At 39.8% G+C, this 57,671-nt stretch carries 56 protein-coding genes (1 of these 56 running past the window's edge); 27 read left to right on the forward strand and 29 right to left on the reverse strand.

Annotated features, from left to right (window positions below; genetic code table 11):
• Positions 1–894 precede the first annotated feature (894 nt).
• Positions 895–1,767: a succinate--CoA ligase subunit alpha gene (gene sucD / locus B4B65_RS06180; RefSeq protein ID WP_002992612.1), complete on the reverse strand. Its 873-nt coding sequence runs from the start codon at positions 1,765–1,767 to the stop codon at positions 895–897.
• Positions 1,768–1,849: 82 nt separating this feature from the next.
• Positions 1,850–2,383, reverse strand: coding sequence for an RNA methyltransferase (locus B4B65_RS06185; RefSeq protein WP_201680542.1), 534 nt, complete (start codon positions 2,381–2,383; stop codon positions 1,850–1,852).
• Between the two features lie 108 nt (positions 2,384–2,491).
• Here B4B65_RS06185 and rpsT point away from each other — a divergent pair, with 108 nt between their 5' ends.
• Positions 2,492–2,746, forward strand: coding sequence for a 30S ribosomal protein S20 (gene rpsT / locus B4B65_RS06190; protein WP_002992614.1), 255 nt, complete (start codon positions 2,492–2,494; stop codon positions 2,744–2,746).
• A 113-nt stretch (positions 2,747–2,859) separates the two neighbouring features.
• Here rpsT and B4B65_RS06195 read toward each other — a convergent pair whose 3' ends face one another.
• Together B4B65_RS06195 and B4B65_RS06200 are read right to left on the reverse strand one after the other, a co-directional pair.
• A complete protein-coding gene (locus B4B65_RS06195) occupies positions 2,860–3,711 on the reverse strand; it encodes a 3-keto-disaccharide hydrolase (RefSeq protein WP_293914361.1) in 852 nt (283 codons plus the stop codon).
• A 60-nt stretch (positions 3,712–3,771) separates the two neighbouring features.
• The gene (locus tag B4B65_RS06200; RefSeq protein ID WP_003011532.1) at positions 3,772–4,584 is read right to left on the reverse strand and encodes a helix-turn-helix transcriptional regulator; all 813 of its coding nucleotides are present in this window, start codon (positions 4,582–4,584) and stop codon (positions 3,772–3,774) included.
• Positions 4,585–4,940: 356 nt separating this feature from the next.
• On the opposite strand from B4B65_RS06200, the gene B4B65_RS06205 reads away from it, so the two are divergent.
• Complete coding sequence (locus B4B65_RS06205; RefSeq protein ID WP_293914364.1) at positions 4,941–6,431, forward strand: succinate CoA transferase; 1,491 nt, start codon at positions 4,941–4,943, stop codon at positions 6,429–6,431.
• 26 nt (positions 6,432–6,457) lie between these two features.
• On the opposite strand, the gene gldG is transcribed toward B4B65_RS06205, so the two are convergent.
• From gldG to B4B65_RS06245, 8 genes are all read right to left on the reverse strand, one after another.
• Positions 6,458–8,878 carry a gliding motility-associated ABC transporter substrate-binding protein GldG gene (gene gldG / locus B4B65_RS06210; RefSeq protein ID WP_293914366.1) on the reverse strand — a complete coding sequence of 807 codons (2,421 nt, stop codon included), beginning with the start codon at positions 8,876–8,878 and terminating at the stop codon, positions 6,458–6,460.
• Positions 8,879–8,977: 99 nt separating this feature from the next.
• Positions 8,978–9,556 (reverse strand): hypothetical protein, encoded by a 579-nt coding sequence (locus tag B4B65_RS06215; RefSeq protein ID WP_201680538.1) that lies wholly within the window; start codon positions 9,554–9,556, stop codon positions 8,978–8,980.
• Between the two features lie 67 nt (positions 9,557–9,623).
• Positions 9,624–10,331 carry an ATP-binding cassette domain-containing protein gene (locus B4B65_RS06220; protein ID WP_293914369.1) on the reverse strand — a complete coding sequence of 236 codons (708 nt, stop codon included), beginning with the start codon at positions 10,329–10,331 and terminating at the stop codon, positions 9,624–9,626.
• A gap of 9 nt (positions 10,332–10,340) precedes the next feature.
• Positions 10,341–11,285 (reverse strand): glycerophosphodiester phosphodiesterase family protein, encoded by a 945-nt coding sequence (locus B4B65_RS06225; protein ID WP_293914371.1) that lies wholly within the window; start codon positions 11,283–11,285, stop codon positions 10,341–10,343.
• Positions 11,282–11,815 carry a shikimate kinase gene (locus tag B4B65_RS06230; RefSeq protein WP_293914373.1) on the reverse strand — a complete coding sequence of 178 codons (534 nt, stop codon included), beginning with the start codon at positions 11,813–11,815 and terminating at the stop codon, positions 11,282–11,284. The genes B4B65_RS06225 and B4B65_RS06230 overlap by 4 nt, the downstream gene beginning before the upstream one ends.
• Entirely contained in the window at positions 11,815–13,014 is a 1,200-nt protein-coding gene (locus B4B65_RS06235) for a BT_3928 family protein (RefSeq protein WP_201680534.1), read from the reverse strand. Before B4B65_RS06235 ends, B4B65_RS06230 begins: the two co-directional genes overlap by 1 nt.
• 7 nt (positions 13,015–13,021) lie before the next feature.
• Complete coding sequence (locus B4B65_RS06240) at positions 13,022–13,567, reverse strand: DUF1599 domain-containing protein (RefSeq protein ID WP_201680533.1); 546 nt, start codon at positions 13,565–13,567, stop codon at positions 13,022–13,024.
• A 153-nt stretch (positions 13,568–13,720) separates the two neighbouring features.
• Positions 13,721–14,737 (reverse strand): hypothetical protein, encoded by a 1,017-nt coding sequence (locus B4B65_RS06245; protein ID WP_293914375.1) that lies wholly within the window; start codon positions 14,735–14,737, stop codon positions 13,721–13,723.
• Positions 14,738–14,926: 189 nt separating this feature from the next.
• Between B4B65_RS06245 and B4B65_RS06250 the strand changes: the two genes are divergently transcribed.
• The 4 genes from B4B65_RS06250 to cysM all read left to right on the forward strand — a co-directional run bounded on the left by B4B65_RS06250 (position 14,927) and on the right by cysM (position 17,851).
• Positions 14,927–15,724, forward strand: a complete 798-nt coding sequence (locus B4B65_RS06250; RefSeq protein WP_293914377.1) for a HipA family kinase — start codon at positions 14,927–14,929, stop codon at positions 15,722–15,724.
• Entirely contained in the window at positions 15,708–16,085 is a 378-nt protein-coding gene (locus tag B4B65_RS06255; protein WP_201680530.1) for a DUF3037 domain-containing protein, read from the forward strand. The genes B4B65_RS06250 and B4B65_RS06255 overlap by 17 nt, the downstream gene beginning before the upstream one ends.
• A gap of 63 nt (positions 16,086–16,148) precedes the next feature.
• A complete protein-coding gene (locus B4B65_RS06260) occupies positions 16,149–16,976 on the forward strand; it encodes a serine O-acetyltransferase (protein WP_201680529.1) in 828 nt (275 codons plus the stop codon).
• A 2-nt stretch (positions 16,977–16,978) separates the two neighbouring features.
• Positions 16,979–17,851 carry a cysteine synthase CysM gene (cysM, locus tag B4B65_RS06265; RefSeq protein WP_293914380.1) on the forward strand — a complete coding sequence of 291 codons (873 nt, stop codon included), beginning with the start codon at positions 16,979–16,981 and terminating at the stop codon, positions 17,849–17,851.
• Positions 17,852–17,907: 56 nt separating this feature from the next.
• Here the strand turns inward: cysM and B4B65_RS06270 are convergent, their stop codons facing one another.
• The 4 genes from B4B65_RS06270 to B4B65_RS06285 all read right to left on the reverse strand — a co-directional run bounded on the left by B4B65_RS06270 (position 17,908) and on the right by B4B65_RS06285 (position 21,503).
• A complete protein-coding gene (locus B4B65_RS06270) occupies positions 17,908–18,597 on the reverse strand; it encodes a hypothetical protein (RefSeq protein ID WP_293914382.1) in 690 nt (229 codons plus the stop codon).
• An 89-nt stretch (positions 18,598–18,686) separates the two neighbouring features.
• The gene (locus tag B4B65_RS06275) at positions 18,687–18,977 is read right to left on the reverse strand and encodes a hypothetical protein (RefSeq protein WP_293914384.1); all 291 of its coding nucleotides are present in this window, start codon (positions 18,975–18,977) and stop codon (positions 18,687–18,689) included.
• An 82-nt stretch (positions 18,978–19,059) separates the two neighbouring features.
• Positions 19,060–19,239 carry a hypothetical protein gene (locus B4B65_RS06280; RefSeq protein WP_002992655.1) on the reverse strand — a complete coding sequence of 60 codons (180 nt, stop codon included), beginning with the start codon at positions 19,237–19,239 and terminating at the stop codon, positions 19,060–19,062.
• A gap of 125 nt (positions 19,240–19,364) precedes the next feature.
• Positions 19,365–21,503: a S46 family peptidase gene (locus B4B65_RS06285; RefSeq protein ID WP_201680525.1), complete on the reverse strand. Its 2,139-nt coding sequence runs from the start codon at positions 21,501–21,503 to the stop codon at positions 19,365–19,367.
• 217 nt (positions 21,504–21,720) lie between these two features.
• On the opposite strand from B4B65_RS06285, the gene B4B65_RS06290 reads away from it, so the two are divergent.
• Genes B4B65_RS06290 through B4B65_RS06305 form a run of 4 tightly spaced genes read left to right on the forward strand, consistent with a single transcriptional unit; the run spans position 21,721 to position 24,091 of the window.
• The gene (locus tag B4B65_RS06290) at positions 21,721–23,073 is read left to right on the forward strand and encodes a DEAD/DEAH box helicase (protein ID WP_201680524.1); all 1,353 of its coding nucleotides are present in this window, start codon (positions 21,721–21,723) and stop codon (positions 23,071–23,073) included.
• On the forward strand, positions 23,073–23,315 hold the full coding sequence (locus B4B65_RS06295; protein WP_002992664.1) for a hypothetical protein: 243 nt from the start codon (positions 23,073–23,075) through the stop codon (positions 23,313–23,315). The genes B4B65_RS06290 and B4B65_RS06295 overlap by 1 nt, the downstream gene beginning before the upstream one ends.
• A 5-nt stretch (positions 23,316–23,320) precedes the next feature.
• Positions 23,321–23,671: a gliding motility protein GldC gene (gene gldC, locus B4B65_RS06300; protein ID WP_002992666.1), complete on the forward strand. Its 351-nt coding sequence runs from the start codon at positions 23,321–23,323 to the stop codon at positions 23,669–23,671.
• Between the two features lie 15 nt (positions 23,672–23,686).
• Positions 23,687–24,091 (forward strand): EVE domain-containing protein, encoded by a 405-nt coding sequence (locus B4B65_RS06305; protein ID WP_201680523.1) that lies wholly within the window; start codon positions 23,687–23,689, stop codon positions 24,089–24,091.
• A 134-nt stretch (positions 24,092–24,225) separates the two neighbouring features.
• On the opposite strand, the gene B4B65_RS06310 is transcribed toward B4B65_RS06305, so the two are convergent.
• The 7 genes from B4B65_RS06310 to B4B65_RS06340 form a co-directional block, all read right to left on the reverse strand.
• Positions 24,226–24,753 carry an acyl-CoA thioesterase gene (locus B4B65_RS06310; RefSeq protein WP_115170423.1) on the reverse strand — a complete coding sequence of 176 codons (528 nt, stop codon included), beginning with the start codon at positions 24,751–24,753 and terminating at the stop codon, positions 24,226–24,228.
• Positions 24,754–24,763: 10 nt separating this feature from the next.
• Complete coding sequence (locus B4B65_RS06315; protein WP_293914391.1) at positions 24,764–25,690, reverse strand: SDR family oxidoreductase; 927 nt, start codon at positions 25,688–25,690, stop codon at positions 24,764–24,766.
• 8 nt (positions 25,691–25,698) lie between these two features.
• Complete coding sequence (locus B4B65_RS06320; RefSeq protein WP_201680521.1) at positions 25,699–26,658, reverse strand: M20/M25/M40 family metallo-hydrolase; 960 nt, start codon at positions 26,656–26,658, stop codon at positions 25,699–25,701.
• A 154-nt stretch (positions 26,659–26,812) separates the two neighbouring features.
• Positions 26,813–27,463, reverse strand: a complete 651-nt coding sequence (locus B4B65_RS06325; RefSeq protein ID WP_201681646.1) for a lipoprotein signal peptidase — start codon at positions 27,461–27,463, stop codon at positions 26,813–26,815.
• 55 nt (positions 27,464–27,518) lie between these two features.
• Entirely contained in the window at positions 27,519–27,905 is a 387-nt protein-coding gene (locus B4B65_RS06330; protein WP_002992681.1) for a TraR/DksA family transcriptional regulator, read from the reverse strand.
• Positions 27,906–27,908: 3 nt separating this feature from the next.
• Positions 27,909–31,364, reverse strand: coding sequence for an isoleucine--tRNA ligase (ileS, locus tag B4B65_RS06335; protein ID WP_293914394.1), 3,456 nt, complete (start codon positions 31,362–31,364; stop codon positions 27,909–27,911).
• A gap of 210 nt (positions 31,365–31,574) precedes the next feature.
• Positions 31,575–31,928 (reverse strand): HesB/IscA family protein, encoded by a 354-nt coding sequence (locus B4B65_RS06340; protein ID WP_201680520.1) that lies wholly within the window; start codon positions 31,926–31,928, stop codon positions 31,575–31,577.
• A 98-nt stretch (positions 31,929–32,026) separates the two neighbouring features.
• On the opposite strand from B4B65_RS06340, the gene B4B65_RS06345 reads away from it, so the two are divergent.
• The 9 genes from B4B65_RS06345 (at position 32,027) to purE (ending at position 40,252) form a co-directional block, all read left to right on the forward strand.
• Positions 32,027–32,563 (forward strand): hypothetical protein, encoded by a 537-nt coding sequence (locus B4B65_RS06345; protein ID WP_293914397.1) that lies wholly within the window; start codon positions 32,027–32,029, stop codon positions 32,561–32,563.
• A 178-nt stretch (positions 32,564–32,741) separates the two neighbouring features.
• Positions 32,742–34,013 (forward strand): serine hydroxymethyltransferase, encoded by a 1,272-nt coding sequence (glyA, locus tag B4B65_RS06350; protein WP_201680518.1) that lies wholly within the window; start codon positions 32,742–32,744, stop codon positions 34,011–34,013.
• A gap of 253 nt (positions 34,014–34,266) precedes the next feature.
• Positions 34,267–34,860, forward strand: coding sequence for an RNA polymerase sigma factor (locus B4B65_RS06355; RefSeq protein ID WP_201680517.1), 594 nt, complete (start codon positions 34,267–34,269; stop codon positions 34,858–34,860).
• A gap of 282 nt (positions 34,861–35,142) precedes the next feature.
• Positions 35,143–35,835: a zinc metallopeptidase gene (locus B4B65_RS06360; protein WP_002992692.1), complete on the forward strand. Its 693-nt coding sequence runs from the start codon at positions 35,143–35,145 to the stop codon at positions 35,833–35,835.
• A 186-nt stretch (positions 35,836–36,021) separates the two neighbouring features.
• Positions 36,022–37,359 carry a signal recognition particle protein gene (ffh, locus tag B4B65_RS06365; RefSeq protein WP_201680516.1) on the forward strand — a complete coding sequence of 446 codons (1,338 nt, stop codon included), beginning with the start codon at positions 36,022–36,024 and terminating at the stop codon, positions 37,357–37,359.
• 123 nt (positions 37,360–37,482) lie between these two features.
• Complete coding sequence (locus tag B4B65_RS06370; RefSeq protein ID WP_293914403.1) at positions 37,483–38,079, forward strand: NADH-quinone oxidoreductase subunit A; 597 nt, start codon at positions 37,483–37,485, stop codon at positions 38,077–38,079.
• Complete coding sequence (locus B4B65_RS06375) at positions 38,076–38,579, forward strand: NADH-quinone oxidoreductase subunit B (RefSeq protein WP_002992697.1); 504 nt, start codon at positions 38,076–38,078, stop codon at positions 38,577–38,579. Before B4B65_RS06370 ends, B4B65_RS06375 begins: the two co-directional genes overlap by 4 nt.
• Positions 38,580–38,594: 15 nt before the next feature.
• Positions 38,595–39,737: a 5-(carboxyamino)imidazole ribonucleotide synthase gene (locus B4B65_RS06380; protein WP_201680514.1), complete on the forward strand. Its 1,143-nt coding sequence runs from the start codon at positions 38,595–38,597 to the stop codon at positions 39,735–39,737.
• A gap of 5 nt (positions 39,738–39,742) precedes the next feature.
• On the forward strand, positions 39,743–40,252 hold the full coding sequence (gene purE, locus B4B65_RS06385) for a 5-(carboxyamino)imidazole ribonucleotide mutase (RefSeq protein ID WP_201680513.1): 510 nt from the start codon (positions 39,743–39,745) through the stop codon (positions 40,250–40,252).
• Positions 40,253–40,294: 42 nt separating this feature from the next.
• Here purE and B4B65_RS06390 read toward each other — a convergent pair whose 3' ends face one another.
• From B4B65_RS06390 to bshA, 4 genes are all read right to left on the reverse strand, one after another.
• Complete coding sequence (locus tag B4B65_RS06390) at positions 40,295–41,275, reverse strand: sugar phosphate isomerase/epimerase family protein (protein WP_293914407.1); 981 nt, start codon at positions 41,273–41,275, stop codon at positions 40,295–40,297.
• A gap of 100 nt (positions 41,276–41,375) precedes the next feature.
• Entirely contained in the window at positions 41,376–41,939 is a 564-nt protein-coding gene (frr, locus tag B4B65_RS06395) for a ribosome recycling factor (RefSeq protein ID WP_002992704.1), read from the reverse strand.
• Between the two features lie 30 nt (positions 41,940–41,969).
• Entirely contained in the window at positions 41,970–42,674 is a 705-nt protein-coding gene (pyrH, locus tag B4B65_RS06400) for a UMP kinase (protein ID WP_201680510.1), read from the reverse strand.
• A gap of 77 nt (positions 42,675–42,751) precedes the next feature.
• Positions 42,752–43,888, reverse strand: coding sequence for an N-acetyl-alpha-D-glucosaminyl L-malate synthase BshA (gene bshA, locus B4B65_RS06405; protein WP_293914412.1), 1,137 nt, complete (start codon positions 43,886–43,888; stop codon positions 42,752–42,754).
• A 280-nt stretch (positions 43,889–44,168) separates the two neighbouring features.
• Here bshA and B4B65_RS06410 point away from each other — a divergent pair, with 280 nt between their 5' ends.
• From B4B65_RS06410 to B4B65_RS06425, 4 genes are all read left to right on the forward strand, one after another.
• On the forward strand, positions 44,169–44,882 hold the full coding sequence (locus tag B4B65_RS06410; RefSeq protein WP_201680508.1) for a DUF1003 domain-containing protein: 714 nt from the start codon (positions 44,169–44,171) through the stop codon (positions 44,880–44,882).
• Between the two features lie 32 nt (positions 44,883–44,914).
• On the forward strand, positions 44,915–45,325 hold the full coding sequence (arfB, locus tag B4B65_RS06415; protein ID WP_293914414.1) for an alternative ribosome rescue aminoacyl-tRNA hydrolase ArfB: 411 nt from the start codon (positions 44,915–44,917) through the stop codon (positions 45,323–45,325).
• A gap of 155 nt (positions 45,326–45,480) precedes the next feature.
• Positions 45,481–45,852, forward strand: coding sequence for a BlaI/MecI/CopY family transcriptional regulator (locus B4B65_RS06420; RefSeq protein ID WP_293914416.1), 372 nt, complete (start codon positions 45,481–45,483; stop codon positions 45,850–45,852).
• 35 nt (positions 45,853–45,887) lie between these two features.
• Positions 45,888–47,528 carry a M56 family metallopeptidase gene (locus B4B65_RS06425; RefSeq protein WP_293914418.1) on the forward strand — a complete coding sequence of 547 codons (1,641 nt, stop codon included), beginning with the start codon at positions 45,888–45,890 and terminating at the stop codon, positions 47,526–47,528.
• A gap of 72 nt (positions 47,529–47,600) precedes the next feature.
• Here the strand turns inward: B4B65_RS06425 and B4B65_RS06430 are convergent, their stop codons facing one another.
• Complete coding sequence (locus tag B4B65_RS06430; protein ID WP_201680504.1) at positions 47,601–48,611, reverse strand: LacI family DNA-binding transcriptional regulator; 1,011 nt, start codon at positions 48,609–48,611, stop codon at positions 47,601–47,603.
• 239 nt (positions 48,612–48,850) lie between these two features.
• Between B4B65_RS06430 and B4B65_RS06435 the strand changes: the two genes are divergently transcribed.
• The 4 genes from B4B65_RS06435 to B4B65_RS06450 all read left to right on the forward strand — a co-directional run bounded on the left by B4B65_RS06435 (position 48,851) and on the right by B4B65_RS06450 (position 56,308).
• Positions 48,851–52,036, forward strand: a complete 3,186-nt coding sequence (locus B4B65_RS06435; RefSeq protein ID WP_293914420.1) for a SusC/RagA family TonB-linked outer membrane protein — start codon at positions 48,851–48,853, stop codon at positions 52,034–52,036.
• Between the two features lie 36 nt (positions 52,037–52,072).
• Complete coding sequence (locus tag B4B65_RS06440; protein WP_293914422.1) at positions 52,073–53,845, forward strand: RagB/SusD family nutrient uptake outer membrane protein; 1,773 nt, start codon at positions 52,073–52,075, stop codon at positions 53,843–53,845.
• 21 nt (positions 53,846–53,866) lie between these two features.
• Complete coding sequence (locus B4B65_RS06445; protein WP_293914424.1) at positions 53,867–55,432, forward strand: DUF5123 domain-containing protein; 1,566 nt, start codon at positions 53,867–53,869, stop codon at positions 55,430–55,432.
• Positions 55,433–55,525: 93 nt separating this feature from the next.
• Positions 55,526–56,308: a rhamnogalacturonan acetylesterase gene (locus B4B65_RS06450; protein ID WP_293914426.1), complete on the forward strand. Its 783-nt coding sequence runs from the start codon at positions 55,526–55,528 to the stop codon at positions 56,306–56,308.
• 80 nt (positions 56,309–56,388) lie between these two features.
• Here the strand turns inward: B4B65_RS06450 and B4B65_RS06455 are convergent, their stop codons facing one another.
• Positions 56,389–57,671: the 3' portion of an NADP-dependent glyceraldehyde-3-phosphate dehydrogenase gene (locus B4B65_RS06455; RefSeq protein ID WP_293914428.1), read on the reverse strand. The gene runs 337 nt beyond the window's last position; the window shows 1,283 of its 1,620 coding nt (coding positions 338–1,620); its start codon lies beyond the right edge, outside the window; the stop codon is at positions 56,389–56,391.

Raw genomic sequence — 57,671 nt, forward strand, 5'->3', positions numbered from 1 at the left:
GGCCGATGGTATTGCCGTAACAGGTGGGAGAGTAGGTCGGTGCCTTTTTATAAACGAAGGACCTTTCTGGAAACAGATAAGGGCTTTTTTGTTTTCAAACGGTAGGTAAGGGTAATAGCTGCTGACAAAGCAGAGCAGCAAAATATTCCAAATCAAATACCTTACACATTAAATACAAAAGCTGGTGGGAGCGTGCCGCTCGTACCCATGTAATACAGGCACAAGCAGCGCTACGCTTATGCTTGCGCCAGAGTTAGTGATAACGGTTTTACTGAACTATCCTTCTCTATTCCAGCAGCATAACTACTTATTAACTGTTGAACGACTATACTGTTAGGAAAACTCTAACAGACGCATAAGAAAGCAAAAAGCTGTTGCGAGCGTACCGCTCGTACCAAGGTATTACTGGCATAAGCAGCGCTACGCTTATGCTTGCGCCAGAACTAGTGACAACGGTTTGCCCGAACTATCCTTCTCTATTCCAACAGCATACTTCTACTACTTATTAACTGCTGAACGACTATACTGTTGGGAAAGCCCTAACAGATACATAGAAGCAAAAGGCTGGTGTGAGCGTGCCGCTCGTACCAAGATAATACAGGCACAAGCAGTGCTACGCTTATGCTTGCGCCAGAGTTAGTGATAAAGGCTTGTCCGAACTATACTTCTCTATTTCAACAGTATACTAATACTATTTATTAAATACCTATACTGTTGGTGGGAATCCCAACAGAGGCAGCTAATGTGTTTCCTGATGTTCCTAACGGTAAGCTATACAGAGATGCAAGGAATTGCTTATACTTGGCAAATAATGGTTAAATAGAGGGGGTAAGGCTATAATAAAAAAAGCCGGAGTAAATTCTACTCCGGCTTTTAATATTTCAGTAAGAACGCTTATTTAGCTAATTCTTCAGCGATTGCTTTTCCGATTTCAGCAGGGGATTCTACAACGCGAATTCCGCATTCTGCCATGATTTTCATTTTAGCAGCAGCAGTATCATCTGCACCACCTACGATTGCACCAGCGTGTCCCATACGACGTCCCGGAGGCGCTGTCTGACCTGCTATAAAACCAACAACAGGTTTTGTACCGTGTTCTTTAATCCAACGAGCAGCTTCAGCTTCCATACCACCACCGATCTCACCAATCATGATGATACCTTTAGTCTCAGGATCGTTCATTAATAATTCTACAGCCTCTTTAGTCGTTGTACCGATAATAGGGTCACCACCGATACCGATAGCTGTAGTAATTCCTAATCCTGCTTTCACAGTTTGATCTACTGCTTCGTATGTTAATGTTCCTGATTTTGAAACGATACCTACATTACCTTTTTTGAAAATAAAGCCTGGCATGATACCAATTTTAGCTTCATCTGCAGTAATAATACCCGGACAGTTCGGACCGATCAAACGAGAGTTTTTGTCACTCAAGTAAGATTTTACCTGAATCATGTCTTTTGTAGGAATACCTTCAGTAATACAAACGATTACTTCGATACCTGCAGCAGCGGCTTCCATAATCGCATCAGCAGCAAATGCCGGCGGTACGAAGATGATAGATACGTTAGCACCGGTTTTGTCTACAGCATCCTGAACAGTATTGAATACCGGACGGTCCAAATGTTGCTGACCACCTTTGCCCGGAGTTACACCACCTACGACATTTGTGCCATACTCAATCATTTGAGTAGCGTGATAAGTACCTTCTGTTCCTGTAAAGCCTTGTACGATAACTTTTGAATCTTTATTAACTAGTACACTCATTTTTGTCTTGTTTTTTGCATCACAAATCTACTGTTTTGCGATGATATCTAAAAGTTTAAATAACGAACTTCTGAACTATTTTTCAATTAAATCTGTTTTTTACAACAAAATCCCATAAGACGATCCCGATTGTGACAGAAATATTAAAAGAATGCTTGGTGCCGAATTGGGGAATCTCCAGACATCCGTCCGAAATCTTCATAATCTCTTCATCTACACCGTGTACTTCATTGCCGAATACAAAGGCATATTTCTGATCTGATAAAGGTTCAAACTGATGTAACATCACACTGCCTTCTGCCTGTTCTATCGCTAATATCTGATATCCTTCAGCTTTTAATGCCTGCAGTCTGCTGACCACATCAGGGGCATGTTCCCAATCTACAGATGAGGTGGCGCCCAGTGCTGTTTTTTCTATTTCACGATGAGGAGGAGTACCGGTAATACCTCCCAAAATAATTTTTTCGACTGCGAAAGCATCTGAAGTACGGAAGGCCGAGCCTACGTTGTGCATACTTCTTACATTATCCAATACCAGTATAACCGGTATTTTAGATTGCTTTTTAAACGTTTCGACATCAGGACGCTGCAATTGGTCCATGGATAATTTTTGCATATACAAAGATAAGCAAGCAAAACTTTAATTTAGATTTTGATATATGAAAAATATGGGTTATTTTTGCAGTCCGAAATTTAAGTAAAGAAATAAAATTAGCTAATAAAAATGGCAAATCATAAATCAGCGATCAAAAGAATTAGAGCAAATGCAACTAAGCGTTTGAGAAACCGTTACCAAGCAAAAACAACTCGTAACGCAATCAAAAAATTACGTAACACTACTTCAGCAGAAGAAGCTAAAACTTTATTACCTCGTGTAATTTCTATGTTGGATCGTTTGGCTAAGAAAAACGTAATTCACAAGAAAAAAGCTGCTAACAACAAATCGAAATTGACTAAATTGGTTAACAAATTAGGTTAATTCCTCGTTAGACCTGTTTAAAAGCGATATAGTAGGGATACATGAATAATGTATCCCTTTTCTCGTTGCAATATAGCAGAAGGCCTGATTATATGTAATCAGGCCTTCTGTTTTTATTTCTGTGTAATGATTTGTTGTATGATCTTGTCCAGTTTTTCAGGATCTTTAATGTAAGTCTCCAGATTATATAATTCGACCTTTTTGAAATCTATTGGGTGACTCTCACTCTGAAGAGAAATATATCCCTGCTTTAACAGTTGCCCGTCTTTTTTCTGAGCCGGATCGTAGTCGGATACACTTCCTCCTCCGATCTGAGGTTTATTATACTCCAATACCACCTGACCTTCGAGAATATGTTGAATAACAGAATCTCCTAATACCACAAAGTCAGCTGTTACCCATTGATCTCCGTGGTAAGTTTTGGATTTGGAGCTGATACAATGCGGGGTGAATAATTTGTCATTCATTACGACATTAGTACCGGGAGTGCAGAGGTTGCTTGTCGTACGTTCATTTTTCCCGTCTCCACCTAACAGTTGTCCTTCAATAGATATCGGGAAATCCTGATTTTTTAACATAGTACGCGGATCCTGGCCATGCAGCATTGCTCCGCTGTTGCGCCATGCCCAACCTTCACCTTCCGGTGCCTGTTCTCCTACAAAACGGTACTGTACGCGTAAGACATATGCACTGAATGGTTTGTCATAGGCAATATGACCATATTGTTTGTCAAAGGATTTATAACCATCATATCTTACTTTGAGCAGGCCATCTTCAACTCTGAATGTATTTGCATAATTATCACCAACTTCGTGTTGGCGGATCTTAATGATCCAGTTTTTCATGTCTTTTCCGTTGAATAACTGGATTGGTTTGGGTTTCTTTACAGTTTGTGCAACTAATGGAGCTGAGGAGAATAATAAAGCTCCTATGCTTAGAGCTGCAAATGCATTCTTTAGTTTCATAGTATGGTTTGTGTCTTTCGCTAAAGATAGTGAAAAAATAACAGGAAGGAGAGGTTCTGCTTACAGCAAATGGTTTTTGTGCTTGACATATTCACTTGGCCGGACGCCCACTATTTTATTAAATGTATTACTGAAAGTAGGAAGGCTGCTATATCCGACTTTTAGTGCCACTTCATTGACTGTTAACTTTTCATCCAGCAAGAGTTTCAATGCCTTTAACATCCTTAGAATGGTATAGTATTGTATGAAGGACATGTTAAGTTCTTTTTGGAAGAGACGGGCCAGCGTACGTTCGCTGATGTCAAACTGTTTGGCTACATCTTTAAAACTTACATTTTCTTCAATCCTGCTATCCAGATAAGTAATAATATCCTTTAATTTGGTATGACTTGGATAAGGCAAAGCCAAAGGAAGTTCTGTCTGAGATAGTTCCGGCAGAATCAGTTTAAATGCTTTGGCAATGGAGTATTTAGGCTCTTCAACGGGGAAGATATTACCATTCCATCTGTTTGTAAACATGATCAGTTCTATCAGCAGATCATTTACAGGATAGATATTAATCTTATCAAAGAAATCTGTATCTGTTTCAAATTTGGGGAAATACAGATTTCGCATAATTACTTCAGGACTGCTTGGATGAATACTGTGTTTCATTCCGGATGGGATCCAAATATAATGACGTGCCGGTAAGAAAAATGATTTATCCGGTGTCTTTAGAAATACTACTCCGCCTTCAGTATATAGAAATTGCCCTTTTTGATGCATATGTTCCGCAATAAAGCTTTCGCCCATCACTTTATGATGACAGTAGATGCTATCTTCAAACGCATCTACTTCTGTCATGTAATACCGATCTACATATTTGGCTTCCATCTTCGAGAAATTTTAATAATTAAATCCTTGATTAACAATTATAATCCATAAAAGTAAGTTTATACTTACCTGTAAACTGCTCAAAAGTTAGTTGATACTCATTTTTGATGGTTGTATTCTTGATTATAACGGTCATACTATCAATATCTTACATAGATAAGAATGTCTTATTCAGGTAAAAAAGTAGTTAATAAAATGATATTAATCACTGATTCATAAATATTTACAAATATATCGTCTTTATTGGATAATTTTGTGGCAAAACGCAATAAAATGCCAAATAAATAAATGGTTAATATTGTCTGTGCTCGTTATGAGTGTGTTGTAAATGAGGTTTCATAAGTTTTTTTATAAATATGACAGAGGAAAGAATTCGGTTAGAAAGTCTTAAAGATAAAGTAGTCAGTGCTGCTGAAGCGGCTCTTCTCTTCGAAGATAATATGGTTGTGGGCTCCAGTGGTTTTACAAAAGCCGGAGATAGTAAGGTGGTTTTACCTGCCTTGGCAGAACGGGCACGGAAGGAGAAAATAAAGATTACATTAATGACCGGAGCTTCACTTGGTCATGATACTGACGGAAAGCTGGCTGAAGTCGGTGCATTGAAGAAAAGAATGCCTTTTCAGGTGGACCGTGTATTACGTAAAAAAATAAATGATGGGGAAGTGCTGTTTATTGATCAGCATTTGAGCGAAAGTGCTGAGCTTTTACATAATAAAAATCTTCCTCCTGTTGATATTGCTGTTCTTGAAGTTGCTTATATAGATCGTGACGGAAGTCTTGTTCCTACTACATCGGTAGGTAATTCTGCTACATTTGCCGCTCTGGCGAATAAAGTTATTCTGGAAATCAATACTGCGGTTCCATTGGATGTATTGGGTATTCATGACATCTATCAGGCAGAGGATTATCCATATCGTAATGTGATTCCGATTGTAGCTCCCTGGAATAAAATAGGAAGAAAGACAATTCCGATTAATCCTGATAAAATCGCTGCGATTGTATTTACAGATATTGTAGACAGTCCGGCAGATATTGCCGAACCTGATGCGAAGACTACAGCTATTGCCAATCATATTATGGCATTCTTTGAAAATGAAGTAAAGTTAGGTCATTTGACTGATCGTTTACTTCCTTTACAGGCAGGTATAGGCAAAGTGGCAAATGCTGTATTAACTGGATTTAAGGATAGTAATTTTTACGACCTGACGATGTTTTCTGAGGTATTGCAGGATAGTGCTTTTGATCTTATTGATTCCGGTAAATTATCATTTGCTTCAGCTTCTTCTATTACTGTTTCCAAGGAATGTTATAGCAGGGTATTTGATAACCTGCAGAAATACAGAGACCGGATTGTACTGAGACCACAGAATATTTCCAATACACCGGGGTTGATTCGTCGTCTTGGAGTAATAGCAATCAATACCGCAATAGAGTTTGATATCTATGGTAATGTCAACTCTACACATATCAGCGGCACAAAGATAATGAATGGTATTGGCGGTTCCGGAGACTTTGCACGTAATGCTTTCCTTAGTATTTTTGTGACACAGGCAGCTTCAAAAGAGAATGCAATTTCTCATGTATTGCCAATGGTATCGCATGTAGATCATACAGAACATGATGTCGATATTCTGGTTACCGATATAGGTCTTGCAGATTTAAGAGGATTAGCCCCGCGTGAACGGGCACAGGTTATTATAGACAATTGTGTACATCCGGATTTCAGAGCGGAATTGCAGTCTTACTTTGACCGTGCAAAGGAACGGGGAGGGCACACACCTCACTTGCTGGAAGAAGCCTTCAGCTGGCATATTCGTCTTAGCGAAAAGGGTACTATGAAAAAATAATAATGAACTAAAATATAGAGCCGTCACTACACCCTAGGGACGGCTTTTTTTGTGTACTTTCTTTTCCGTAACAGTTGTTGAAGGAATCCAGCCAAAAACAGAATGACCACAGGTAACACAACGTTTATAAACTGCCACTGCAACTTATCTTTTCGCACAAGTGCCTGATCCAGCATGCGCAATTTGACCTCCCTGTTTCTTAGTGATATCAAAGATGTATCATTCAATAAATAGTCCACTGCATTTTCCAGGAAAGTTTTATTGGCGAACTGTTGATTGGTATAGCGATCCCATCCCAATGGAAAAGGAGATTGATCCGATGCGTTGACCTGATTGATGAGCCAGTCTCCGTCTGCTATAGCCAGCATTTTTGCAGTCTTAGATACAGAAGATAAATCTTCAGGATTTTGAATTCCTGCGGGAGCCGGACGATTTTCAAAAATATAAGGAAATTTTCCCTGCAGTAATATGGCTACCGTAGCTGGTTTGCTTTTGAAGCGCGCAGGGTCTGGTTGTTCTTCTACCATTTGCAATGATATCGTTGCCGGGGTGCTGAGTATACGAGTAAAAGGAGAGGATTGAAGTATAATTTCTTTTTTAATGCCTTTTGCTTCAATAGTATCTATAGTTCCTGTGAATTCGGTACGTATTCCGTCCAGGTTTTTAACAATAGGATTTGTGGATACCGGCATAAGAATAGGATAAAAGAGCCAGGGAGCGAGCTCTATTTGAGATTGTCCGCCAACATTGCCTACACTGATCGGAATCTGTCCGCAGTTCATATCTGCTACCAGGTTATAATTAAAACGTAAGCCATAGAGGAAGAGCTGATCGTCCAGATTGAGCTGTCGTCCTATGATGGGCTGTTCTCCTGTTGCTCTAAGTTGATCCAGACTAGCATCTATCTGATCGATTGCCCATATGACATTTCCACCGTTTCTTATAAAATAATCGATCTTGTATTTGTCACTTTCCGAAAATGCTTTAACCGGTTTGGCAATAATCATGATATCCAGCTTTTTCAGGCCTTCATAATCGAGGGAGTCCAGGAGGATACGTCCAACCTCATTCCCGTTCATAAGTGAGTGCATGGCATCATACAATTGCAGGTCCGTCGCTTCCCCATGTCCTTCTGTAAATCCTATATATGGAAAGTCTTTCTTTGTAACTTTAGTAATAGCGGATATAAAGGCATATTCCAGATTTTGAATAGAATTATTTAGAATTTGTTCCGGACTTGCGCTGCTTCTGTTCTGCAGGAGATTGAGCGCGATTTCCCGGTCCTCTGTAGAAATAATAGCACCAGGGAAAATCATTTTTTGATTGAATCCTGATTCTGATTTTACACTGAGATTGGTGGGATATAATCCTCTTCCGACTAACGCCTGCGTAAATTCCTGCTGTTCCGCAGGCGTACCGGTCAATGGATTTAATATATTGAATTTAATCCTGCCATTAGAGTATGAGCGTAAATCTGATGCCATATCTATCGCTGCTTTTTTTAACCGGTCAAATCCACTGGGCAATTCTCCATCAAGAAAAATGGTAATGTATATGTCTTTGTCTAGTTTTTGGACAATGTTTTTAGATGTATCATTCAGGGTAAACCGCTTGTCTTCTGTAAAATCAATACGTTCAGACCATGAATTCATAAGTCCTGAATTGAGAAGAATAACAATAGCTATGGTCGCTCCGTAGTAGGTAAAAGTCTTCTTTCTGGGGTTGAACTGACGACGGAGATGCCCTACGGTCAGTACTAAAAAGAACAGAGGTACAGAAATGAAATATAGTAAATCAGATACCGTAAGTACGCCGCGGCTGATCGCCAGGTAATGTTCCTGAAACCCGATGTTTTTGACAAATGTCTCATAAGAAGTAAGGATACTTAACTGACTAATGGCATCGAAACCATAAAACATTATGAAACTACAGAAGACGGCCAGTAAAAAGGAAACAATTGCATTTTTTGAAAGGGAGGAACAAAAGAGTCCTATAGCAACAAATCCAATTCCTAATAGTAATAATCCGATATAGGAGCCAATAGTCGCACCGATATCTATATTGCCGGCTGGGTTTGCTAAGAAGTAAATGGAAATTGAATAGATAATGGTAGGTACAATTGCTAATGTGGTAATAGTAGTACCACCTAAAAATTTACCAAAAACAATTTGCCTTACTGTAACCGGACGACTCAACAGGAGATCATATGTTCCATCCGCTTTTTCTCCGGCAATAGCCCGCATGGTAATGGCCGGTATGAGAAAGATAAAGAGGTAAGGTGTAAGGGAGAAAAAACCGTCAAGGGAAGCATATCCATTGTCTAAAATACTGGTTTCCGGGAATACCCAAAACAATAAACCGGTAATTAAGAGAAATAAGCCTATGGCAAGATATCCGATAAGTGCATTGAAATACGAGGATACCTCTTTTTTATAAATACTAAGCAAAATGTCTTGTTTTTTGCTTCGAAAATAGCAAATAGAAGGCGGTAAAACAAGAAAGTACCGGCTGATCAGCCGGTACTTTCTTAATGGATTAAGTTAAAACTATCTTTTTCCCGGAAGATAGATCTGGAAACCTACACCAAAACCAAGACCAGTAGATTTATCTGCACCGCTCACATTTGCTTTGGAGTAATTGTATCCAAATGTTGCTTCCAAAGCTACAGTTTGTGTAATAAAGTGTGCATACCCTACGTTCGCTCCTGCTGTAAATGTTGCACCATCTCCTAATGAACTTCCAGCAATACCAACAGAACCTTGACCAAAGAAGCGGCCTGTAGAACTAGCTCCCTCTGGGAAGTAGTATCTTACGAATGGAGCAATACCATATCTCCAATCGTTTTCTCCATCTTTTATTGTAGTCAGTCCCAACATCCCCTCAGCACCAATAGCAATACCGTCCGATACAAAGTATCCTGCACGGGGATTAAGTGCTGCATTGAAAGATTTGCCTTCAAAACTATATCCTAAACTTCCGATAGAACCACCAACCATCCAGTTACCTGTCTGAATCGGTCTCATACCTACATCTGCTGATGTCTGAGGTTTAGTTTCGATTTTTTGAGCTTGAGTAACACCAACTGTTCCCAATAAAAGAATAAAAGGTAAAAATAATTTTTTCATGTTTTCCTGTATTTATTGATATTCAATATAGTAATAACAGTCAAACAGAAAGAAAGTTTTAGGAATTTTATTTAGTTATTTGAACAAAAATATCTTCCATTGTTAAGCCGGGGTATTTTGTGTCTGATTCTTTTAATGCAAAATTTTCCATTACTTTTCCTTTTTTTAGGATAATGACAGCATCACAAATCGCTTCCACTTCCTGCATGATATGGGTGGAGAACAGGACGGTTTTTTCTTTTCCCAGTGTTTTAATCAGACTTCTGATTTCGAGAATCTGATTAGGGTCTAATCCGGTCGTAGGCTCGTCCAGAATGAGCACCCGGGGATCATGGATAATAGCCATTGCCAACCCTACACGTTGTCTGTATCCTTTGGAGAGTTGTTGTACTTTTTTGTGTTGTTCGCTTTCCAGACCGGTAAGGTAGATAACCTCTTCTATTCGCTGAGACTTATTCGTGATATGATGTACTCCTGCTTCGAAAGCAAGGATCTCCCGGACATACATTTCTCCATATAAAGGATTGTTCTCAGGGAGGTAACCAATTAATTTTTTGATCTCCCGGTGAGCATTTTCTAAATTAAGTCCATTGATGATTACAGAGCCGGAATCAGCCGGAATCAGTCCTGTCATAATTTTCATCGTGGTTGATTTTCCTGCTCCGTTAGGTCCCAGAAAACCAACTATAGTATTGGCCGATACATCAAACGAAATTTCGTCTAAAGCCTTTTGCTGGTGGTACGTTTTGGTAATTTGCCTGAGTACAATAGACATGTGTGGTTCTTAATTGATAAACGGAGATTTTATTCCTCTTTTCAAGATGTAATATTTCAGGGATTTTCCTGCCTCTAATGGTCTGTCTGTGCTTAATATATCAGCACCTCTATCTACGTATTCAGCATATACCTGATTGCCATTTGCTTTAGCCTGTTTGTCCAGATTACCCATAGTGCCGAGGATAATGGGTATCCCATGGCCATGGAGAAGATCAACCAGACCTTTGTCAGCTTCTCTCGTTCCTACAAAAGCCACTAATCTGTTGTCCGGTATATCCCTGTCATTAAGACGCAAGAGGTCTCCGGAGTTGCGGATAGAGGCTGAAATCATAAGATCCGGAGCCAGACTGAATATACGGTCGGCCTGATTCGGGTTGTAGGTAATAATAATGACATGCGCTTCTGCTCTGGTCTTACGGATAGCATTAATAACCAGACTGTAAGGAGTTTCCTGTTTTACATCAAGGGTGTAGATTACTTTGCCTATTCCCCATGCCAGTGCTTCTTCTAAAGTTGGAATGCGATATAAGGTCAACTTTCCATTGTTGTCCTTGAGCTTAAGTTTTTTTAGTTCAGCAAGGGTATGATCGCTTACTTTGCCAGTACCATTAGTTGTACGGTCCAGTTTGTCGTCATGCATCAGTACCAAAGCAGAATCTTTAGTCAGTCTTACATCACATTCAACAATGGAAGGCTGTTTACTGGCGATATAATCGAATGTTTCTATAGCATTTTCAGGATATCCCGGATATGGCCCGCCTCGATGAGCACTGACAAGCGGATATCTTTTTTCATCATAAGTCAGAAACTGATATAAATCATCTACAGATTTGAATTTAAAAACGGTGCCCTGAGTAAGGGATGGCTTATTAGAGGAAGCCATTTCTATACAACTGCTGATCGTTGTCAGCAGGATAAACCCAAGTAGAAGTATCCGTATTCTTTTATTCATATAGTAGGACTATTTTCTTTATTGTGCGTATGTATCAGGCGAATGATTTCATCCAGATCACGATCCAGTTTTTCGAAGATAATATGAGCCTGATTATAAAACGGCTCCCGTTCTTCCAGTTTAGATTCAATAAACTGATAGAGCTCTTCTCCCTTTAACCCGAGCAGAATCGGTCTTTTCTTAACATCTGATTTGGATAGCCTGTCCCAGAGCGCTTTCGGTGTCATTTTCAGGTACAGAGAAATTCCTCTTTCATTGATCCAACTCATATTGTCATGGAAACAAGGTGTTCCTCCTCCTGTAGAAATGATACCGGATACTCCTTCCTGCTTTTGCAGGAATTCGCGTTCCAGATTTCGGAAAGCTTCTTCACTGTTTGTTTCAAAATACTGAGCAATCGGCATACCAATATATTTCACTATCTCTTCGTCAAGGTCGATAAACGGTACATTCATTTTATTGGCAAGCTTTTTACCGATAGTTGTTTTACCGCTTCCCATATAACCGATTAAAAAAACGGGCGTATTCATTATTTATCTTCCTTGAAATATTTTTTTTCTAACTTTTCGACAGATGGGAAGTTATTGTGAGACCATTTGTTGATCACGGTTCCATTTTGTAAAAGGAGCACTCCCGGATTAGATCTTACCATGCTTTTAAGCGGTACCTGATCTGCGTAAAAAATCTCAAAGATCAGATCCATATGTTCACTCAGATAATCAGCATCTGTTGATGAACTCGCTGTCAGTAAAACTGCTCTAAGATTATAGTCCTCTGCAATTTGTTTGACGGTCTGATTGATCTGACCCAAAGCTTCCAGTTCGCCTTTTCCCATTTTAGTCAGGTCTTTACTGACCACCACAAAGTTGTAGTAGGGATTGCTGATAATTTCCTGTGTTTTGTCATTTCCGTCTACATCAGTTATCATCAGATCCGGAATCGGGATAGCGTATCCTTTTTTGATAAGTTTACTTTTAGGATCTCCTACAATTTCCCAATCGCTGTCCTCCCATATTTTTTCAGACATATACACTTTGTCTGTAACATCCTTTGTTTCTCCCGTTTTTACATTTTTCATGGCATATATTGTCTCATATACGTCTCCTTCTTTACCTTCCGGTAAGACCATAAGAGAGGGGATATTATTGCCTTTTTTGTAAGGAAGAAAATCAATAAAAGGGAGGTAATGTGTTGTGTATATTCCTATGCCCATGGAGATGACGACCACAGCTGTAGTCAGCAGGTTACTGGTGAAAGGGTCTGCAATTATAGGTTTTATTTGTTTGCGATAGATAAAGATAATCAGAATGAGTGCCAGTAGAACAAGGTCTTTAGAAAAAGACTGCCATGGAGTCAAAGGAATAGCATCCCCAAAACATCCGCAGGATGTTACTACCTCAAAAAAAGCAGAATAGAAGGTAAGAAAAGTAAAGAAAATAATAAGAATCAGTAATCCCCAGGCTACTTTACGGCCATGGAAACCTAACAGTAGCAGAGCCCCGAAAATAATTTCCAATCCACAGATCAGAATAGCCAGGTAAGTGCTGTAATCATTCAGAAAATTCATGTTGAATACATGAAAATATTCTTCCAGTTTATATCCGAATCCGGTCGGGTCATTGGCTTTTATCAAACCCGAAAAGATAAAAAGCAGTCCAGTGAGGATTCTTGAAAATCCTAGCAGATAGTTTGTCTTTTGTTTAGCAGGTTGAATGTAGGTACTTTGCATATCTGGTTTATTTTTGTGCTGCCAAACCCATTTTTATCAAGGCGAATACGGCATAATTTAACATATCTTGATAGTTTGCATTGATTCCTTCGGAAACGATAGTTTGCCCACCGTTGTCTTCGATCTGTTTGACGCGGTGTATTTTCATCAGAATAAGATCTGTAAGTGATGAAATCCGCATATCACGCCAGGCTTCCCCATAGTCGTGATTTTTGGCTAGCATCAAATCTCTGGTCTGTTCTACTTTTTCATTATATTTTTGGTTCACAAATGCCGGATCCAGATTTTCCTCTCCATCTTCACCCAGTTCGATCTGCAGCATAGCAATTACACAGTAATTAATAATACCTACATACTCTTCGGCAATGCCCTCTCCAACTTTGGAGACTTGCTTTACTTCTAATGTACGGATTCTTTGAGCTTTAATATAAATTTGGTCGGTGATAGAGGATAGTCGCATAATGCGCCATGCTGTACCATAATCTTTTGTTTTCCTGATAAAAAGGTTTTGACAATGCTCGATAACACTGTTATATTCTTGAATCGTATCCATGAACGGTGATTGTATGCTCTTAATTATTTGTTGATTAGCAAATATAAGTAGAATAAGTAAAATTTGGGGATAAAGCAGGGACCGGCTTTGTAATTATAGCATCATATTCCCCGAAAATATGATGCTATATAATCAGTACAGTAATATTTTTGACTACCAGCGGACCAATTCTCCGATACGATAAGTCAATACACCTGTTTCGGGATCATACTTGTCTGTGGAGAGTACAGGCATAGGCATTTTGATTTGATCCTGATCCGGATGGTGCGTGCGGTTGTGATATGTTTTGATTTCTTTAGGAATAAATACTTTCCCGTTGACGGTCAGATTGCTGAGGGTCATGTCGATGACCGGAATGTCTTTGTAGTAGATAAAGTTGTCTCTTAAATGTCTGTCAGGAGTTCCAAAATCAAAGTATTTATGATATTGTTCTGTAAAATAAACGATCGTTTTGTCCATTCGGATTTTTTTACCCGGAAAGGCCAATGCGCCTATAGTATCTATACGTTGCGTCTGCAGATTTTCGACTGTATAAGTTACCCAGGAATGCTCTACATCTCCCCAGGAGAAATATAAATCCTTGGGTGTGAAATCAGAAGCTACACTTTTTCCTTTCTCGTATTTTGTTTTTGTAAGCTTTAATCTATATTTCCCTTTATTCCAGTTTAGTTTATTGCGCACACTTATAAAATCACCCTCACCATCACTGCTGTTGTAATATCCGGGAGAATTTGTCGCCTCTTTGCTGCGTTCGTACCAGCGAGAGAAGATTCCTCCACGTCCGATTTGTTGATACTTATTATCTTTGACACTATAACCATCCGAATGGGTCTGGATACCTCCATACACAGGCATACCATTTAGCTGAATATTGAATGGAGATATATAGAATGCATATTCGTCCGGAATATCATTGAGAACCTCAACATCTATACTGAAAGATTGAAAATCCGTTATAGTGCTGTCCAATTGTACAAAAGAATTGGTAAAATGAAGAGGAGGGAGAATGACACTATCCGGGTAATTGTGTGTATTCCTCATTTTTTTCTCTGTTTCTTTATGGAGGTCACTGTTTTCATATTTTTTCTTAAGCTCTTCTTTAGATTGAGCATTGACCATACTAACTGAAAGACTGAATAATAATAGGAAGGTATAATTTATGGATTTCATACAGATCTGTTTATTACCTCTAAAGTACGGATTTTTACAATCGATGAAGAGGGGCAAGGGACAAATCTGCAGAATTCTTACTACGCTTATGTTTTATTTTTATGATATTTACAAAATAAGCCTTTTGCACTTGCTTCCTGCTGGAAATGCGTGTAAATAGGAGGCGGTTTATTACATAAGTGATTGCAGATGAATATTAAAGAATTGGATATCCGTGAAGTAAACATTATCCGATATGTACAACCTTTCCGGGAAGGAGGATCTTTACCGGCTCTTGTAGATGCAGATGACGGATTTAGTTATGTTATCAAGTTTCGCGGGGCGGGGCAGGGGCGTAAAGCTTTGATTGCTGAATTGATAGGGGGCGAACTTGCACGGGTACTGGGACTTCGTGTTCCTGAGATTGTGTTTGCTGAGCTGGATGATTCTTTCGGTCGTACAGAACCTGATGAAGAGATACAGGATCTCCTCAAATTCAGTGTTGGTAAGAATCTGGGTTTACATTTTCTGAACGGAGCTATTACCTTTGATGCTAATGTAGATCATATAGGTGCTGAAGAAGCATCAAAAATCGTTTGGCTGGATGCGTTGCTGATGAATGTAGATCGTACGGTAAAGAATACGAATATGCTGATCTGGCACAAAGAACTATGGCTGATTGATCATGGTGCTTCGCTGTATTTTCATCATAGCTGGGACAATTGGGAGGAACAATCCGTGAAACCTTTTGTTCAGATTAAGGATCATGTATTGTTGAAATATGCTTCGGAGGTAAAGAAGACTGACGAGAAATACAAACCCTTATTTACGGAGGAAATCATCCGCAAAGTGTTATCTGTTGTGCCGGATGAATGGCTGCAGGATGAAGTAAGAGAGTTGAGTGCAGAAGATGCCCGTTTAGTCTATATTCAGTTTTTATGTAACAGGCTTACACATTCAGAATTGTTTGTTAATCAAATTATAGAAGCACGTGAAGAACGTATTTGAATATGCTGTAGTGAGACTCGTGCCTAGAGTGGAGAGAGAAGAGTTTATCAATGTCGGTGTGATATTGTATTGTAAGAGAATGCGCTATTCCGGATTTTTATGGCAATTGAATGACGATAAATGCAGTGTATTGTGCAGAGATTTGGATGTTGACATGATTCGCCAGCACTTACATTCATTCGAACAGATCTGTAATGGTTCAAATGATGGGGGGAAGCTGGCTGAATTAGATCAGGCGGAGCGGTTTCGTTGGCTGACCGCCCGGCGCAGTACACTTATACAGTGCTCGCCTGTACATCCGGGCTTAACGGAGAATCCTGCAGATACACTTCAGGACCTTTTTGAAAAACTAGTAATCTGAGACAAGATGGAAGATATTCGCATTGATAATGGGAAATAGCTGACTTGCTCAAAAAAATAAAATATGTCTGCTGATAAAAATATGGAAAGCTTCTATGATCATTTGTATGCAAAGCAACTGGAAGTACAGGATATGCCTTCTAATAAACGAATAGCCCAATGGGCTATGAATCTTTTACATTTGCTTTTTCCGGAGCGGAACTCCAATAGCTACCAGTCTGTAGAAGAGATCAGAGTTGCTTTTCAGCAATCTGAAAATGAACTTTTTGATCTTCTGATCCGTACAAAGGCTTGTTCACAATGTGATAATCAGGAGATTTCACGTGTGTTTTTTACCTGTTTGCCCGGGCTCTATGAAATTATGCTGACGGATGCGCGATCTATATTAGCCGGAGACCCTGCTGCGAAAAGTATTCGTGAGGTGATACGTACATACCCCGGATTTATGGCGATCAGTGTATTCCGGTTGGCAAACCAGCTGCATAAGCAGGGAGTGCCTTTGATACCACGGATTCTTACGGAGTATGCACATTCCAAGACTGGCATAGATATTCATCCGGGTGCGACGATCGGGCAATATCTGTATATCGATCATGGTACGGGATTAGTAATCGGGGAGACCAGTGTGATAGGAGATCATGTTAAATTGTATCAAGGCGTTACTCTGGGCGCTTTAAGTGTAGAAAAAAACATGGCTAATCTGAAGCGTCATCCGACAATAGAGGATCATGTGATCATTTATTCCGGAGCAACAATTCTGGGTGGTGAGACCGTTATCGGACATCATTCTATTATTGGAGGTAACGTCTGGCTGACTTCCAGTACAGATCCCTACACGACAGTCTACCATCAGGCTAATTCTAAATTTATTGACGCTAAACCACTTACATAATTATGGGAAATATAATAGATACCATAGGAAATACACCTTTGGTCGAGATTACTAAGTTTCATAACAATCCAAAGGTGAAAATCTACGCCAAAATGGAGGGAAATAATCCGGCCGGATCCGTTAAAGACAGGGCTGCATTGAATATGATTCGCTCGGCTCTGGAACGGGGTGAGATTACGAAGGAATCCAAACTTATAGAGGCGACCAGTGGTAATACTGGTATTGCATTGGCGATGATTGCAGGTATGTATGGCTTAAGCCTGGAATTGGTAATGCCCAGCACGTCTACACGTGAACGAACACTCACGATGGAAGCCTTTGGAGCTAAAGTGACACTTCTGGAATCTATGGAGATTTGCAGGGATTATGCGGAAGATAAAGCTGCTTCGGGTGAGTATTTTATTCTAAATCAATTTGCAAATCCTGATAATTATAAAGCACATATCAAGACAACCGGACCAGAGATATGGCGAGATACAGAAGGAAAGATTACCCATTTTGTGAGTGCGATGGGAACGACGGGCACCATTATGGGGAATTCAATGTTTCTGAAAGAGAAAAATGCTGATATCCAGATTGTAGGTTGTCAGCCTACGGAGGAATCTTCTATTCCCGGTATTCGCAGGTGGCCTCAGGAATATCTGCCTAAAATATTTGATGCGACCCGTGTAGACCGGGTTATTGATATTTCACAGGCTGAATCTACACAGATGTCCCGTGAGCTTGTAAAAAGAGAAGGAATATTTGCTGGAATGAGTACAGGCGGTGCTTTTGCTGCTGCACTCAAAGTCGCAAATGAACTTGAGGAAGGTGTAATCGTATTTATTGCCTGTGATCGTGGAGACCGGTATCTGAGCTCTGACCTGTTTGGATAAAATAAAATGACATTGTATCTAAAAGCGCTGTCCGTTTACCGGACAGCGCTTTTGGTTTATTGCGTTTCTCTGCTCCAGATCTCAAAGATCGGATCACCCTTTGAGCTTTTGCCGCTGTGATGCCAGTCATTACCTTTTAGCTCTCCCTGGAAGCTGAGGGTGGCGCCTACACGGCTATTATCCCTGGAAAAAAATAGCAGTTTTTCTGTGTATTGGTTATCCTGAAAAGAGTAGTTACCTCCTCCGGTACCGTAGAATCCTTTTTGAGCAGGATTGATAGCGATCCACTGAAAATAACCATCTACCAATATTTTAATGGTTTTGCGGTCACCTCTTTTAATGCTGTTGATATTTTCTCCTTCTTTTCTACCCGTGATTCGCCATAAACCGTCCAGACTCTGTGCTTTTCCGGCTGCTTTTGTATAGGTATGTTCATTCAGCGTTAATGTATTTCCGGCCATTTTTGATTTGAATAACTGCTTACTACCCACTTTATCAGGATCCTGAGAATTAAATTCAACTGATACCTGTATTCCCTGAGTATCAGCCTGAATAGGTCCTCCCCAGGTGTAAACAAAATTATTTTCACTGAATTGAGTATAGGTACAATATTGATCCTTAAATAACCAGAGTTCTGTAGTTCCATCCTTTGATGAAAGATAAGCTCCTTCTAAAGACGGTTGCTGAGCAGATACAGGTGACAGGCTACATAGCGCAATGATAAGAGTAAAAAGCAAGGTTTTCATGACGTATAGTTATTGGTTATCCATTATTATACGAATGAAGATATACTTTTGTTTGCAGGAAAGATAAGGTTACAATAGAACGGAGTCCGTTATCTGCCGTTGTACAGATCGAACAAATGTTCCCATTCTGCTGACAGAGATGAGGAAAAAGCAGGTTGTTTTGCTTTGTTATACCAATAGCCGGCATTCCATTTGTCTCCTTCTTTGCGGTGAAGATAAGCATGTATATGTGCGGATACCGGGTCGTGTAACTGATCTATAAGATCATGTGCGGTCTGCCAGTCTCCTTTAGCATCATACCACAGCGACTGAAGGTGAACCGAAAAATCTGCGGGTGGTTTAGGATGCAAAAGCGATGCATCAAATGTAGCACGTTCCATAGAATTAAATTAGACAAACTCATTTAAAATAAAAAATCCTTACCCGTAAAGGATAAGGATTTTCTATCTCCGAAAATTGAAATTATTTTCCGTCGTTTTTCTTAGCAGTAACTTCGTTACGGATGTCTTGCGCTAAAGTTTTGATTTCTTGTAAACCTTTACGTACACGCGTACCTGCAGCAGCGTTTCCGTTGTTGAAAAATTTGTCCGCATCTGCTTCGATTGAAGCTACTAGCTCTTTTAATTTAGTGTAGTTTTCCATTTTTAATTAATATAATTATAGTTTTCTTTAATTAATCCTCAAACGATGTTATAAATATACAAAAAGCAATGAAAGCATAAATATTTTTTCATCTTTTTTTGCTGAAAAAAGTTATTTAATAGCAGTTATTCTACAATTTTCAGTTCTTCAATAATATTTGTAGCTCCAGCAAACTTATCAATGATAAATAATACATAACGGATATCTACAGATATTGTACGTTGTAGTTTTGGATCGAAGATCACATCTCCGGCCATTGCCTCAATGTTACCATCAAAAGCCAGGCCAATTAATTCTCCATTGCCGTTAATTACAGGAGATCCTGAATTTCCTCCGGTAATATCGTTGTTGCTCAGGAAATTAACAGGCATATATCCTTTTTTGTCTGCATAGCGACCAAAGTCTTTTGCATTGTAAAGATCAATGAGACGTTGCGGAAGGTCAAATTCTTCGTCTCCTTTTTTGTACTTTGCAATAGTTCCTTTTAGGGTCGTGTAGTAATTTTCCGCTGCATCATTTTTTGCATTTGGAGGAAGGGCCATTATCGAACCATATGTCAAACGTAAAGTACTGTTCGCATCAGGATAATATTTTCCTTTTGGATTTGATTCCAGTACACCGGCGATGTATTTGCGGTGTGCGGCCTGGAATTTTCCTTCGGCTTCTTCCTGACCAGGCAATACTTCACGGTATTTGGTCATTAAAGCTGAAGAAATAAGGAACAACGGATCTTGTGCTACAGCTGCAGCATCAGGGTTGGCAAGAAAAGCATTTACTTTTTCAGATGAAGCGAAGATACTTGTTGCAAATGCCTGCTCTACATCCTTATGGAAATCTCCGCCATTTTTGCTTGCTAACGTTGCAATGTAAGGAGCAATAGCACCACCTTTCTTAGCATACAGATTAAGCTCTTGTGTCAATACTTCTATTTCCAAAGGCTGATATAGTTTTTCATACGAATCCTGAATGAAAGCATTTAGCTTAGGAAGCATCTCTGATCTTTTTGCTTCATTTTCTTTTGCATATTGAGCAAGACCTCCACCCAGATTCGCTGGAAGTGCAGCGAAAGTTGAAGAGCGGATCATACCGGTAAGGTAATTGTCATGTCTTGCTTTTTCATTAGTAGCTGCGTAATAATCGTTGATGGTTTTGATAACATCACCATACTTTGCTTTGTTGGCAGCTTTGTTAGCCCATTTGTTAAATTTAGCTTCTTCTACTGCTTTTGTGGCAGCTGTCTTATGGAAGGTTAATGCATCGATCATACCCTGGCGGTTTTTCCAGTAGTTGGCAACACCTGAGTACTTGGAAGCATAGTTAATTTTTACTTCCTGATCCCGATCCATATATTTTTTCATAGCATCCAGACCTGTTTTTGAAGATTCAACCCACGCCGGATAAGCAAATTTTACATTCTGCTCAATACCTGCTGAAGGCATCCATCTGTTTGTACGGCCGGGATATCCCAGAATCATAGCAAAATCGTTATCCTTAAAGCCTTTCAGACTGACAGGAAGAAAGTGTTTTGGCTTCAATGGAACATTCTCTTTGGAATACTGTGCCGGGTTGCCGTCTTTGTCTCCGTATACACGGAAGATAGAAAAATCTCCGGTATGGCGTGGCCATTCCCAGTTGTCTGTATCACCTCCGAATTTACCGATGCTGTTTGGAGGCGTACCTACAAGGCGAACATCTGTATAATCCTGATAAACGAAGTAGTAATACTCATTTCCATTGTAGAAAGATCTTACAGATACTACATACTTACCGCCTTCGCTGTTTTCTGTCTGGATTTTAGCAATCTCCTGATTAATGATTTTCTCACGTTCCTTTTCGGTCATTTTATCATTTACAAGACCAAGAATACGCTTTGATACATCGTCCATACGTACGAAAAAACGTACAAATAAGGATTTTGGTTTTAATTCTTCCGCTTTTGTTTTAGCCCAGAATCCGTTTGTTAAGTGGTCATTCTCCGGTGTAGACAATTCGGCGATAGCACCATATCCACAGTGGTGATTGGTAAACACCAGACCTTGATTGGACACGATCTCTGCTGTACATCCTCCGTTGAATTGTACAATCGCATCTTTAAGACTGGAATTGTTAATGCTGTAAATTTCTTCAGCTGTTAATTTTAAGCCTTTTTTCTGCATATCTGCCATATTCAGACGCTTGATGTGCATTAAAAACCACATCCCCTCGTCGGCAAATGAGCTTAGACTTACTGCAAATAGCAGTACGAAAATCCATAATTTTTTCATATCAACCTTTTAAGTTCTTTTATATCTAGGACAAAGTTGCTTTAAAATAGGTTTAAATCAAAATCTGAGGGTTGCATAATCAGAAAAAGATGAGTTTTATGTCATCCCTCAAATCGTTCGCTGTAGCCTCTGTCAGGCTTGTATGGCATAGTGTCTCCGGTCAAATCTGATGGTAATGTGACCTTTTCATATAAATGCTTTTCGCTATCTTTGCCAAATGCAAAACTCTTTTGAAGATTTCAAGTTCAATAAACAGATCCTCAATGCTATCTCAGAAGCTGGCTATTCCGTTCCGACGGAGATACAGCAGAAGGCTATTACCCCTGTTCTGGCAGGGCAGGATATTATGGGGATAGCGCAGACGGGAACGGGTAAAACAGCCGCGTTCGTGTTGCCTATGTTGATGAAGCTGAAATATGCGCAAGGTAAGGATATGCGTGCGCTTATCTTATCTCCTACGCGGGAGTTGGCCATGCAGATCGAAGAACATATACAATTGTTTTCAAAGTATCTTGATCTGCGTACTGTAGTACTGTATGGTGGCCTGGGACCTAAAACGCAAATTGAAAACCTGGAAAAAGGGGTAGATATTATTGTAGCTACTCCGGGTAGATTTTTAGATCTTTATCTGGAAGGACATATCAATGTGAAGTCTCTGAAATTTCTGGTTATGGATGAGGCCGATAAAATGATGGATATGGGTTTTATTTCTAAAATCCACCGTATACTGGAAGTCGTTCCCCGGAAAAGACAAAATCTGTTGTTTTCTGCAACAATGAGTGAACTTGTCCGCAAAATTGCAGGAGATTTTCTGGCCTTTCCTACAGTAATCGAAGTTACGGAACAGGCTACTCCGGCTAAGACAGTACAGCAGGCTGTCTATAAGGTACCTAATCAAAAAACAAAACTCAATCTCTTACAGCATCTTCTGAAGGATGATGAATCTTTTCACCGTCTTATTGTATTCTGTAAAACAAAGACTGTAGCAGATAATGTATTTCATTTTCTGGAACGTAAATATGGTACAGAGCAGGTGAGAGTTATTCATGCCAATAAGGGTCAGAATACACGTATCAACTCGATCAATGCATTTAAAGAAGGTAATATCAGGATTCTGGTTGCTACGGATGTAGCTGCACGTGGTCTGGATGTTTCTAATGTGAGTCATGTGATCAATTTTGAAGTACCAATAGTTATTGAAGATTATGTGCATCGTATCGGACGTACCGGGCGTGCATTCAATGAAGGAGATGCAATCACGTTCAGTAATCCTGCCGAAGAATATTATGTAAGGAAGATCGAAAAACTTATCCGTCAATCGATTCCGGTTCTTGAAATCCCGGAAGAAGTTTTTGTTGAAAAAACAGGTTTTGAGGAACGTCAGGCTATAGCTCGTGAAATTGATAATCAGAAGAAAAAAGATGATCCTGATTTCAAAGGAGCTTTTCATGAGAAAAAATATATGCTTAATGGAGGTGGAAAACCTAAGCCTGTAAAGAAAGCAGGAACAAAGAAGACAACGGGAACAGGAAAAAAGAAGAAGGGAAAAGCTTTCAAGCCTAGTAAATAATGGGACTGAAACTAACACCGTTAAATATCACGCTGGCCTGTATTCTGGTTTGGTTTTTTAGTGAACTGGGACACCCGGAGACAGCGATGATCTCTATTCCCTGGTTAGGGGTGCTGGTTGTTGTATTGGCTGTTGTGGATCTTTTATTCAGAGTGTGGATAAAGGATCTGAAACGTGTGTGGATGTTTGAAATAGGATTTATTTTGGTGGTAGGTATTGTCACCGTATTGATAAGAATATAAAGAGTATGAAAAAGGCAGAAATTAAATTACAGATAGAATTAGACGAGCAGAATGTCCCTGAGACTATTCACTGGACATCCAGTGATGGCGAGTCTTCAGACGAACTTCCAGCAAAGGCCATGTTTTTGGCATTGTGGGATGCGCAATATAAAAACTCCATGCGTATTGATCTTTGGACCAAGGATATGCCATATGACGAAATGAAGCGTTTCTTTTATGAGACATTGCAGACTTTAGGCGATACGTTTATCCGTTCGGCTGGTGGTGATCCTATGGCTGATAAAGTGATTGGTGATCTTCGTGATTATTGCGCACATTTTGCAGAGAAAATGGAAGTTCTGGAACAACAACAATAGTTAGATATTTAGTATATGAATTACTTTTTAGTAAAGTCTGAGCCTTTCAAATACAGCTGGGAGCAGTTTAATAAAGATGGACAGACCTTTTGGGACGGAGTGCGTAATTATCAGGCCCGAAATAATATAAAAGCAATGAAGGAAGGTGATCTGGTACTTTTCTATCATAGCAATGAAGGAAAAGAAGTAGTCGGTATCGCTAAAGTAGTAAAAGAATTTTATCAGGATCCAACGACAGAAGATGAACGTTGGGTAGTGGTGGATCTTGCTCCGGTGGAGACGTTCAAAAATCCTGTGACACTGGAACAGATTAAAAGTGATACACTGTTGCAGGATGTCGCATTAGTACGTCAGGGAAGACTTTCGGTTATGCCGTTGAAGCCGGAAGAATTTGACAGAATAGTAGAGCTCGGTAATTAGAATATTAGTATAGTGATCAGATGACTCTTCATTCATATCACTTCGTATAGCTTCCTATCCAGAGATTCTCCAACTTTTATAAGCTATAGAGATGAGTATTTTATAATGATATATACTCATCTCTATAGTCTGATTTAATCCTTTTGTTCCAACATTTTCAGCAGCTTTTTGATCCCCGTAGCATGCTGAGGTTTGATTTTTCCCGCAAGTATAAGTCTGAGTTCCCGACGCTGTAAAGCTTCATCATATAGTTTGTGTTCTTTTTCTGTTTCCGGAATCAGCTCAGGTATAGGCTGTGGTTGTGTATTCTCATCGACAGCTACAAATGTATAATAAGCTTCATTAGATTTTACTTTTGTACCTAGCGGCAGATTCTGAGCGAAAACTTCCATCCGTACTTCCAGAGATGTATTAAAAGCGCGGGTCACCTGAGCTTCTATTGTCAACACTTCTCCCAGTTTGATGGATCTTTTGAAAGACACATTGTCTACAGACACAGTGACCACAGGGCTATTTGCATGTTTCTGAGCTGCCATTGCAGAACAGATATCCATCCAGTAGAGCAGGCGCCCTCCCATCAGATTATTAAATGTATTGGTATCATTGGGGAGAACAAGCTCGTTCATCACCATGTAAGATTCCTTTGCAGTTTTTGATTTCATATATTTTTACTTAACCATTCAATGGTCTGAATGTTTTGAATTGCTGGTCAATCAGATGCAGACTTTCTCTAAAAGGAGTAGGCCGGTAGTCTAACAGATGTTTTGCTTTTGACAGATCAAATCCGGTTTTGCGTGGTCTGTTCGCTGTTTGTCCTATTGTAGCGGCTGATATCTCACTGATATACGTACGGTCAAAATTCCAGAAATCAGCTATCGTATATACCGCATCTGCGATCGTCATCATTTCTTCTCCGGAGATATGAAAGATACCTGTTTCTTGCTTTTCGATAGCAGATTTGCAGGCTCTTGCCAGATCATCCACAAATGTAGGCATCCGCCACTGGTCATTGACTACCTTTATAGCTTTTTGTTTACTGAGTTTATCCTTGGCCCATAATACCAGATTAGATCTTTTCTCATCGGCAATAATCCCGTATACCAGAATGGTGCGGAGTATAGCATATTTGCATTGAGTCAGCGTAAGCGCCTTTTCTGAATCGACTTTACTTTTACCATACGCACTTAACGGATTCGTCGGATCGTCCTCTTTATAAGGTCCGTTTTTTCCGTCAAATACAAAGTCCGTAGATAGATGTACCAGATAACTGTTGTTCAGCGCTGCATATCTTCCCAGTTGTGCTACAACATCAATATTCAGACGCTGGCATAGTTCGGGTTGTTCCTCACAGGCTTCTACGCTTGTCAACGCTGCGGTATGGATGATGGATACAGGCTTATATTTCTGCAGTATATTATCTAATGATGCTGTGTCCAGAATGTCCAGCTGTCTAAAAGTATAGTCTGCCTGATTGGGATTTCGGTTCTCTCCTTTAGAAATGGCAATGACTTCATATCGGGAATCTGCTGACAAGAGGTCTGTCAGTTTTTGCCCTAAAAAACCGTTCGATCCGGTGATCAGTACTGTGCTCTTGCTCATCTGACGGATTAGTTGGTAAACTGAAAATCTAATTTTTGCTGCTGCTTCATGATATTATCTATGACCATAAGTTCCAGTTCGATAATACCTTTTAAAGATAGATAATCGATTTTGTCTGCATCATCTGTCGGCATATGATAGTCCGGATGTCCTCCGGTATGAAAGAACAGTACCGGAATATCTTTTTTGTAGAAAGAGGTCTGATCTGAGCCGCCATTGCCGTCGTGACCTGTGTAGTATTTGATGGCGGGTTTGATCCCTTCAAATATTTCCGGCCATTTTTTGCTGGTACCATATCCGATGACAGCTACTCCCTGCTGTGGATTGTAGCGACCTATCATATCCATATTCAGCATAGCGGTGATCTGATCTAATGGCAGGGTAGGATGTTCGGTAAAATATCTGGACCCAACTAATCCTAACTCTTCTGCACCAAATGCTATAAACAGGAGATTGTAATTTTCTTTTATATTGTTTGTGCTGTAATGACGAGCCATTTCCAGCAGAGCTGCTGTACCTGACGCATTGTCGTCTGCGCCGTTGTGGATTTTGCCTACTCCCAAAGAATCTTTTGAGCTTCCTTGATGTCCTGTGCCCAGATGATCATAATGGGCACCGACTACTACCGTGTACGCAGCTCCGTTATCTATAAATCCAATGATATTGTCTGCCTGGCGGATGCTGTCAGGCACCACTACACGGCGTACTTTCGCTGTAAAAGTCTGGCGGTAGCCTTTTTCTCCTTTCGGAGTCAGTCCGTACTTCCTGAATTGTTTTTCAATATAATCAGCCGCCTTTTTCACTTCTTTACTGCCTGTACCTCTTCCTTTCATTTTGTCTGAAGCCAGAAAATAAATGTGTTTCTTCAATATACGCTGATCGATTTCTTGTGCATAGCCAGTTTTTATTCCAAGTAGGAACAGGGAAAAAATAAAAACAGCCGTTAGGGTTAGATGACGTTTTAACATAGCGCAAAGATAGGAATGTTAGCGGATTGAGAGAGAAGAAAGGATTGCTTTAACAGAACTGTTGCAATTCTTTTACCTGATAAGGATAAATATTCAGGACAATTACGGGGTGTCAAATTATCCTGAATATTCATGAGTTATGTTTCGGAGGAATTTAGTCTTCCAGCATTTCGCTGTGGACACTTGATTTTTCCTCGTGTTCTACTTTAAAGTATCTCTTCTGGAATAGGAGTATCAGTACCACACCTACAGATATAGCTGAGTCGGCTATATTAAAGATAGGACGGAAGAATAAGAATTCTTCTCCTCCCCATATCGGAAACCAGGTAGGGAAGTGCCCGCTGATCAACGGAAAATAAAGCATGTCTACAACTTTTCCATGAAAGATGGTTTCGTAACCTCCTCCTGCAGGGAATAATGTTGCCGTATTGTACCAGGTACTTTCGCTAAAGATCATTCCATAGAAAGTGGAATCGATGATATTACCCGTTGCTCCAGCCAATATCAGGGCGACATTCATAATAAACCCTCTGTTGTATTTGTGTTTGATCATGTAGTGAAGCCCATATCCGATACCGGCTACAGCTATGATTCTGAATAGTGTCAGAAATAATTTACCTGCTTCGCCACCGAATTCCATACCATAGGCCATTCCATTGTTTTCAATAAAATGTATTTGAAAGTATTCTCCCAGGATTTTGTAACTCTGACCAATGGTCATATTGAGTTTGACCCAGAACTTGGAGATCTGATCTATCAGCAGAATAATAACAATAAGAAGAATGGGTTTGGTATAGCCTTTCATATATGTCAAAAAGTGGATCAGGCTTTTCGCCGGATCCACTTAGGGTTTGTTTTAATTAATATTGTTTGTTTTTCGCTTCAATACTTAGTGTAGTATGCGGAACAGCTTTCAGTCTTTCTTTCTGAATCAGTTTTCCTGTTTCACGGCATATACCATAAGTCTTGTTTTCAATACGTACCAGTGCTGCTTCCAGATTGTCAATAAATTTCTTCTGTCTGGCCGCTAACTGATTGGTCTGTTCTTTTTCTAAAGTGGCAGAACCATCTTCTAATGTTTTATACGTACCAGCCGTATCATCAGTGCCATTTGCGTTGCTGTTGTTTAATGATTTTGTTAACGAAGAAAGTTCTTCCTTAGCAACACGCAATTTTTCTAAAATAATGCTTTTGAACTCTTGCAGTTCTACATCGCTGTAGCGAGTTTTTTCTGTGTTATCTGCCATAATTTAAACTTTTACGATTAATACTGTTAGTTCTTTTTCGTCAATTTCTATTTTGTCTCCTGATGTAAGAGTTTCCTCAAAATCCAGTGTATCTGCCAGAATTTCAGCGCAAATATACGATAAATTTTCTGTGGCTGCTGCAGTTATTTCCGCATCTGAAGTTAAGGTTACTTTAATTCTGTCCGTTACTTCCAGTCCTTTTTCTTTTCTCAGATTCTGAAGTCTGTTGATCAGTTCACGGGACAATCCTTCTTTTTTCAATGCTTCCGTGATATGTACATCTAACGCAACAGTTAATTTACCCAGATTAGCCACTTGCCATCCTTCCACATCTTCGGCAATGATTTCCACATCTTCCGTCGTAATGGTATAAGGAGTATCTGCTAATGCAATTGATCCTTCTTTTTCCAGTGAACTTATAAGGTCGGGAGTCAGATTATTAATTGCCGTTGTTACTAACTTCATATCCTTACCAACTTTCGAGCCAAGAGCTTTGAAATTGGGTTTTATTTTTTTCTTAATAATCCCCGTCGTGTCTGTGATAAACTCGATATCTTTTATATTTGTCTCAGAAAGAATGAGATCCTTTACTTTTTCAACTTTTTCCTGAAACGCATTATCCAGTACCGGAACAAGTATTTTATTCAGTGGCTGGCGTACATTAATACCTGTTTTCTTTCTTAACGATAACGTTAATGATGAGATATCCTGTGCAAGAGCCATTCTCTCTTCCAGATCACGGTCTACCAAATGCTCGTGGTATTCCGGGAAATTAGCCAGATGTACAGACTCCACGGTTTCTTTTTTCGTTACTTCATTCAGATCCAGAAATAAACGATCTGAGAAGAACGGAGAGATTGGAGACATCAGTTTGGCTATGGTATTCAGACAGGTATACAGTGTCTGATAGGCCGATATTTTGTCTTCGGAATATTCACCTTTCCAGAAGCGTCTGCGACACAGGCGTACATACCAGTTGCTTAAGTGCTCATCCACAAAATTCTGAATTGCACGGGCTGCTTTTGTAGGCTCGTAGTCTGCCAGATATTCGTCTACTTCTTTAGTCAGGCTATTTAACAGAGAAATAATCCAACGGTCTATTTCAGGACGGTTTTCAATTGCAATATCCGGTTCTGTATAGGCAAATTTGTCAATATTTGCATACAAAGCGAAGAACGCATAGGTATTATATAATGTTCCGAAGAATTTACGGCGTACTTCATCCAGTCCTTCTGTATTGAATTTAAGGTTGTCCCATGGTGCGGCATTACTGATCATGTACCAACGTGTAGCATCTGCACTGTAATGGTCGATTGTCGCAAACGGATCTACACCATTTCCAAGACGCTTGGACATTTTGTTGCCGTTTTTGTCCAGTACCAGTCCATTTGAAACTACATTCTTGAAGGCTACGGATTTGCGTAGCATAGTAGAAATCGCATGAAGGGTAAAGAACCATCCGCGGGTCTGATCTACACCCTCTGCGATGAAATCTGCAGGGAATGCGGATTCGAAGCCGTCTTTGAACGGGTATTCTTCACCACGAGCCAGCTTGTCGTGATCCAGTCCCCATTGTGCATAAGGCATTGCTCCGGAATCAAACCAGACATCGATCAGATCAGGTTCACGGAACAACTTCTGACCGCCATCAGATACCAATACGATATCATCTACATAAGGACGGTGTAAGTCCAGCGTTTCTGTACCAAACTTATCCAGATAAGCTTTGTTTTTTGCTTTTTCATCTTCCGATAATACTGCTGAATCCAACGATGCTTCCAGTAGTGATTTTAACTCCGGAAGAGAACCTATGCAGATTTCTTCGTTCTCATCTTCTGATCTCCAGATCGGAAGAGGTGTGCCCCAGTAACGGGAACGGGAAAGATTCCAGTCAACCAGATTTTCCAGCCAGTTACCAAATCGTCCTGATCCGGTTGCTTCAGGTTTCCAGTTTATCGTTTTGTTCAACGATACCAGATCTTCTTTTACAGCCGTAGTACGGATAAACCAGCTATCCAGCGGATAGTACAAGACAGGTTTGTCTGTACGCCAGCAATGCGGATAAGTGTGTTCGTATTTTTTTACATCAAATGCTTTGTTTTCCTCTTTCAGTTTGATTGCGATCAATACATCTGTAGGTCTGAAGTCTTTGTCTGCACGTGCTGCATCCGAATAATATTCTTCTTTTACAAAGCGTCCTGCAAAATCAGTAATCTCTTTTACAAAGCGTCCTGTTCTGTCTACTGTAGGGACTTCTTTGCCATTTTCATCCTTTACAAGAATGCCAGGTACATCATTCTCTTTGGCAACTCTAAAGTCATCTGCACCATAGGTAGGAGCGGCGTGTACGATACCTGTACCGTCTTCTGTTGTCACAAAATCACCAGGAATCACACGGAAAGCTTTTTCCTGTAATTCTTCATTTGTGATATAAGGCAGCAATTGTTCATAGCGTAAGCCTACCAGTTCTTCACCTGTAAACTCTGCTGCTACTTCCCATGGAATGATTTTATCGCCTAGATTGTAATCCTGAAAGGACGCATTTTTACCATCAGCTTTAAAGTGTTTAGCAATGAGATCTTTGGCCAGAATTACCGATACAGGGCTTCCGGTATATTGATTGAACGTTTTAATTTTGACATATGTGATCTTCTTACCAACAACAAGAGCTGTATTCGACGGCAAAGTCCATGGTGTCGTAGTCCAGGCAATAAATGCCACATCTTCTACAATATCTTCCACCAGTTTTTCCATTGCCGGATGGATCTGATCTTTTATCAGTCTGAATTCCGCAACAATTGTGGTGTCTTTTACATCTTTGTATGTTCCAGGTTGATTCAGTTCGTGAGAACTTAGTCCAGTTCCTGCAGCAGGTGAATAGGGCTGTATCGTATATCCTTTATATAAAAGTCCTTTTTTGTACAGCTCTTTCAACAGATACCAAAGCGTCTCTATGTATTCATTTTCATAAGTGATATATGGGTTTTCAAGGTCTACCCAATATCCCATTTTAATCGTAAGGTCATTCCACACATCGGTGTATTTCATGACTTCTTTACGACAAGCTGCATTGTATTCTTCTACAGATATTTTTTTGCCTATATCTTCTTTTGTGATACCTAATGTTTTTTCGACAGCAAGTTCTATAGGAAGTCCATGGGTATCCCATCCTCCCTTACGTTTGACCTGATAACCTTTCAGGGTTTTATAGCGGCAGAAAATATCTTTGATTGAGCGAGCCATGGCATGGTGAATTCCGGGCATACCATTTGCAGACGGAGGTCCTTCATAGAAAGTATACGGTTTACTCGCGGGACGGTTACTAATACTTTTTTCAAAGATATGTTCACGTTCCCATCGTTCTAATATTTCTTTGCCGATCTCAGGCAAATTGAGCTGCTTATATTCCTTGTACATCAGTAATTTGTCTTCTGTTTTTAAGGTTGCAAATTTACGCATTTTTAATGAAAGGTGCTAAGTTTAGATGAATATCCCTGAAAAAACAATAACACGGTGTTTTGTCGCATTTATTGAGCGGGATAATTGATGAAACCGCCAGATAAATAAGCTTTTACAGGGTTTGTTTATCCGGCGGTTTTAGTGGTGTAAAATAAACGGCGCCCTGAATTTCGATTTCAGGGCGCCGTTTATTTTATGTAAAGGTAGTTTTTATGCAGAAAATGAACTTCCGCATCCGCAGGTACTGGTTGCATTCGGATTATTAAATGTAAATCCTCTTGCATCGAGACCATTTCTAAAATCTACTTCCATACCGGCCAGATATAAGCCGTGTGCTTTATTCATAAAAATACGGATCCCCTGGATTTCGTATTCTGTATCTCCCTCTTTCTTTTGGTCAAAACCTAATATATAGCTCATACCTGAGCAACCACCGCCTTCGACACCAACACGTAAACCGAAGTCTTCCGAAATCTCTTGTTGGTCTCTTAACTTTTTTAATTCCTTAACAGCACCTTCTGTCAGGGTAAGTGGAGCTTTATCAACAATATTCTCTGTACTCATCGTTATTTATTTTAAAGTCAACTAAACAAAAATACATATTTTTAGCCAGTTTTGTGATTGAACACAATTTTTGACACTTTGTAAACATTATAAGGGATATGGATTATATTGAATTTTTTAAGAATTTGTTTTTAATTGCTTTTGGCGTTTGTGCCGGATTAATCCTTGCATTCAGGCTTGTGTGGCCTAAGATAGAGGCTCTGATTATCAAAACAAAAATGCTGGATAAGAAAATGTCGGATCAAAAGGGAAGTGCGATCGGTGAAAGAGAGCATTTAAAAGCAGGTGCATATGAGCGGTTATTGTTGTTTACGGGTAGAATAGAACCCCGTAACTTAATAGCCCGCCATCTGGAGGAGAATCAAAACGTGCGAACTTTACATTTACGGCTGATTCAGGAAGTAGAAAATGAATTTCAGTATAATTTTACACAACAGCTGTATGTTTCTGCTGACGCCTGGGAAGCCGTCAGACTGCTGAAAGAAAACACAGTGATTCTGCTGAACAAGGCATTGAACGATGCTACAGATACACAGGAAGCATATGCGGAAGAGGTGTTGAAATTTCTGAGTACTTTACGTCCCGATCCTTATCAGACTGCACAATTGATTCTCAAGCAGGAAGCTAACCGGTAAAAGGCGACATTACCACTATTGGCAATAATCCGTTAAATAATAGTTCTATGCCAAAATCAAAATTATTTTGACTATTGATTGAAATAAATAAAATCTTGACACTGAATATTTTTAAGTATTGTAGTATATTTGCATTTTCAATCTAAAAGTATAATAATTCACTATTTAAAAGAATAAAATGGAAAGAGATCAGGCCATATTTAATCTTATCAACGACGAGTTGAAGCGTCAGGAAGAGGGCATTGAATTAATTGCATCGGAAAACTTTGTTTCGAAACAAGTTATGGAAGCGGCAGGTTCAGTATTGACCAACAAGTATGCAGAAGGCCTTCCGGGCAAAAGATACTATGGCGGATGCGAAGTCGTTGACGAAATTGAGACGATTGCCATCGATCGCGCAAAGCAATTGTTTGGTGCTGAATGGGTGAATGTTCAACCACATTCAGGTGCACAGGCTAATGCTGCGGTTTTCCTTGCTATTTTAAAACCGGGAGATAAGATTCTAGGTTTTGATCTATCTCATGGCGGACACCTTACTCATGGTTCTCCGGCAAACTTTTCAGGTAAATTGTATGAGCCTGTATTCTACGGTGTAGAAAAGGAAACAGGACTTATCGACTATAAACAATTAGAAGAAACTGCACGTCGCGAAAAACCAAAAGTAATTATCTGCGGTGCCTCCGCTTACTCACGTGACTGGGATTATGCACGTATTCGTAGTGTAGCAGATGAGATCGGAGCATTGGTTGTTGCTGATATCTCTCACCCTTCAGGATTGATCGCACGCGGTTTGTTAAATGATCCGCTTCCTCATTGTCATATCGTAACTACTACTACCCATAAAACACTTCGCGGACCACGTGGAGGGATGATCATGGTGGGGAAAGATTTCGAAAATCCATGGGGAATCAAGACTCCAAAAGGAGAAATCCGTACAATGACTCAATTATTAGATCTTGCTGTATTCCCGGGTACGCAGGGAGGACCATTGGAGCATACTATCGCTGCAAAAGCTATTGCTTACGGTGAAGCACTATCTGATGATTACATGAACTACATTGTTCAGGTGAAGAAAAATGCTGCAGCTCTTGCTCAGTTTTTTGTCGAAAGAGATTATAACATTATTTCAGGAGGTACTGATAACCATTTAATGTTGGTAGACCTTCGTAATAAAGATATTTCAGGTAAAGAGGCTGAAGCTGTATTAGGTAAAGCTGGAATCACCACAAATAAAAATATGGTTCCTTTTGATACACGTTCTCCATTCGTCACTTCAGGTGTACGTTTTGGTACCGCTGCTATCACTACCCGCGGAATCAAGGAAGCAGAAATTCTTCAGATCGGTGAATTGATCGACAGTGCGATCAATAATCACGCAAACGATGCTGAACTGGATAAAATCCACAGCAAAGTGAGAGAAATGATGGCTGAATTTCCGCTTTACAAATAGGAAACAGAGGTATGATAAATAAAGAGGCATTGTAATACATTACAATGCCTTTTTTGATAAAATACAAGTGTAAAGCAAATGTGAAGAAATGTTAAAAAACAGTTCTTAAATTTGAATAACCAATTATTTTCTTTTGATTTGAACTATCAAACAGAACAAAAAACTAAAATAAAATCGCCTATAGGGAAAATTTACTCTTAAAATTCAGTGCTTATTAATAGAATGCTAACTGTTAAATGTTGGGGAAAACGTTATGAAACTATTAAATAAAAAGAAGAGTGATCAAGAGTTAATTCATGCTTATATAGGTGGTGATGAATCTGGTTTGGAAGTTTTGCTGGACCGATATAAATCAAAAATCTATACTTCTATTTATCTTCAGGTTAAGGATGAACATCTTGCAGAAGATATCTTTCAGGAAACCTTTATTAAGGTAATCAATACATTAAAGGCTGGTCGTTATAATGATGAGGGTAAGTTTTTGCCCTGGGTGATGCGTATTGCACATAATATGGTAATTGACCATTTCAGACGCGAAAAGAGAGCGCCTTCTGTGGTAAATGCAGATGGTTTTGATATTTTCGAGGTGCTGCAGTTTGCAGATGAGAATGCGGAATCCAGAATGGTGAAAAATCAACGTGATATTGATTTACGCAAAATTATACAACTATTGCCTGACGATCAGAAAGAGGTGCTTATTATGCGTCATTTCTGTGAAATGAGCTTCAAAGAAATTGCAGATATTACAGAGGTCAGCATCAATACAGCATTAGGGCGGATGCGCTATGCATTGAGTAATCTGAGACGAATGATTGAAGAGCATAATATGATTCTTCAAACAGGATAAGAACGTGTTTTAAATATTCATTTTATTAAATATTTAATGATTAAAATCGTCCGGTTGATAATTCTTCCGGACGATTTTTTTTTGTTCTCCAGAGATTTTTATCAATTTCAGAATGATAATAAAAATGAATAATCGTCATGTGTAGCTCACAAGTAACGGTTCTTTTTGAGACATTCTGTCATTTTTGTATCTTAGGGGTTGCAAAAGTTCCGATCTGCAACGATTGGAATATGATTTGATAAGATTTAGATATAAACAGAAAAACAGAAAAACAGAAAAGATATGTATATAATATTATTTGTGGGCATCATGATTGTGAGTTTTGTTGTCCAGTGGAGATTTAAGAATAAGTTTAAGCAGTATTCGGAAACACCTTTATCAAGTGGGTTGTCCGGGAAAGAGATAGCTCAAAAAATGTTAAATGATAATGGCATTTATGATGTGCAGGTGATATCTGTAGACGGACAGTTGACAGACCATTATAATCCGCAGAACAAAACTGTAAATCTTAGTCCTGAAGTGTATGAAGGCAGAAGTGTGGCTGCAGCAGCGGTCGCAGCACATGAATGCGGTCACGCCGTTCAGCATGCCACAGCTTATTCATGGCTGCAGTTCAGATCGGCGATGGTGCCGGTTGTAGGTTTTGCTTCCAAACTGACTTCCTGGATTCTGATGGCAGGTGTAATTATGTTTGCTATATCCAAGGGAGGTAATTACTGGTTGCTTGCCATAGGTGTTGGCGCTTTGGCTATTACTACAGTATTTAGTTTTATAACTCTTCCTGTTGAGTTTGATGCCTCTAACCGTGCTCTGGCCTGGTTGAATACCGCTGGTATTACCCATAGCAGGGAAGAACATGACGGAGCAAAGGATGCATTGAAGTGGGCTGCAATGACTTACGTGGTTGCTGCATTATCTGCATTAGTCACGTTACTTTATTATGCTTCCATTCTGATGGGGGGACGAAGAGACTAAACTTCTTTATCGTTGTTTAATATTCAAAAGGCAAATGACTATCATTTGCCTTTTTGATTTTCAAAACAGACAAGGGTTGATCGATACAGAGCTGTCCGAAGCAAATCTTTACATGTAAAGTATGTTATTCATTTCAAGGCAATTTTGTAACTTTGTCCCTTATCAAGAAAAAGACTTTCAATTATCATGTTTCAGAATCTTCAGGATAAACTAGATAGAGCCTTTAAAGTATTAAAAGGTCAGGGTAATATTACAGAAATCAACGTCGCGGAGACAATGAAGGAAATCCGTAAGGCCTTACTGGATGCGGACGTTAACTATAAAACAGCTAAAAGTTTTACAGATGATGTAAAACAAAAAGCGCTTGGTCAGAATGTACTGACCAGTATCTCTCCGGGTCAGTTGCTGACCAAGATCATGAATGATGAGCTGACCGAACTTATGGGCGGGGCAGTAACGGAATTGGATATATCAAAAAATCCTACTGTTATTCTTATTGCTGGTCTTAACGGTGCGGGTAAAACTACCTTTTCAGGAAAGCTTGCCAGTTACCTGAAAGATAAAAAAGGAAAGAAACCTTTATTGGTTGCGGGTGACGTATATCGTCCTGCAGCTATTGACCAGTTAGAAGTGTTAGGTGGCCAGGTAGGGGTTCCTGTATTTGTTAACCGTGAATCTAATGATCCTATTGCTATTGCGCAGGCTGGTGTGGAAGAAGCAAAACGTAATGGTCATAATGTGGTGATTATCGATACGGCCGGACGTCTGGCTATCGATGAAGCACTGATGGTTGAAATTACTGCTGTAAAAGAAGCAACCAAGCCTCAGGAGATCTTATTTGTTGTGGATTCGATGACAGGGCAGGATGCTGTAAATACGGCTAAGGCATTCAACGACCGTCTGGACTTTACAGGAGTAGTGCTGACTAAGTTAGACGGTGATACCCGCGGCGGTGCGGCTTTATCTATTAAATCTGTTGTCAATAAGCCAATCAAATTTATCGGTACAGGAGAGAAGATGGAGGCACTGGATGTCTTTTATCCGGATCGTATGGCTTCCCGTATTCTGGGGATGGGTGACGTTGTATCTTTAGTAGAACGTGCTCAGCAGCAATTTGATGAAAAGCAGGCTGCGGAACTTCAGAAAAAAATACGTAAGAATAAATTTGATTTCAATGACTTTAAATCCCAGATTCAGCAAATCAAGAAGATGGGTAATATGAAAGACCTGATGGGAATGATTCCGGGCGTTGGTAAGGCTTTAAAAGACGTAGAGGTAGATGATAATGCTTTCAAACCTATTGAAGCGATTATTGATTCTATGACTCCTTTTGAGCGTGAAAATCCGGATGCAATTGATCAGAAACGTCGTATCCGTATCGCAAAAGGATCCGGTACAGACATCAATGAAGTTAATAAACTGATGAAACAGTTTGGTGACATGCGTAAAGTAATGAAGCAGATGTCTAATCCGGCTATGGCGGCTAAAATGATGCGTAATATGCCTAAAATGCCGGGCAGATAGTGAATATGTCAACAGGCACGTTTTTTTAAGTAATAAAAAAACGAGATTATAAAATTACAGGAAATAAGCAAAGTCTGTCAGACTTTGCTTATTTTAGTAATAAAAAAATGCTAATTTTGTGTTATGGATGATCCCGCGCAGTTATCAGAATACGGCAAGATCCTTATCATTGCTTTGGTAGGAATCCTGTTGGTGTGTGCGACCATATTTCTTGCGAAATTAATTTCCCCTAAAAAACCTAATCCCGAAAAATTAAGTACATACGAATGTGGTGAGGAATCTCAGGGAACTGCCTGGATTCAATTTAATCCCCGTTTTTATGTAATTGCCTTAGTCTTTCTATTGTTTGATGTCGAATTGATATTTGTATTCCCCTGGGCTACTGTTTTCGGACAGAGCGAATTTATTAATGCTGATATGCGTTGGGGATGGTTTACCATGATCGAAATGGCAATGTTCCTAGGGATTTTAGTTTTGGGGTTAGTATATGTCTGGCGTAAAGGAGATCTGGATTGGGTGAAACCTACGCATATACGACCATCGGTACAGGTGAATATTCCGGCAGGAGCTTATGACGCATTGAATAATAAGACATACGCTGTCCGGGATTATAAAGCGACTGCTCAAACTGCAGATGAGACATCCGATCAGCCTAAAGTAGAAAGCAAACCGAAAATCGGGTTCAAACCTGCATTTAAAAAACCGGGAGCATCAACATGAGCATAGAAAATCAATTACAAAATAATGGTGTAGTAGTGGCTAAGCTGGATGACCTGCTTAATTGGGCAAGACTATCATCTATGTGGCCTGTCAGTTTTGGTATTGCCTGCTGTGCGATTGAAATGATGGGTGCTATGGCCTCAACATACGATCTGGATAGACTCGGTGTATTTCCGAGGCCTTCTCCGCGTCAGTCAGATGTCATGATCATTGCCGGCACAGTTACCTTTAAAATGGCTGACCGTATCCGTAAGCTTTATGAGCAGATGCCTGAACCTAAGTATGTAATTTCGATGGGTTCATGTTCCAATTGCGGAGGTCCTTACTGGCAGCACGGTTATCATGTCGTAAAAGGAGTGGACAGGATCATTCCGGTCGATGTATATGTACAGGGCTGTCCTCCACGTCCGGAAGCATTAATTGGTGCATTTTTAGAATTACAAAAGAAAATAGAAAAAGAAAGTATTTTAGGTGAAACCTTGTTTCACGCTAGCGTATAAAAGATAAAATTATTTATGGCAAAAGATTTTTATGGTGAGTTGCAATTAGGGATTTTGGGCGGCGGACAATTGGGACGCATGGTCATCCAGGAAGCAATTAATTATAATGTTAATATACACGTCCTCGATCCGGATAAGAATGCCCCATGTCGCAAATTGTGTAACCGATTCGAAGTTGGATCATTAGGCGATTTCCATACCGTATATAATTTTGGTAAAGATCTCGATATGCTTACTATTGAGATTGAAAAGGTAAATGTGGATGCATTGGAAAAACTGGAGGAAGAAGGTGTGCAGGTATTTCCGCAATCACGTGTTATCAGATTAATTCAGGATAAAGGTTTACAGAAGCAATTCTTCAAACAAAATGACATTCCTACAGCGCCTTTTCAGCTGATTTCTACAAAGGAGAATCTCCTGAATGCAAATATTAGTATTCCTTATATTCAGAAATTGAGAAAAGACGGATATGATGGAAAGGGAGTGAAAAAGATTTCTTCACAAGAAGATCTGGAACATGCATTTGAAGAGCCGAGCATGATAGAGGAGTGGATTGATTTTGAAAAAGAGATTGCTGTGATCGTTGCCCGTAATGACAGAGGAGACATTTCAGCATTTCCGTTAGTTGAAATGGAATTCAACCCACAAGCTAATCTGGTCGAGTTTCTGATCTCTCCGTCAACATTGAGTTTTGAAATTCAGCAACAGGCAGAGGAAATTGCTAAAAAGATCGCCAATGATCTGCAGATTGTAGGGTTACTGGCTGTCGAAATGTTCTTAACAAAGCAAGGCGAGATTCTGGTAAACGAACTGGCTCCCAGACCTCATAACAGCGGCCATCAGACGATAGAAGGAAACTATACTTCTCAGTTTGCACAACATTTACGGGCTATTTTTAATTTGCCTTTGGGCAATACCAGCACACGTAGCAATGCAGTGATGATCAATTTGTTGGGGGAAGAAGGATATGAAGGCCTGGCAAAATATGAAGGGATAGAAGAAATCCTGGATATGGAAGGTGTGTATCTGCATTTATATGGTAAAAAGTATACAAAGCCTTTCCGGAAAATGGGCCATGTATGTATTGTGAATGATAACAGGGAACTGGCTATCAGCAATGCCCGGAAAGTTCAGGAAATATTAAAAGTAAAAGCATAAAAATAATGAGTTCAGATAATAAGCCTTTAGTGGGGATTATAATGGGAAGTAAATCAGACCTTCCTGTCATGCAGGACGCGGTGGAGGTCCTTAAAACATTGGGTGTATCTTTTGAAGTGACTATCGTGTCAGCACATCGTACGCCTCAGCGTATGTTTGATTATGCAGCAAGTGCTGCGGAGCGTGGTCTCAAAGTCATAGTGGCTGGTGCAGGCGGAGCTGCTCATTTGCCGGGCATGGTTGCTTCTATTACACATTTGCCTGTCATCGGAGTACCTGTTAAATCTTCAAATTCTATTGATGGCTGGGACTCTGTACTGTCTATTCTGCAGATGCCTAATGGTATACCTGTAGCAACAGTAGCATTGAATGCAGCAAAGAATGCCGGTATACTAGCAGCTCAGATTCTGGGTACATCAGATACTGAACTGACACAAGCGCTTGTCCGATTCAAAAAGGAATTGGGAGACAAGGTTGAGGAAACGGCTCTTGAAGTTGAGAAAATGAAATTTTAATAAAAACAAAAAAGGGAAGTTTAAACTTCCCTTTTTTGTTTTCTATTTGATCTTTGATAAGGTGTTCTCTACATAATCGTAGCTCTTTTGGATACTGGCAAATTTATCGGCCATATAAATATCATCCTGTTCTACAAAAGCATACTTCAGACCAGATTTGTCTGCATATTTTACAATATTCATAAAATCTATATTTCCGGTACCTACTTCAGCATATTTGATTTCTTTTATAATATCTCCGAATCCGAGTTTGTCCTGTTCTCCTCCAACTATCGGTTTGGTAAAAGCTTTGTCCATATCTTTCACGTGCCACATAGAGAAGCGGTTTGGATATTTTTCAAAGTAAGATTGAGGGCTTAATCCTGATTTTTCAATCCAGTACAGATCCAGTTCAAAATCTACCAGCTCAGGTTCTGTAAATGCGATCAGGATATCTAATCCTTTTGTTCCGTTTGGCTGATCTCTGAACTCCCAGAAGTGATTGTGATAGCCCATTTTAATACCTGATTTTTTAGATATTTCTCCGGCTTTATTGAGTTGTTCTGCTGCGTATTGATAATCTGCAGATTTTAAAGCATTGATGTCAAACATAGGTGTTACCGGAGCGACTACATAAGATTGTCCTAATTCTTTGGCAATCTCTACATAACGTTCGATACTCTCTTTATCTTCATGATTTTTACTCAGGTATTTTGACAGATCATAATGTCCGCTGTGAGTTTTCAGATTATTGTCCTCTAATACCTTTTTGAAATCCTTGATCGGTAATCCGAAAAATTCTCCTTTGGTCACATCTACACCAAATGTCTCCACGTGTTTGTAACCAATTTTTGCGATCTTCTCAATTGTTCCTTTTGCATCTTTTGCCAATTCATCCCTTAAGGTGTATAATTGGATTCCGATATGCTGGAAAGGTCCTTCTGCGATCTTTTTGGATTCACAGGAAAGAAGATACGGACTTAAAAAAGCCGCTGAAACACCGACACCAGCTTGTTTTAAGAATTTTCTCCTAGATTTGTTCATAGTTTGTTTTTTAAGATAATCCAATGTCAATTTACACAATATAAAACTAAATAAAAAGAGCCCTTAATTTAAGGGCTCTTTTTAGGTGAGATATCAAGACTTAGACGGTCATAATATCTTTTTCTTTCAATTCTGCCAGTTTATCCACTTGTACGATGAAACTGTCAGTCAGTTTCTGTACTTCAGCTTCACCAACTTTGATTTCGTCTTCTGACGCACCGTCATTTTTAAGTTTTTTGATCGATTCGTTCGTATCCTTACGGATGTTACGAATAGCAATACGTCCTTTTTCAGCTTCTTCTTTCGCTTTTTTTACCAGGTCACGTCTTCTTTCTTCAGTCAATGCCGGTACTACCAAACGAATGACGATACCGTCATTTTGTGGATTAAGACCCAGATTAGAATCGATAATTGCTTTTTCGATAGCGCTTATCAGTGATTTTTCCCAAGGTTGGATAACAATTGTGCGTGCATCTGTAGTATTGACATTACTCACTTGTGCTAATGGGGTAGGGCTTCCGTAATAATCTACAGAAATACCATCTAACATAGACGGGGATGCTTTACCTGCACGGATTTTTGTCAATTCAGACTCCGCGAATGATACTGCTTTAGTCATTGAATCCTTACAGTCATCAAGTTGAAGAGAAATCAGTTCGTTCATATTATGTTTGTTATATTTTCTTATGTATTATTAGCGGACAACAGTTCCTACATGTTCACCGTTGGCCAGTTTTTTCAGGTTACCTTCTTTGTTCATATCGAATACAATGATTGGCAGGTTGTTTTCCTGACAAAGCGTGAATGCGGTCATATCCATTACATTCAAGCCTCTTTCGTAAACTTCTGTAAAGGAAATCTCATCAAAACGGGTAGCTGAAGGATCTTTTTCAGGATCTGCGGTGTATATACCATCTACGCGTGTACCTTTTAATACTGCATCTGCATTGATCTCGATAGCTCTTAATGAAGCTGCTGTATCTGTTGTGAAATATGGATTTCCGGTACCGGCTCCGAAGATGACAATTCTTCCCTTTTCCAGGTGTCTTACTGCTCTTCTGCGAATAAAAGGTTCACAGATCTGTTCCATCTTGATTGCCGTAAGAAGGCGAGTTTTTAATTCGACTTTTTCAAGTGCATCCTGAAGAGCCATACTGTTGATTACTGTTGCCAGCATCCCCATGTAATCTGCCTGAACACGATCCATACCAGATTTTTCAGCACTTAATCCTCTGTAGATATTACCTCCTCCAATAACGATTGCGATTTCCATGCCCATGCTATGGATTTCTTTGATGTCATTGGCATATTGTCTGACACGGTGAATGTCGATGCCGTAATTCTGTTCGCCCATTAAGGCTTCTCCGCTGAGTTTGAGTAGGATGCGTTTATATTTCATGATTTTCTTTTGGAAGTTTTCCAAAAGCCAAAGATATGATAATTTTTTTAATCCCTTTATTGCCTGTTTGAAGAAAATCAACCTTTTTTGACCTTCTCAATTACTTCATTGTAGTAATTCTCATATTTGGGCATAATATTACTCAGCTGGAAGTCTTTGGCACGGTTGAGTGCAGCCTCTTTAAACTGAAGAAGTCTGTCACAGTCTTCGAGAACACTGATTGCATTTGCGGCCATTTCATCCACATTGCCTACATCACTGAGATATCCGGTCACACCATTCACGTTCAATTCCGGCAGACCTCCTGTATTGGTTGAGATTACCGGTACTTTGCAAGCCATAGCTTCTAAGGCTGCCAGTCCGAAACTTTCTGAACTGGAAGGCATCAAAAACAGATCGGAAACGGAAAGTATTTCTTCAATAGCATCCTGCTTGCCTAAGAAACGCACATCGTGACAGACACCCAGCTCACGCGATAATTCTTCTGCGTTTCTTCTTTCCGGGCCGTCACCCACCATAAGCAGCTTGCTTGGAATCTTTTCGTTAACCTTTTGAAAGATTCGAATCACATCATCTGTCTTCTTTACTTTACGGAAGTTGGATGTGTGTATGAGGATACGTTCATCAAAAGGGGCAATAGCTTTTTTGAAGTGGGAGCGGTCTTTATTGCTGAATCTTTCCAGATCTATAAAATTAGGAATGACCTGAATATCTTTATTGATATCAAAGTATTCTAGTGTTTGGGACTTCAAATTTTCGGATACTGCTGTAACGCCGTCCGACTGGTTGATCGAGAAGGTCACGACAGGGCTGAAGCTTTTATCTTTACCTACTAAGGTAATATCGGTACCATGCAGAGTCGTTATGACAGGAATATTAATCCCATAAGTAGCCAGAATCTGCTTGGCCATAAAGGCTGCTGAAGCATGCGGAATAGCATAGTGCACATGTAGTACATCGAGGTTTTCAAATCTGACGACATCTACCAGTTTACTGGCAAGGGCTGATTCGTATGGTAAAAAATCGAAAAGGGGATATTGTGATACGGCAACCTCATGATAGAACAGATTTTCAGAGAAAAAATCCAGGCGGGCAGGTTGGCGGTACGTAATAAAGTGTATTTCATGACCATTTGCTGCCAGGGCTTTACCTAATTCTGTAGCAACAACACCACTTCCTCCAAATGTAGGGTAACAAACTATTCCTATTTTCATGTTCAAAATTTATCTGATGCAAATTAAAGATTATTTCGGACAGGAGAGGATATCTTAATTGCCATAATTCTGCAAAATTTTTGAGACAGCAAAGGCAAATGAGATTAGTAAAGTAAAAATAGTCAATATAAAATGCACTTGCTAACAGGATATATTCTGTAAATTGGGATATTATTTTATCTATTTATGAAATATGTGTGTAGCAGAAGTCACACGGATACTTGTGCATACCATCTGTATCCGCCGGTGGGCGGACAATATTTGAAATGTAAAATTATATATGAAAACATTCATCAGTGATCTTTCCGGCAATCCGTATCCTGTAAGAGAGAAGGTACTTGGCTCTACGCTGAGAAATGCAATAGTGCAGTTGATTCAGGAAGATCATCAGGGATTTGACCGTGATAAATGCTTGTCAACAGGTGAATTGGATTATTATAAAGAAAAATATCTGTCCTCTATTCTTAAAAAGGAAATTGGAGAGCTCACTCAGCTTGATCAGATGGTACTGGATAGTCTGAAAAATAATGAGCTTATATCAGCATCTTTGGACCAGGATCAGGATACCATGAACTTTGGAGATAAAGTCTCAGACAAAGTTGCTGAATTTGGCGGTAGCTGGACATTTATTCTTTCTTTCATCGCTTTTCTGATCTTGTGGATATTGGTGAATATATATTGGTTAAGTAACAAAGGTTTTGATCCTTATCCTTTTATTTTACTCAATCTCATCCTCTCCTGTATTGCAGCTCTGCAGGCGCCTGTGATTATGATGAGCCAGAACAGGCAAGAAGAGAAGGACCGTGAACGTGCCAAGAATGATTATATGGTCAATCTGAAAGCAGAGCTTGAAATCCGTGCGTTGCATGAGAAAATCGATCATCTGATCATTCATAAGGAACAAGAACTGGTAGAAATGCAGCAGTTTCAGGTGGATGTTATCAAAAATCTGATTGAAAAGATTGATAAACTTGAAAGTAAACTGAACAAGTAGGATCTGCCTGCTAAACTTTCTATTTTTGTGTTATGGTAGCTAATAAAGAGATTCTGCTTACAGAACTTGTATTCAAATTTTCCAGATCCGGCGGTGCAGGAGGTCAACATATTAATAAAGTATCTTCTAAAGTTCTTCTGCAGTGGGATGTAGCCGGGAGTACAGTTTTTTCAGCTGATCAAAAGGCTACTCTGTTTCATGTTCTTTCCAATCGTATTAATAAAGATGGAATATTACAGTTGGAAAGTGATAATGACCGATCTCAGGTCAGGAATAAAGAAATTGCTATTCAGCGGTTTCTGACTCTTATAGACACGGCTTTAACCCCTGTTAAAGCCAGAAAAAAAACAAAAATTCCCTATTCTAAAGTTGTTGATCGTTTGGACAGGAAAAGGAGACAATCTGACCTGAAGAAAACCAGAAGTAAGAAATTTGATGAGTAATTTGTGATACAATTAGATTTAATTTTAAATTTATATTCTTGATATTCAGGTTTTTGCGATTTAAAACTAAAAATATAGTTGTAAAACTAAATATTTAGTTTTAAACTTGTTTTATAATCGATTACTGGCAATATTGTCTTATTATTCATAGAGTTATGGACGAAATCAAAGAACTTACAAAAGCAGAGGAACAAATTATGCATGAGCTTTGGGAGATGAACGGCGGATTTGTAAAAGATGTTATCGAACGCCTTCCGGAACCGAAGCCAGCATATAATACCGTGTCTACTATCGTGCGGATATTGGAAACCAAGGGTTTCCTGATGCACAAATCTTACGGCAAGAGTCATCAATATCTGCCTAAGATTTCAAAAGAAGAGTATAAGAAAGTAATTACGGGTAAATTGTTGAACAATTATTTCGATAATTCAGCGAAAAGTATGTTGTCCTTCTTTCTGGAGGAAGATAAACTGAATCTGAAAGATGTAAATGAATTGTTGGAAATAATTGCCAAACAGAAAAAATAACCAAGCGGATCGACATTATTATAAACAAAAGTATTATGATGACTTACCTGATTATGGCCAATTGTAGTATGCTGGTATTGTATATGTTGTACTACCTGCTACTAAGAAAGCTTACTTTTTTTCAGTGGAACAGAGTTTATCTGATAGGAGCATTATTAGTTTCCCTGATTATACCCGCATTGCAGTTTATGGATTTTTCCGATAGCGTATATGCTGCCGATATTATTCCTGTAATCAAAATGAATATGATCGCTGTGCAGGGAGACGTCATTGTGCTGAATCCTAAACCTCTCACATTTAGTGTGATTGTGGTGTATTGGGTAACTGTAAGTATGGCCGTTGTGTATTTTCTAATCAGATTACTGCGTATTTTCAGATTATTCAAAAAGCAAAATCCGAACATGTCTTTTTCGTTTTTGCAACAGATCTATGTTGGTGATGCAGTCGCAAATGCTTCTCTGATCTATGCACATGAAGATGTCCACGTGAAACAACGACATACTTACGATATCCTGTTTGTAGAGATTGTCCGTATTTTCAACTGGTTCAACCCTGTACTATACTTTTATATTAAGGAATTAAAATTTCAGCACGAATGCATTGCTGATCAAATCTGCTCCGGACAGGACAAGCGTTCCTATGCTGAAGTATTGGTAGCGAACGCAATGAGCGTGCCCGCTCATGTAATGTTTCATGAGTTTTCTAATCAATCATTTTTAAAGAAAAGAATTATGATGTTATTTCAGAACAGATCAAAATCCATCAATAGGATAAAATACGTGTTGCTACTTCCTTTAACCGTTGGTTTAGGAGTTACAGCATTAGCCTTTAATAAAACATTAGATGTTGTCAAGACAGATCTGGTATCTAAGGTAATGGATGTGCATCTTCCTCTACCGGAGGCACCCAGTTTTCAGAGACAGGAAGTAGATGTAGAGGATAAGAAACCTACACAACAGCAAGAGCCGGTCGTAAAGACTGCGGAAGTTCTTCCAGAGCCTCCAGGGGGAATGAAAGCCTTTATGACATTTATAGGGCAAAACTATGTCTATCCAAAAGCTGCTGTTGACAATAAAGTAAATGGGATAGTGACGGTAGCTTTTATCGTGGAAAAAGATGGATCTCTGTCAAATTTTAAAATTACAAAAGATATGGGCTATGGTACAGGAGAAGAAGCTATACGAGTACTTAAAATGGCGGAGAAATGGAAGCCGGGATTAAATAATGGTAAAGCGGTAAGGGTTGCTTATACAGTGCCTTTGAGATTAGTCGCTGCCAGTGCCACACAAAATACCGAAACAGAACAAAGGGATATTTCTCCAAAAGCAGGAGTACCTAGTCCTCCAGATGAGTATATAGTTTTAACGAAAGTTGAAAAAGGTCCGGAGCCGACAGAAGGTTTTCAGAAATTTATGATGTTTATCGGGAATAATTATCAGTATCCAAGTGAAGCCGTGAAATCAGGTGTAAATGGTAAAATACTACTCACTTTTGTTGTGGAGAAAGATGGTTCACTGACAGATTTCAAAATTGCACAAGATCTGGGATATGGAACAGGTGAAGCTGGACTGGCTGTGTTAAAAAAATACAATCAGAAATGGACTCCCGGAGTTCAAAACGGGAGACCGGTCAGGGTAATGTATACGCTGCCAATACAACTCAATACAGTGGACTAAATTTGTGCTTAGCTGAAAAAATCCCGATACAATCGAATTGTATCGGGATTTTTTATAGTAAGGCTTTTATTCTTAGTTGGCCTTGATTAATTCTGTCTGTAGTATAATAGTTTCGAATTCCTCAATAGGGTAATTGGATTCTATCATTTTGATAAGCAGCTCTGTCGCTATTTTACCCATTTCTACTGCAGGTTGTCTGACAACATTCATGGTCGGGGAGAAGAGACTCACGACATTTGAATTGGTAAAGCCTGATATCGCAATTTTATTGGCCAATTCCGGATTTTTGGTTTTGAGAGCCAGTAAGAAACCGGTAGACAGACGATCACCTGATATAAATATGGCATCGAAATTCTGCTCTAAAAGTTCATCTACAACATTTTCCAGTTCATTGAGATTCATACCTCCGTATAAACAATGTTTTACCAGATCTTCATTAAAGGGAATATGGTATTTTTTCAATGCATCCTGATAGCCTTTTAACCGTTCCCGTGTGATAGAAAGATTTTTGGCATTGTTGAGATGCGCAATTTTTCTTTTTCCGGACAGAATCAATTGTTCTGTGGCCGCAAAAGCTCCTTTGTAATTGTTGACAATGACCTTGAACGTATCGAAATCTTCCGGCACCCGATCAAAGAACACGATAGGAAACCCTCTTTCATATAGTTTTCTTAGGTACGAGATATCTTCTGTCTCGGAAGCTAAGGCTATCAGCAATCCATCTACGGATCTAGAACTCAGATATTCTACATTGAGTTTTTCTCTTTCAGCCGATTCATGAGTCTGGGAGATCATCACATTATAGTTCTTCTGATAGGCAACAGACTCTACTCCATTAATAACCTGAGAGAAAAAATTGTTTGCAATTTCACTGAGTACAATCCCTATAGAATAGCTTCTTTTTTCTTTCAGACTTCTGGCTATAGGGTTGGCACGGTAGTTTACTTTTTCGGCATATTCTAATACGATTTTCTTGGTTTCCGGACTAATTTCATAGCTATCTCTTAGTGCCCTGGAGACCGTAGAAGTAGATAGATTAAGTGCCTGCGCAATATCCTTGATCGTATAGTTTTCAAATTTCATTCCTAACAAATATAAGCAATGTTGGCAAGATTACAGCAAAACGGGATTTCCTATTTTGTGACCGCAATCGATGTCGGGAACGATTGCATAACTTTTGGCCCAAAAACGGCTTCTACTGGAATTTACTTCGCATTTTTGTGATATGATAACCGATTATAAGAATTAGACAGATAACCGTAACTATTGCCTTCTTCTTATTAAAAAAAATAATAACATCTATTAACTCAAACTAATCACTTATGAGTAAAGTGCTTATGCTATTAACTGCTTTTTGTCTGTCGATAGGGATTTCTATTGCCCAAAACAGACAATTGCAAGGTACGATCAAGGCTGATGACTCGGGTCAAACGTTATCCGGAGTCAGTATAAAAGTTCTTGGTACCAATGTCAGTACCAGTTCTGACAGTAAGGGGAATTTTAAAATTAATGTTCCGGCTCAGGGCGGGACACTTCAATTTTCCTATGTGGGCTATACCACACAATCTGTTCCCTTCAAATCTGAATCAACCCTCAACATTTCTCTGCAGAGTGTGACTAATGCACTGGAAGAAGTGACCGTCAATGTGGGGTATGGAGTCGTCAAGAAAAAGGATCTGACCGGAGCTGTGGCTTCTGTGAGTGCAGACGTGATTTCCAAAGCTCCGGTCGCTTCAGCGTTGGAAGCTATACAGGGACGTCTTTCGGGTGTGAATATTTCCAGTACGGAAGGATCACCAGATGCTGAAATGACAGTACGTGTACGGGGTGGGGGCTCTATCACGGGAGATAACTCGCCTCTTTACATTGTGGATGGATTTCCGGTGACAACTATCGCTGATATTGCACCTTCGGATATCGAATCTATTGATGTCCTGAAAGATGCTTCTTCTACTGCAATCTATGGTTCAAGAGGTGCAAATGGTGTTATTATTGTAACGACCAAGACGAGCAAGACAGGGAAATTTTCTGTGAGTTACAATGCTTTTGGGGGTGTTCGTAACATTGCGAATACGCTGGATGTATTGCAGCCGCTGGACTATGCCAAGTGGCAGTATGAGCGTGCTTTACTAACCAAGAGTATTGATACCTATACCAAATATTTTGGCAACTGGCAGGATATAGATCTGTATGACGGAGTGGCGACGAATGACTGGCAGGATATTGTATTTGGTCGTACAGGTAATACTTTTAATCAGAATGTGAGTCTGAGTGGTGGTAGTGAGAAGACCAAGTACAGCTTTAGTCATAATTTTATCAAGGATAAGGCTATTATGGTGTCTTCAGGATATAATCGTCAGAATATCAATTTTAAGCTCAATCATAAGCTGCATAAGCGCGTAACACTGGATCTTGGTTTCCGTTTTTCGGATATGAAGATTGACGGGGGAGGTGCTAATGAGCAGAATGAAAAATCATCTGCAGATTCGCGTTTGAAAGCGGTAATGGTATATCCGGGTATCCCTGTTCAGGGCTTAACAGATTCAGAAGAGACCGATGAGGGGTTTAATTTATTTGATCCGCTGACTTTTATCGCTGACAATGATCAGCTTCAGAAGCGTCGCAGTTACAATTTAAATGGTAGTATAGGTTGGGAAATCGTAAATAATCTACGTTTTAAGACAGATTTTACCTTTGATGACGGAAATAATTCCAATGATCGTTTTTATGGCAAAACGACCTACTATGTGCGAAATACACCGGAAGATAAGAATCAAAATCTGCCGGCTGTAATCTTATCCAAGATCTCAAGACAATCTATCCGAACAGCAAATACGCTGAACTATGATTTCAAAAGCCTGCTTAATAAGGATCACAATCTGAATGTATTGCTGGGTCAGGAATATATTTTTACTAAATCCAATGCACTGACGAATACAGTTCACGGATTTCCGTCTACCTTTACTTTTGATCAAGCCCGAAAACTAACCGCTCAGGGTAAACCCTTTTCTACCGAAAATTTTTTCAACGCAAATGATATCTTATTATCTTTCTTCGGTCGTGCTAACTACGATTTTCGCGGGAAGTATCTGCTAAGTGCTACCTTCCGTGCTGATGGTTCTTCTAAATTTGGTCCGGGTAATAAGTGGGGCTATTTTCCTTCTGTTTCCGGAGCATGGAGAATCTCAGATGAGGCATTTATGGATGCATCGAAATCCTGGCTGAATGATCTGAAACTAAGACTGAGTTACGGTACCGCAGGTAATAACAACATTCCTACGGGACAGATCGATCCGACCTTTACTGTTACACCGACCTCATGGATTAACGGATACAGTAGTTTCTGGTCTACTTCTAAGATCATGTCCAATCCGGATCTGAAGTGGGAAACAACTATTACCAGAAATCTGGGATTAGACTTTAGTTTATTTAATAGCCGTGTAACAGGTACAGTAGAAGCTTATCTCAATAAAACGAAAGATCTGCTGATAGACTATCCTATTGCAGGAGTGGGATATGACAGCCAGTACCGTAATATGGGAGAAACGCAGAATAAAGGTATTGAAGTTGCTTTAAACTGGGCTGCTGTCAAATCTAAAGATTTTGATCTCAACGTATCGGCAAACATCAGTTTCAACAGAAACCGTGTTAATTCTCTGGGACTTCTGAATGCGATTAACTGGCCTTCGAGATGGGCTTCTACAGAGATCGGGTCAGATTACTGGGTACAACCGGGCGCTGCTGTCGGGCAGATGTATGGCTATAAGTCAGCCGGTCGATATGAGGTATCTGATTTTACCGGCTATGATGCTGCAAAAGGTATATGGACACTCAAAGACGGAGTCGCTACTGCTAATGATGTAATTGGGACGATCCGTCCGGGATCTATGAAACTGGAAGATCTCAATGGCGATGGTAAAATAAATGAAAACGATAAGACGATAATTGGTAATGCCAACCCTAAGCATACCGGAGGTTTCTCAATCAATACACGTTACAAGAATTTTGATCTTACCGCACTCTTCAACTGGAGTTTTGGTAATGATATCTATAATGCCAATAAGATTGAATATACACAGACCAGTAAGTATCACTCCCGTAATATGATCTCTATTATGGAAGAAGGGCAGCGCTGGACGAATCTGTTGCCTGACGGGACGATCAGTAATGATCCTGCTCAGCTTGCAGCCATGAATGCGAGTACAACGCTGTGGTCGCCACTTACCAAACAGTTTATCTTCAGTGACTGGGCTGTAGAAGATGGTTCATTCCTGCGGTTAGGCACATTGACATTAGGATACACATTTTCAAGTGATCTGCTGCAAAAAGTCAAAGTAAAGAATCTGCGTATATACGGTACAGGGTATAATCTGTTTCGTATCACAAATTACAGTGGCTTTGATCCGGAAGTATCTACCAGAAGACAATCTGCACTTACACCAGGGGTAGACTATTCTGCTTATCCTAAGAGTCGCTTGTATGTGGTAGGAGTAAATCTGAGCTTCTAAGGATTGACATCAATTAATGATCAAAAATATTTAGAAATGAAAAAGACATTTTATAAAATAGCATTAGCAGCAGTATTAGGGACTTCTCTGGTCTCTTGTAATAAACTTCTGGATGCACCTGTACAGTCTGCGATGGATGAGTCTGTTATTTTCTCTTCGCCTGTACTGGCGGAGGGTGCTGTGGCAGGAATCTTACAGTCATTCGGAGAGACAAATTCATATCGTGGACGTTACCTTGTTTATTATGGTATTAATACCGATAATGAGGTGGGAAATTCACTGAAAAATACGACTGATGAAAAAAGTTTGTTAGCCAATTATCAGACGAATGCAAATAATACGCAGATGAATACGGACAATAATGCCTGGGCTAAATTTTACGAGGCTATTGAACGTGCTAATCTGGCTATCCGCGGATTACGTACATATGGAAATATTGAGAATAATGCACAATTGGCTCAGATTCTTGGGGAAGTGCTGGTCTTGCGTGCTGTGGTTTACAACGATCTTGTAAAAGGATGGGGTGATGTGCCAGCGCGATTTGAACCCCTGACGTCTGCTAATACGTATGTTCCGAGAAGTGACCGGGATGTTATTTACAAACAAATACTGGCCGACCTCAAAGAAGCCGAAAATTATCTTCCATGGCCTAACGGGAACACAAAGACTCAGTCTGTGGAGAAAGTTAACAAGGCTTTTGCAAAAGGATTGCGGGCGCGTATAGCGCTTGCTGCAGGTGGGTATGCACAGCATGCAGATGGAGTGCGCCTGAGCCGTGATCCGGATCTGGAGCGTACAAAGATGTATCAGATCGCTAAAGAAGAATGCCTGGATGTAATCAATAGCGGTTCATTGCGACTTTTAGGGTTTGAGGAAGTGTTCAGGACGCTATGTCAGGAAACGAATCTGGCAGGTAAAGAGTCAATGTGGGAAATACCGTTTTCAGAAGGCCGCGGGCGTGTATTGTTTGATCTGGGTGTCAAACATACGACTACAGATAAGTATACTATGCAGAATAAAGGCGGTACAAATGGTCCGAATCCGATTATGTGGTATGAGTATGATAAGGATGATGTAAGACGTGCTGTATCTGTAGTACCTTATGAGTGGACCAATGGTAAACAGGTGCCTACAAATCTGAATAAGTGGTACTTTGGAAAATATCGTTATGAATGGATGAAGCGGGTAGTAACGTCTACTAATGATGACGGGCTCAACTGGATGTATATGCGTTATTCAGATGTGGTTCTTATGGCTGCAGAAGCTGTAAATGAGTTGGATGGTCCGCAGGCTGCTGCTACATATCTCAAAATGATCCGGGATCGTGCATTCCCGACACATCCGGAAAAAGTAACGGCATATATGTCTGCTGTAACAGTGAGTAAAGAAGCCTTTTTTAATGCTATTGTTGACGAACGTTCCTTAGAATTTACAGGAGAGATGCTGAGAAAGGGAGACCTGATCCGCTGGAATCTGCTCTCTTCCAAGCTTAATGAAGCCAAACAAAAACTGCAACTACTGGAAAATCGTCAGGGCAAATATGCAAGCTATCCTAAAAATGTATATTATAAGACATTGGCAGATGGTGAATCTGTCGGTATCTATGGCCTGGAAGCAGGAGAAACAGATGCAATAGGCGCTACATACGGGACTTCTAAAACGTGGAAGCTGGCTGCAGACAATGATCAGGTAGCTTATTGGGATGCCATGTTCCTACGCGACCCGAATATGCAGCAATTCTGGCCTATATGGCAGTTCTTTATTGAGGCGAGTAACGGACAACTGACAAATAGTGGTTACAATTTCTAACTGTTTTAAAGATTAGATATTATGAAAGTACATTTAAAAAAATACGCTATATACGGAGTTTTAGGGATTTCCCTCTCTTTATCGGGTTGTTCCAAAGATTCTCTGGAAGTGATCAAAACCCTGGACACAGATCAATCTTTTTCACCGGTAGGATTAACAGCTATTCTGGATGGTAAGACATCTATTGTATTGACCTGGACAAAAGCAATCAATGCAGAAGCCTATACGGTTGAGTTGTCTGAAAGTGCAACTTTCGAAGGAACTCCTTTTAAGACCATTGATAATATTAAAATCGGCGAATTGCCATACACTATCTCCGGTCTGTCCGGAGATACGGAATATTATATTCGTGTTAAAGGTACTATGACTGGCAAGGAAGATTCAAAGTGGGTGTCAACAATATTAAAGACTGCTTCAGAACAGATCTTTAATCCGGTGGATCTGGCCACTATTACAGCTAAATCTGTGGTATTGAGCTGGCCTGCAGCTGCCGCAGTTACCAGTATTAGTCTTTCTCCCGGCAATATTCAGCGGACCCTTACAGCGGATGAGATAGCAAAAGGTTCGGCATTGATTGAAGGCCTGATTCCGGAGACGAGCTATAGTGCGATATTGCTGAATGGAACAAAAACAAGAGGCACAGCGATCTTTAAAACAGGGATAGATATAGGAGATGCTATTCTGGTGACTTCCGTGGCAGAATTAACAGCTGGAATTGCATCTGCCAAGGGAGGAGAAACTTTTGCTCTGACAGGAGGTAATTATGATTTTGTAGGAGCTACAGGTGTGTCACTGGCATTATCCAAGCCTGTTGCAATTGTGGCTGCACGCGTATCGGAAAAGCCGGTGTTGAACAACGTAGGTTTTAGCTTGTCAGCAGGGGCGGCTTTGAAATTTCAAAATGTAATTGTTGATGGTGGGAATAATCTGAATAATGCAATCACTGTAGGTAACGGTGTGTACGGAGAGATCATTATCGAAGGCAGTGAAATACGAAACTATAAAGCGGGCATCATTATTATGAATACCTCAGGAACTTCATCCAGTACTGTTGCAGCACTGAAGATGAATAACAATATCTTCCGCAATTATGGAAACAGCGGAGAGTTTATTGATTTCCGTACCGGATTTCCATTAAGTATCTCTTTTACTAATAATACAGTTTATGGGGTTGCTGACCGAGAATTTATTCGTATAGATGCGGCAGGTACTAATGTATATCCGGCTGGTGGAGTTAGTATTTCGGTAAGTAATAATACATTGGTCGGACTGGCCAATGCATCCAGCAGAAGGTTTTTCTATGTACGTATTCCGGCGGCAAATCACAGTATTTCATTTACTAAGAATATAGTTACAGGTACAGTAGGTTTATTAGCCAATCAATCACAGACTAATATTACGACATTGAGTGGAAATAACTATTTCAATGCTACGAGTCTGCAAGTTACCTCATCGGGGACTGTTAAAGTAGATGCCAATGGAACAAGCCTGGATCCGGGCTTTGCAAATGCTGCAAACGGTGATTTTACAATCAGTAACAATACACTTAAGGGAAATGGGGTAGGAGATCCGCGCTGGATTAAATAGAGATTCCATATTTTAAATTTTAAAGGAGTATTCAGTATATCGAATATTCCTTTATCTGTTTATTGCTTAAAGAAAAGATTAGTATCTGTTAATATGAATTATTGTAAACTAAAAAAAGGATTATCGGTCATTTTTCTGACCGCTGTGATCATCGGTTTGTATGCTTTTTCCAAGAAGGAACCTGCTACACTTTACATTATCGGAGATTCTACAGCTGCAAATAAGACGGCTAAAACTTACCCTGAAACCGGATGGGGGATGAAGCTGCAGGAACTGTTTAATGAGCAGGAGGTGATTGTTGATAACAGAGCTTTGAACGGGCGTAGCACGGCTTCCTTTAAGCATGATTATAATACAAAATCTCATACAGTGGTCAATCACTGGAGACTGGTATTGGAAAAGATAAAACCCGGAGATTATGTGTTTATCGAATTCGGGCACAATGATGAAAAAATTCATAAACCTACTGTAGGTACTTCTCTGGAAAAGTTTAAGGCCAACCTTACAGAGTATGTGGAAGAGACGCGTCAGAAAGGAGCTATTCCGGTACTGTTGACTCCTATAGAACGCCGAAACTGGATAAATGGCAAGCTGGTTGAAACGCATGGCGGTTACCCTGATGCAACCCGTGCGGTGGCAAAACAGTTAAATGTGCCTCTAATTGATATTCAAATTAAAACAAATAGCTTACTTTCCCGTTTAGGAGAGGAAGGATCTGTTTCCTTATTTAATCATCTGCCTCCGGGCCATGAGAATTACCCGAAGGGTATTCAGGACAATACGCACTTATCACCCAAAGGAGCAGAGCAACTTGCGAAGCTGGTAGTTGATGGCATACGGGAATTAAATCTTACGCTTGCAACTGCACTTCGGTAGTAAATTTCTGCTTTTATAAACAAAAAATGAGCCTCGTCTACAATCGTAAACGAGGCTCTGATTTTTAAAACAATTAAATATTAGAAGATATACTTCGTGCTTAGGAAATTAGACTCATTTTCGCTTACAATTTCATTGAATAGCTTTTTGTTGCTATCGGTGAATTTGGTGGCTACTAATGAACGGATAGAGAAGGAGCGAAGTGCATCGACTACCGACAACGTTCCTTCGGCACTGTCTTTTCGTCCTGTGAACGGAAAGACGTCCGGGCCGCGCTGACACTGGCAGTTGATATTGACACGACTCACCTGATTGACCAAGGGATCTATAAGAGATGACACAACAGAGGCATTGTTGCTGAATATGGAAACCTGTTGGCCATGTGGGGAGCCGATCAGATATTCTATAGGCTCTTCCAGATCATCGAAAGGCACCACAGGAATAATAGGACCGAACTGTTCTTCTCGATACAGCTTCATGGCATGATTTACCGGATATACAATCGCCGGATATACAAATGATTCCAGGGTCTCTCCTCCGTGTTCATTGACAACTTTGGCTCCATTGGCTATCGCATCTGCAATACAGGACTCCAGATAAGCCGGTTTACCAACTTCCGGCAGAGGAGTAAGTGCAACCCCTTTTTCCCATGGCATACCGTATTTTAATTTGGATACTTCTGCAGATAATCTTTTCAGGAATTCCTGTGCAAGGCTACGATGTACATATACGATCTTAATCGCTGTACAACGCTGACCGTTGAAGGACAGAGAACCTAATAAAGTCTCGGATACCGCAAGATCCAGATCAGCATCTTTGGTGATGATAGCCGCATTCTTGGCATCAAGTCCGAGAATAGCCCGGAGACGGTTTACTTTTGGATGCAGCTTTTTCAGTTCGTCCGCTACACGGCTGGATCCTATGAGTGTCAGTACATTAATTTTACCGGACTGCATTAGCCCGGGAACAATATTATTACCACGTCCATAGATGGTATTGACTACTCCTTTAGGAAAACTGGATCGGAATGCTTCCAATAAAGGATAGTGTAAAAGTGTACCATGCTTAGGCGGTTTGAAGAGTAGCGTATTACCCATAATGAGTGCAGGAATCAGCGTCGTGAAGGTTTCATTCAACGGGTAGTTGAATGGTCCCATACAAAGTACCACTCCCAGTGGTGAACGACGTATCTGCGCGATAATCCCCTGTTCGATCGTGAAACCTGATGATTGGCGATCTATATCTTTTAACGCATCTATCGTAGCATAGATATATTCTACCGTGCGGTCAAATTCTTTTACGGAATCGGTGTACGATTTACCGATTTCCCACATGATCAGTTTGACGACGATATCTTTCTGTT

The sequence above is a fragment of the Sphingobacterium sp. UBA5789 genome (assembly GCF_002418355.1).
GTDB lineage: Bacteria > Bacteroidota > Bacteroidia > Sphingobacteriales > Sphingobacteriaceae > Sphingobacterium.

Excerpts from the sequence above, each read along its gene's own strand:
- B4B65_RS06185 (WP_201680542.1), bottom strand. The coding sequence starts at position 2,383 with ATGCAAAAATTATCCATGGACCAATTGCAGCGTCCTGATGTCGAAACG.
- B4B65_RS06435 (WP_293914420.1), top strand. The coding sequence starts at position 48,851 with ATGAGTAAAGTGCTTATGCTATTAACTGCTTTTTGTCTGTCGATAGGG.
- B4B65_RS06355 (WP_201680517.1), top strand. The coding sequence starts at position 34,267 with ATGAAACTATTAAATAAAAAGAAGAGTGATCAAGAGTTAATTCATGCT.
- B4B65_RS06320 (WP_201680521.1), bottom strand. The coding sequence starts at position 26,658 with ATGTTAAAACGTCATCTAACCCTAACGGCTGTTTTTATTTTTTCCCTG.
- B4B65_RS06305 (WP_201680523.1), top strand. The coding sequence starts at position 23,687 with ATGAATTACTTTTTAGTAAAGTCTGAGCCTTTCAAATACAGCTGGGAG.
- B4B65_RS06370 (WP_293914403.1), top strand. The coding sequence starts at position 37,483 with ATGGATGATCCCGCGCAGTTATCAGAATACGGCAAGATCCTTATCATT.
- bshA (WP_293914412.1), bottom strand. The coding sequence starts at position 43,888 with ATGAAAATAGGAATAGTTTGTTACCCTACATTTGGAGGAAGTGGTGTT.
- B4B65_RS06240 (WP_201680533.1), bottom strand. The coding sequence starts at position 13,567 with ATGGATACGATTCAAGAATATAACAGTGTTATCGAGCATTGTCAAAAC.
- arfB (WP_293914414.1), top strand. The coding sequence starts at position 44,915 with ATGGTAGCTAATAAAGAGATTCTGCTTACAGAACTTGTATTCAAATTT.
- B4B65_RS06345 (WP_293914397.1), top strand. The coding sequence starts at position 32,027 with ATGGATTATATTGAATTTTTTAAGAATTTGTTTTTAATTGCTTTTGGC.
- B4B65_RS06440 (WP_293914422.1), top strand. The coding sequence starts at position 52,073 with ATGAAAAAGACATTTTATAAAATAGCATTAGCAGCAGTATTAGGGACT.
- B4B65_RS06205 (WP_293914364.1), top strand. The coding sequence starts at position 4,941 with ATGACAGAGGAAAGAATTCGGTTAGAAAGTCTTAAAGATAAAGTAGTC.
- B4B65_RS06280 (WP_002992655.1), bottom strand. The coding sequence starts at position 19,239 with ATGGAAAACTACACTAAATTAAAAGAGCTAGTAGCTTCAATCGAAGCA.
- B4B65_RS06420 (WP_293914416.1), top strand. The coding sequence starts at position 45,481 with ATGGACGAAATCAAAGAACTTACAAAAGCAGAGGAACAAATTATGCAT.
- B4B65_RS06375 (WP_002992697.1), top strand. The coding sequence starts at position 38,076 with ATGAGCATAGAAAATCAATTACAAAATAATGGTGTAGTAGTGGCTAAG.
- B4B65_RS06450 (WP_293914426.1), top strand. The coding sequence starts at position 55,526 with ATGAATTATTGTAAACTAAAAAAAGGATTATCGGTCATTTTTCTGACC.
- B4B65_RS06195 (WP_293914361.1), bottom strand. The coding sequence starts at position 3,711 with ATGAAACTAAAGAATGCATTTGCAGCTCTAAGCATAGGAGCTTTATTA.
- B4B65_RS06325 (WP_201681646.1), bottom strand. The coding sequence starts at position 27,463 with ATGAAAGGCTATACCAAACCCATTCTTCTTATTGTTATTATTCTGCTG.
- B4B65_RS06290 (WP_201680524.1), top strand. The coding sequence starts at position 21,721 with ATGCAAAACTCTTTTGAAGATTTCAAGTTCAATAAACAGATCCTCAAT.
- B4B65_RS06220 (WP_293914369.1), bottom strand. The coding sequence starts at position 10,331 with ATGTCTATTGTACTCAGGCAAATTACCAAAACGTACCACCAGCAAAAG.
- glyA (WP_201680518.1), top strand. The coding sequence starts at position 32,742 with ATGGAAAGAGATCAGGCCATATTTAATCTTATCAACGACGAGTTGAAG.
- B4B65_RS06235 (WP_201680534.1), bottom strand. The coding sequence starts at position 13,014 with ATGCAAAGTACCTACATTCAACCTGCTAAACAAAAGACAAACTATCTG.
- B4B65_RS06225 (WP_293914371.1), bottom strand. The coding sequence starts at position 11,285 with ATGAATAAAAGAATACGGATACTTCTACTTGGGTTTATCCTGCTGACA.
- purE (WP_201680513.1), top strand. The coding sequence starts at position 39,743 with ATGAGTTCAGATAATAAGCCTTTAGTGGGGATTATAATGGGAAGTAAA.
- B4B65_RS06215 (WP_201680538.1), bottom strand. The coding sequence starts at position 9,556 with ATGAAAAAATTATTTTTACCTTTTATTCTTTTATTGGGAACAGTTGGT.
- sucD (WP_002992612.1), bottom strand. The coding sequence starts at position 1,767 with ATGAGTGTACTAGTTAATAAAGATTCAAAAGTTATCGTACAAGGCTTT.
- B4B65_RS06445 (WP_293914424.1), top strand. The coding sequence starts at position 53,867 with ATGAAAGTACATTTAAAAAAATACGCTATATACGGAGTTTTAGGGATT.
- B4B65_RS06315 (WP_293914391.1), bottom strand. The coding sequence starts at position 25,690 with ATGAGCAAGAGCACAGTACTGATCACCGGATCGAACGGTTTTTTAGGG.
- rpsT (WP_002992614.1), top strand. The coding sequence starts at position 2,492 with ATGGCAAATCATAAATCAGCGATCAAAAGAATTAGAGCAAATGCAACT.
- frr (WP_002992704.1), bottom strand. The coding sequence starts at position 41,939 with ATGAACGAACTGATTTCTCTTCAACTTGATGACTGTAAGGATTCAATG.
- B4B65_RS06200 (WP_003011532.1), bottom strand. The coding sequence starts at position 4,584 with ATGGAAGCCAAATATGTAGATCGGTATTACATGACAGAAGTAGATGCG.
- B4B65_RS06430 (WP_201680504.1), bottom strand. The coding sequence starts at position 48,611 with ATGAAATTTGAAAACTATACGATCAAGGATATTGCGCAGGCACTTAAT.
- B4B65_RS06230 (WP_293914373.1), bottom strand. The coding sequence starts at position 11,815 with ATGAATACGCCCGTTTTTTTAATCGGTTATATGGGAAGCGGTAAAACA.
- B4B65_RS06295 (WP_002992664.1), top strand. The coding sequence starts at position 23,073 with ATGGGACTGAAACTAACACCGTTAAATATCACGCTGGCCTGTATTCTG.
- B4B65_RS06410 (WP_201680508.1), top strand. The coding sequence starts at position 44,169 with ATGAAAACATTCATCAGTGATCTTTCCGGCAATCCGTATCCTGTAAGA.
- B4B65_RS06310 (WP_115170423.1), bottom strand. The coding sequence starts at position 24,753 with ATGAAATCAAAAACTGCAAAGGAATCTTACATGGTGATGAACGAGCTT.
- pyrH (WP_201680510.1), bottom strand. The coding sequence starts at position 42,674 with ATGAAATATAAACGCATCCTACTCAAACTCAGCGGAGAAGCCTTAATG.
- B4B65_RS06330 (WP_002992681.1), bottom strand. The coding sequence starts at position 27,905 with ATGGCAGATAACACAGAAAAAACTCGCTACAGCGATGTAGAACTGCAA.
- ffh (WP_201680516.1), top strand. The coding sequence starts at position 36,022 with ATGTTTCAGAATCTTCAGGATAAACTAGATAGAGCCTTTAAAGTATTA.
- ileS (WP_293914394.1), bottom strand. The coding sequence starts at position 31,364 with ATGCGTAAATTTGCAACCTTAAAAACAGAAGACAAATTACTGATGTAC.
- B4B65_RS06390 (WP_293914407.1), bottom strand. The coding sequence starts at position 41,275 with ATGAACAAATCTAGGAGAAAATTCTTAAAACAAGCTGGTGTCGGTGTT.
- B4B65_RS06360 (WP_002992692.1), top strand. The coding sequence starts at position 35,143 with ATGTATATAATATTATTTGTGGGCATCATGATTGTGAGTTTTGTTGTC.
- B4B65_RS06380 (WP_201680514.1), top strand. The coding sequence starts at position 38,595 with ATGGCAAAAGATTTTTATGGTGAGTTGCAATTAGGGATTTTGGGCGGC.
- B4B65_RS06250 (WP_293914377.1), top strand. The coding sequence starts at position 14,927 with ATGAATATTAAAGAATTGGATATCCGTGAAGTAAACATTATCCGATAT.
- cysM (WP_293914380.1), top strand. The coding sequence starts at position 16,979 with ATGGGAAATATAATAGATACCATAGGAAATACACCTTTGGTCGAGATT.
- B4B65_RS06260 (WP_201680529.1), top strand. The coding sequence starts at position 16,149 with ATGTCTGCTGATAAAAATATGGAAAGCTTCTATGATCATTTGTATGCA.
- B4B65_RS06275 (WP_293914384.1), bottom strand. The coding sequence starts at position 18,977 with ATGGAACGTGCTACATTTGATGCATCGCTTTTGCATCCTAAACCACCC.
- gldC (WP_002992666.1), top strand. The coding sequence starts at position 23,321 with ATGAAAAAGGCAGAAATTAAATTACAGATAGAATTAGACGAGCAGAAT.
- B4B65_RS06425 (WP_293914418.1), top strand. The coding sequence starts at position 45,888 with ATGATGACTTACCTGATTATGGCCAATTGTAGTATGCTGGTATTGTAT.
- B4B65_RS06270 (WP_293914382.1), bottom strand. The coding sequence starts at position 18,597 with ATGAAAACCTTGCTTTTTACTCTTATCATTGCGCTATGTAGCCTGTCA.
- B4B65_RS06340 (WP_201680520.1), bottom strand. The coding sequence starts at position 31,928 with ATGAGTACAGAGAATATTGTTGATAAAGCTCCACTTACCCTGACAGAA.
- B4B65_RS06245 (WP_293914375.1), bottom strand. The coding sequence starts at position 14,737 with ATGAAATCCATAAATTATACCTTCCTATTATTATTCAGTCTTTCAGTT.
- B4B65_RS06285 (WP_201680525.1), bottom strand. The coding sequence starts at position 21,503 with ATGAAAAAATTATGGATTTTCGTACTGCTATTTGCAGTAAGTCTAAGC.